This window comes from Nonomuraea sediminis (assembly GCF_018531495.1).
GTDB classification, from domain to species: Bacteria; Actinomycetota; Actinomycetes; order Streptosporangiales; family Streptosporangiaceae; genus Nonomuraea; species Nonomuraea sediminis.
Window position 1 is genome coordinate 111,330 of record NZ_JAHDTI010000021.1, and the last position, 57,671, is coordinate 169,000.

54 protein-coding genes and 1 tRNA gene (1 of these 55 only partly in view) are annotated in these 57,671 nt (G+C 70.1%); 33 read left to right on the forward strand and 22 right to left on the reverse strand.

The genetic code is table 11. The features are described 5' to 3' along the window. A protein-coding gene (locus KIK09_RS58785; protein WP_308164816.1) for an ATP-dependent helicase crosses the window boundary here: on the forward strand, positions 1–3,293 show its 3' portion. The gene continues 208 nt to the left of window position 1, outside the view; the window shows 3,293 of its 3,501 coding nt (coding positions 209–3,501); its start codon lies beyond the left edge, outside the window; it ends in the stop codon at positions 3,291–3,293. Beyond that, a complete protein-coding gene (locus KIK09_RS52540; RefSeq protein ID WP_214327138.1) occupies positions 3,287–6,574 on the forward strand; it encodes an ATP-dependent helicase in 3,288 nt (1,095 codons plus the stop codon). The genes KIK09_RS58785 and KIK09_RS52540 overlap by 7 nt, the downstream gene beginning before the upstream one ends. On the opposite strand, the gene KIK09_RS52545 is transcribed toward KIK09_RS52540, so the two are convergent. Genes KIK09_RS52545 through KIK09_RS52560 form a run of 4 tightly spaced genes read right to left on the reverse strand, consistent with a single transcriptional unit; the run spans position 6,519 to position 11,623 of the window. Beyond that, positions 6,519–7,586, reverse strand: a complete 1,068-nt coding sequence (locus tag KIK09_RS52545; RefSeq protein ID WP_214327139.1) for a type III PLP-dependent enzyme domain-containing protein — start codon at positions 7,584–7,586, stop codon at positions 6,519–6,521. The genes KIK09_RS52540 and KIK09_RS52545 overlap by 56 nt on opposite strands. After that, positions 7,583–9,100: an IucA/IucC family protein gene (locus tag KIK09_RS52550; RefSeq protein ID WP_214327140.1), complete on the reverse strand. Its 1,518-nt coding sequence runs from the start codon at positions 9,098–9,100 to the stop codon at positions 7,583–7,585. Before KIK09_RS52550 ends, KIK09_RS52545 begins: the two co-directional genes overlap by 4 nt. Before the next feature lies 1 nt (position 9,101). Next, positions 9,102–10,490, reverse strand: a complete 1,389-nt coding sequence (locus tag KIK09_RS52555; RefSeq protein WP_308164817.1) for an IucA/IucC family protein — start codon at positions 10,488–10,490, stop codon at positions 9,102–9,104. Beyond that, positions 10,487–11,623, reverse strand: a complete 1,137-nt coding sequence (locus KIK09_RS52560; RefSeq protein ID WP_214327142.1) for an ATP-grasp domain-containing protein — start codon at positions 11,621–11,623, stop codon at positions 10,487–10,489. Before KIK09_RS52560 ends, KIK09_RS52555 begins: the two co-directional genes overlap by 4 nt. A 144-nt stretch (positions 11,624–11,767) precedes the next feature. Here KIK09_RS52560 and nudC point away from each other — a divergent pair, with 144 nt between their 5' ends. After that, positions 11,768–12,742: an NAD(+) diphosphatase gene (nudC, locus tag KIK09_RS52565; protein WP_372455821.1), complete on the forward strand. Its 975-nt coding sequence runs from the start codon at positions 11,768–11,770 to the stop codon at positions 12,740–12,742. Positions 12,743–13,017: 275 nt separating this feature from the next. Here nudC and KIK09_RS52570 read toward each other — a convergent pair whose 3' ends face one another. Continuing rightward, positions 13,018–13,269: a mycoredoxin gene (locus KIK09_RS52570; RefSeq protein ID WP_214327143.1), complete on the reverse strand. Its 252-nt coding sequence runs from the start codon at positions 13,267–13,269 to the stop codon at positions 13,018–13,020. Positions 13,270–13,337: 68 nt separating this feature from the next. Continuing rightward, positions 13,338–14,198, reverse strand: coding sequence for an alpha/beta hydrolase (locus KIK09_RS52575; RefSeq protein WP_214327144.1), 861 nt, complete (start codon positions 14,196–14,198; stop codon positions 13,338–13,340). 138 nt (positions 14,199–14,336) lie between these two features. Between KIK09_RS52575 and KIK09_RS52580 the strand changes: the two genes are divergently transcribed. The 5 genes from KIK09_RS52580 (at position 14,337) to KIK09_RS52600 (ending at position 20,778) form a co-directional block, all read left to right on the forward strand. After that, positions 14,337–16,376: an ATP-dependent DNA helicase UvrD2 gene (locus KIK09_RS52580; protein WP_308164818.1), complete on the forward strand. Its 2,040-nt coding sequence runs from the start codon at positions 14,337–14,339 to the stop codon at positions 16,374–16,376. A 14-nt stretch (positions 16,377–16,390) separates the two neighbouring features. After that, positions 16,391–16,819 (forward strand): Rrf2 family transcriptional regulator, encoded by a 429-nt coding sequence (locus KIK09_RS52585; protein WP_214327145.1) that lies wholly within the window; start codon positions 16,391–16,393, stop codon positions 16,817–16,819. Positions 16,820–17,086: 267 nt separating this feature from the next. After that, on the forward strand, positions 17,087–18,268 hold the full coding sequence (locus tag KIK09_RS52590) for an MFS transporter (RefSeq protein ID WP_214327146.1): 1,182 nt from the start codon (positions 17,087–17,089) through the stop codon (positions 18,266–18,268). Positions 18,269–19,159: 891 nt separating this feature from the next. Beyond that, positions 19,160–20,044, forward strand: coding sequence for an acyl-CoA thioesterase (locus KIK09_RS52595; RefSeq protein WP_214327147.1), 885 nt, complete (start codon positions 19,160–19,162; stop codon positions 20,042–20,044). A 464-nt stretch (positions 20,045–20,508) separates the two neighbouring features. Further along, complete coding sequence (locus KIK09_RS52600; protein WP_214327148.1) at positions 20,509–20,778, forward strand: WhiB family transcriptional regulator; 270 nt, start codon at positions 20,509–20,511, stop codon at positions 20,776–20,778. A gap of 489 nt (positions 20,779–21,267) precedes the next feature. On the opposite strand, the gene KIK09_RS52605 is transcribed toward KIK09_RS52600, so the two are convergent. Together KIK09_RS52605 and KIK09_RS52610 are read right to left on the reverse strand one after the other, a co-directional pair. Next, the gene (locus tag KIK09_RS52605; RefSeq protein ID WP_443678895.1) at positions 21,268–22,584 is read right to left on the reverse strand and encodes an ABC1 kinase family protein; all 1,317 of its coding nucleotides are present in this window, start codon (positions 22,582–22,584) and stop codon (positions 21,268–21,270) included. A 68-nt stretch (positions 22,585–22,652) separates the two neighbouring features. Further along, positions 22,653–23,063 (reverse strand): hypothetical protein, encoded by a 411-nt coding sequence (locus tag KIK09_RS52610; protein ID WP_214327150.1) that lies wholly within the window; start codon positions 23,061–23,063, stop codon positions 22,653–22,655. Between the two features lie 543 nt (positions 23,064–23,606). On the opposite strand from KIK09_RS52610, the gene KIK09_RS52615 reads away from it, so the two are divergent. The 4 genes from KIK09_RS52615 to KIK09_RS52630 all read left to right on the forward strand — a co-directional run bounded on the left by KIK09_RS52615 (position 23,607) and on the right by KIK09_RS52630 (position 26,279). Then, entirely contained in the window at positions 23,607–24,146 is a 540-nt protein-coding gene (locus KIK09_RS52615) for a hypothetical protein (RefSeq protein WP_214327151.1), read from the forward strand. A gap of 186 nt (positions 24,147–24,332) precedes the next feature. Beyond that, positions 24,333–25,115, forward strand: coding sequence for an enoyl-CoA hydratase/isomerase family protein (locus tag KIK09_RS52620; RefSeq protein WP_214327152.1), 783 nt, complete (start codon positions 24,333–24,335; stop codon positions 25,113–25,115). A 67-nt stretch (positions 25,116–25,182) separates the two neighbouring features. Next, positions 25,183–25,698 (forward strand): M48 metallopeptidase family protein, encoded by a 516-nt coding sequence (locus KIK09_RS52625; protein ID WP_214327153.1) that lies wholly within the window; start codon positions 25,183–25,185, stop codon positions 25,696–25,698. Continuing rightward, positions 25,695–26,279, forward strand: coding sequence for a hypothetical protein (locus KIK09_RS52630; protein ID WP_214327154.1), 585 nt, complete (start codon positions 25,695–25,697; stop codon positions 26,277–26,279). The genes KIK09_RS52625 and KIK09_RS52630 overlap by 4 nt, the downstream gene beginning before the upstream one ends. A gap of 340 nt (positions 26,280–26,619) precedes the next feature. Here KIK09_RS52630 and KIK09_RS52635 read toward each other — a convergent pair whose 3' ends face one another. The 3 genes from KIK09_RS52635 to KIK09_RS52645 are packed head-to-tail and all read right to left on the reverse strand — an operon-like array spanning position 26,620 to position 29,380. Further along, positions 26,620–27,615 (reverse strand): endonuclease/exonuclease/phosphatase family protein, encoded by a 996-nt coding sequence (locus KIK09_RS52635; RefSeq protein ID WP_308164819.1) that lies wholly within the window; start codon positions 27,613–27,615, stop codon positions 26,620–26,622. 29 nt (positions 27,616–27,644) lie between these two features. Next, positions 27,645–28,205: an NUDIX hydrolase gene (locus tag KIK09_RS52640; protein WP_214327155.1), complete on the reverse strand. Its 561-nt coding sequence runs from the start codon at positions 28,203–28,205 to the stop codon at positions 27,645–27,647. Further along, positions 28,202–29,380, reverse strand: a complete 1,179-nt coding sequence (locus KIK09_RS52645; RefSeq protein ID WP_372455822.1) for a zinc-dependent metalloprotease — start codon at positions 29,378–29,380, stop codon at positions 28,202–28,204. The genes KIK09_RS52640 and KIK09_RS52645 overlap by 4 nt, the downstream gene beginning before the upstream one ends. Positions 29,381–29,531: 151 nt before the next feature. Between KIK09_RS52645 and KIK09_RS52650 the strand changes: the two genes are divergently transcribed. The 5 genes from KIK09_RS52650 to KIK09_RS52670 all read left to right on the forward strand — a co-directional run bounded on the left by KIK09_RS52650 (position 29,532) and on the right by KIK09_RS52670 (position 35,260). After that, positions 29,532–30,605 (forward strand): NAD-dependent epimerase/dehydratase family protein, encoded by a 1,074-nt coding sequence (locus KIK09_RS52650; protein WP_214327201.1) that lies wholly within the window; start codon positions 29,532–29,534, stop codon positions 30,603–30,605. Positions 30,606–30,614: 9 nt separating this feature from the next. Next, positions 30,615–31,040, forward strand: a complete 426-nt coding sequence (locus tag KIK09_RS52655; protein WP_214327157.1) for a molybdenum cofactor biosynthesis protein MoaE — start codon at positions 30,615–30,617, stop codon at positions 31,038–31,040. 10 nt (positions 31,041–31,050) lie between these two features. Next, positions 31,051–32,100 (forward strand): YlbL family protein, encoded by a 1,050-nt coding sequence (locus KIK09_RS52660; protein WP_214327158.1) that lies wholly within the window; start codon positions 31,051–31,053, stop codon positions 32,098–32,100. Positions 32,101–32,234: 134 nt separating this feature from the next. Next, positions 32,235–35,129, forward strand: a complete 2,895-nt coding sequence (locus tag KIK09_RS52665) for a UPF0182 family membrane protein (RefSeq protein WP_214327159.1) — start codon at positions 32,235–32,237, stop codon at positions 35,127–35,129. Between the two features lie 54 nt (positions 35,130–35,183). Next, positions 35,184–35,260 (forward strand) — tRNA-Met (locus KIK09_RS52670). A 289-nt stretch (positions 35,261–35,549) separates the two neighbouring features. Here the strand turns inward: KIK09_RS52670 and KIK09_RS52675 are convergent. Next, positions 35,550–36,026, reverse strand: coding sequence for a DUF488 domain-containing protein (locus KIK09_RS52675; protein WP_214327160.1), 477 nt, complete (start codon positions 36,024–36,026; stop codon positions 35,550–35,552). A 54-nt stretch (positions 36,027–36,080) separates the two neighbouring features. Continuing rightward, positions 36,081–36,476 carry a RidA family protein gene (locus KIK09_RS52680; protein WP_214327202.1) on the reverse strand — a complete coding sequence of 132 codons (396 nt, stop codon included), beginning with the start codon at positions 36,474–36,476 and terminating at the stop codon, positions 36,081–36,083. A gap of 129 nt (positions 36,477–36,605) precedes the next feature. Between KIK09_RS52680 and KIK09_RS52685 the strand changes: the two genes are divergently transcribed. From KIK09_RS52685 to KIK09_RS52700, 4 genes are all read left to right on the forward strand, one after another. Then, on the forward strand, positions 36,606–37,580 hold the full coding sequence (locus tag KIK09_RS52685) for a helix-turn-helix transcriptional regulator (RefSeq protein WP_214327161.1): 975 nt from the start codon (positions 36,606–36,608) through the stop codon (positions 37,578–37,580). 670 nt (positions 37,581–38,250) lie between these two features. Further along, a complete protein-coding gene (locus KIK09_RS52690; protein ID WP_214327162.1) occupies positions 38,251–39,126 on the forward strand; it encodes a PHP domain-containing protein in 876 nt (291 codons plus the stop codon). A gap of 57 nt (positions 39,127–39,183) precedes the next feature. Then, positions 39,184–39,669 (forward strand): hypothetical protein, encoded by a 486-nt coding sequence (locus KIK09_RS52695; protein WP_214327163.1) that lies wholly within the window; start codon positions 39,184–39,186, stop codon positions 39,667–39,669. A 160-nt stretch (positions 39,670–39,829) separates the two neighbouring features. Further along, the gene (locus tag KIK09_RS52700; protein WP_308164820.1) at positions 39,830–40,168 is read left to right on the forward strand and encodes an Mth938-like domain-containing protein; all 339 of its coding nucleotides are present in this window, start codon (positions 39,830–39,832) and stop codon (positions 40,166–40,168) included. Between the two features lie 10 nt (positions 40,169–40,178). Here KIK09_RS52700 and pyrH read toward each other — a convergent pair whose 3' ends face one another. Further along, positions 40,179–40,907: a UMP kinase gene (pyrH, locus tag KIK09_RS52705; protein ID WP_214327165.1), complete on the reverse strand. Its 729-nt coding sequence runs from the start codon at positions 40,905–40,907 to the stop codon at positions 40,179–40,181. 72 nt (positions 40,908–40,979) lie between these two features. Here pyrH and KIK09_RS52710 point away from each other — a divergent pair, with 72 nt between their 5' ends. The 3 genes from KIK09_RS52710 (at position 40,980) to KIK09_RS52720 (ending at position 42,638) form a co-directional block, all read left to right on the forward strand. Next, entirely contained in the window at positions 40,980–41,477 is a 498-nt protein-coding gene (locus KIK09_RS52710) for a flavoprotein (protein ID WP_214327166.1), read from the forward strand. A gap of 449 nt (positions 41,478–41,926) precedes the next feature. Further along, a complete protein-coding gene (locus tag KIK09_RS52715) occupies positions 41,927–42,283 on the forward strand; it encodes a hypothetical protein (RefSeq protein ID WP_214327167.1) in 357 nt (118 codons plus the stop codon). A 40-nt stretch (positions 42,284–42,323) separates the two neighbouring features. Further along, positions 42,324–42,638: a trypco2 family protein gene (locus KIK09_RS52720; protein WP_214327168.1), complete on the forward strand. Its 315-nt coding sequence runs from the start codon at positions 42,324–42,326 to the stop codon at positions 42,636–42,638. On the opposite strand, the gene KIK09_RS52725 is transcribed toward KIK09_RS52720, so the two are convergent. Continuing rightward, entirely contained in the window at positions 42,613–43,362 is a 750-nt protein-coding gene (locus KIK09_RS52725; RefSeq protein ID WP_214327169.1) for an aminoglycoside phosphotransferase family protein, read from the reverse strand. The genes KIK09_RS52720 and KIK09_RS52725 overlap by 26 nt on opposite strands. Before the next feature lie 84 nt (positions 43,363–43,446). Between KIK09_RS52725 and KIK09_RS52730 the strand changes: the two genes are divergently transcribed. Then, positions 43,447–44,877: a M1 family metallopeptidase gene (locus KIK09_RS52730; protein WP_214327170.1), complete on the forward strand. Its 1,431-nt coding sequence runs from the start codon at positions 43,447–43,449 to the stop codon at positions 44,875–44,877. Here KIK09_RS52730 and KIK09_RS52735 read toward each other — a convergent pair. After that, entirely contained in the window at positions 44,872–45,378 is a 507-nt protein-coding gene (locus tag KIK09_RS52735; protein WP_214327171.1) for a 2'-5' RNA ligase family protein, read from the reverse strand. The two genes, KIK09_RS52730 and KIK09_RS52735, sit on opposite strands and share 6 nt — an antisense overlap. A gap of 72 nt (positions 45,379–45,450) precedes the next feature. On the opposite strand from KIK09_RS52735, the gene KIK09_RS52740 reads away from it, so the two are divergent. Then, positions 45,451–47,730, forward strand: a complete 2,280-nt coding sequence (locus tag KIK09_RS52740) for a phospholipase D-like domain-containing protein (protein WP_214327172.1) — start codon at positions 45,451–45,453, stop codon at positions 47,728–47,730. Here KIK09_RS52740 and KIK09_RS52745 read toward each other — a convergent pair. Further along, positions 47,727–48,143, reverse strand: coding sequence for a hypothetical protein (locus tag KIK09_RS52745; protein WP_214327173.1), 417 nt, complete (start codon positions 48,141–48,143; stop codon positions 47,727–47,729). The two genes, KIK09_RS52740 and KIK09_RS52745, sit on opposite strands and share 4 nt — an antisense overlap. 57 nt (positions 48,144–48,200) lie before the next feature. Here KIK09_RS52745 and KIK09_RS52750 point away from each other — a divergent pair, with 57 nt between their 5' ends. From KIK09_RS52750 to KIK09_RS52765, 4 genes are all read left to right on the forward strand, one after another. Continuing rightward, positions 48,201–49,193, forward strand: a complete 993-nt coding sequence (locus tag KIK09_RS52750; protein WP_214327203.1) for a LacI family DNA-binding transcriptional regulator — start codon at positions 48,201–48,203, stop codon at positions 49,191–49,193. A 69-nt stretch (positions 49,194–49,262) separates the two neighbouring features. Beyond that, a complete protein-coding gene (locus KIK09_RS60440; protein ID WP_308164821.1) occupies positions 49,263–49,676 on the forward strand; it encodes an ABC transporter substrate-binding protein in 414 nt (137 codons plus the stop codon). Then, positions 49,673–49,891, forward strand: a complete 219-nt coding sequence (locus tag KIK09_RS52760; RefSeq protein WP_214327175.1) for an ABC transporter permease family protein — start codon at positions 49,673–49,675, stop codon at positions 49,889–49,891. The genes KIK09_RS60440 and KIK09_RS52760 overlap by 4 nt, the downstream gene beginning before the upstream one ends. Before the next feature lie 11 nt (positions 49,892–49,902). Continuing rightward, entirely contained in the window at positions 49,903–51,774 is a 1,872-nt protein-coding gene (locus KIK09_RS52765) for a glycoside hydrolase 5 family protein (protein ID WP_214327176.1), read from the forward strand. Here the strand turns inward: KIK09_RS52765 and KIK09_RS52770 are convergent. Genes KIK09_RS52770 through KIK09_RS52780 form a run of 3 tightly spaced genes read right to left on the reverse strand, consistent with a single transcriptional unit; the run spans position 51,747 to position 53,473 of the window. Continuing rightward, positions 51,747–52,328, reverse strand: coding sequence for a class I SAM-dependent methyltransferase (locus KIK09_RS52770; protein WP_214327177.1), 582 nt, complete (start codon positions 52,326–52,328; stop codon positions 51,747–51,749). The genes KIK09_RS52765 and KIK09_RS52770 overlap by 28 nt on opposite strands. Then, positions 52,325–52,819 (reverse strand): GNAT family N-acetyltransferase, encoded by a 495-nt coding sequence (locus KIK09_RS52775; RefSeq protein WP_214327178.1) that lies wholly within the window; start codon positions 52,817–52,819, stop codon positions 52,325–52,327. Before KIK09_RS52775 ends, KIK09_RS52770 begins: the two co-directional genes overlap by 4 nt. A gap of 15 nt (positions 52,820–52,834) precedes the next feature. Beyond that, positions 52,835–53,473, reverse strand: a complete 639-nt coding sequence (locus KIK09_RS52780) for a phosphotransferase (RefSeq protein ID WP_214327179.1) — start codon at positions 53,471–53,473, stop codon at positions 52,835–52,837. Positions 53,474–53,511: 38 nt separating this feature from the next. On the opposite strand from KIK09_RS52780, the gene KIK09_RS52785 reads away from it, so the two are divergent. From KIK09_RS52785 to KIK09_RS52795, 3 genes are read left to right on the forward strand one after another with little or no spacing between them, the layout of a single operon-like run. Beyond that, positions 53,512–53,979: a group II truncated hemoglobin gene (locus KIK09_RS52785; protein ID WP_214327180.1), complete on the forward strand. Its 468-nt coding sequence runs from the start codon at positions 53,512–53,514 to the stop codon at positions 53,977–53,979. Positions 53,980–53,988: 9 nt separating this feature from the next. Continuing rightward, positions 53,989–56,484 (forward strand): DUF4118 domain-containing protein, encoded by a 2,496-nt coding sequence (locus KIK09_RS52790; RefSeq protein ID WP_214327181.1) that lies wholly within the window; start codon positions 53,989–53,991, stop codon positions 56,482–56,484. Then, the gene (locus tag KIK09_RS52795) at positions 56,481–57,146 is read left to right on the forward strand and encodes a response regulator (RefSeq protein WP_214327182.1); all 666 of its coding nucleotides are present in this window, start codon (positions 56,481–56,483) and stop codon (positions 57,144–57,146) included. Before KIK09_RS52790 ends, KIK09_RS52795 begins: the two co-directional genes overlap by 4 nt. On the opposite strand, the gene KIK09_RS52800 is transcribed toward KIK09_RS52795, so the two are convergent. After that, a complete protein-coding gene (locus KIK09_RS52800) occupies positions 57,143–57,346 on the reverse strand; it encodes a hypothetical protein (protein WP_214327183.1) in 204 nt (67 codons plus the stop codon). The genes KIK09_RS52795 and KIK09_RS52800 overlap by 4 nt on opposite strands. A 29-nt stretch (positions 57,347–57,375) precedes the next feature. After that, a complete protein-coding gene (locus KIK09_RS52805; protein WP_214327184.1) occupies positions 57,376–57,573 on the reverse strand; it encodes a hypothetical protein in 198 nt (65 codons plus the stop codon). Positions 57,574–57,671: the final 98 nt, after the last annotated feature.

A 57,671-nucleotide genomic window follows, 5' to 3' on the forward strand; every position in this document is an offset into this window, starting at 1 on the left:
TGCGGCGCACCACGCGGACACCGTTGGCGCTGACGTTCCACTCCTACGCCTACGCGCTGCTGCGCCGCGAGGCCGTGCTGGCCGGCGAGCTGCCGCCGCGGCTGCTGACCGGCCCCGAGCAGTTGCTGGAGATCCGCCGGCTGCTCCACGGCGAGCTGGAGGATGGCGCGCTCGACTGGCCGCTGGCCCTGCGCGAGCCGCTGAAGACGCGCGGGTTCGCCGAGGAAGTGCGCGACTTCCTGTCCCGCGCGGCCGAGCGGGGCATCGAGGGCCGGCGGCTGGTCGAGCTGGGTCTCGAGTACGGCAGGCCCGACTGGGTGGCCGCCGGGCGCTTCTCGAGGCGGTACCAGGATCGTTTCGACCTCGACCCGGAGCCGTCGCTCGACTACGCCGAGCTGATCCGCGCCGCCGCGGGGCTGCTGGCGGATCCGGAGGTGCAGCGGCGGGAGCGGGCCTCGGTCGACGTGGTGTTCGTGGACGAGTACCAGGACACGGACCCGGCCCAGGAGTCGCTGCTCTGGCAGCTGGCCGGGGACGGGCGTGACCTGGTCGCGGTGGGGGATCCCGATCAGTCGATCTACGGGTTCCGCGGGGCCGATGTGCGGGGGATCCAGAAATTTCCTGAACGGTTCCGTACGCTCGACGGGCGTGACGCGCCGGTGCTGGCACTGCGGGTGTGCCGACGTAGCGGGTCCGGGCTGCTCGAGGCGTCCCGGCGGGTGGCCTCGCGGCTGCCCGCCGCTCCCGGGGCCGCGGCGCATCGGGATCTGCTGCCGCTGGCCGAGGCGGAGTCGGGTCAGGTGCGGGTGCTGCTGGCCGACAGCGTGAGCCAGGAGGCGGCCGTGGTGGCCGACACGCTGCGGCGGGCTCACCTGATCGACGGGGTGCCCTGGCATCGGATGGCGGTGCTGGTGCGGTCGGCCAAGCGGCAGGTGCCGTTGCTGCGGCGGGCGCTGGTCAGTGCCGGGGTGCCGACGATGGTGGCCGGGGATGAGGTGCCGATCGCGCAGGAGCCCGGGGTGCGGCCGTTGCTGACGGTGTTGCGGGTGGCGCTCGATCCTGCGGCGCTGGACGAAGGGGTGGCGGAGGAGCTGCTCACCGGGCCGCTGGGTGGGACGGACATGATCGGGGTCCGGCGGTTGCGGCGCGCCCTCAAGATCGCCGAAAACGAGGCCGCCTCGGTGGCCGCCCGGAACGAGGACCCCGACGGCGTTGCGCCGCACGCGTTGCGCCGGTCCGCGCCTGACGTGGTTCTCGCCGACCCGGCGCTGGGGGGTGGCGGGGCGCCGGACGCGTTGGGCGGGTCCGCGCCTGACGTGGTTTCCGCCGACCTGGCGCTGGGGGGTGGCGGGGCGCCGGACGCGTTGCGCGGGTCCTCGGAGGACGGGGTTCTCGCCGATCCGGCGCTGGGTGGGGGCGTGGCTTCCGGGGAGTCCCAGGCTTCCGGGGATTCCGTGGTGGGCGTGGAGTCCGAGGGCGCCGGGGGCTCGGCGGATGTCGCAGGCTCGGCGGGGTTTGAGGGTGTTGCGGGCTCTGCCCAGGGGGACGCGGGCCTGGGGGACGCGGGCGCAGGGGAGGAGGGGCCTGCCGTACCTGGGCGGACTTCGGGGGAGTTGTTGGTGGCGGCCGTGCGGGATCCGCGGGGGTTGGCGCTGGTTGAGGGGCATGTGGCGGTGCCCGCTGAGCGGGTGGGGAAGTTGCTGGCGGCGGCGCGGGAGGCCCTGGATGGCCAGGGGACCGCTGAGGACGTGTTGTGGGCCGTGTGGCATGCCAGCGGTCTGGCCGAGCGGTGGACCGAGCTGAGCCTGTCGGGCGGTGCCCGCGGCGCGCAGGCTGACCGGGATCTGGACGCCGTGGTGGCGCTGTTCGACCACGCGGCGCGGTTCGTCGACAGGATGCCGAAAGCCGGGCCCGAGGTGTTCCTGGACGACCTGGCCTCGCAGGAGATCCCGGGCGACACACTGGCCGAGCGGGCGCCCGACGGCGACGCCGTACGGGTGCTGACCGCCCACCGGTCCAAGGGACTGGAGTGGGACGTCGTGGTCGTGGCGGGCGTGCAGGAGGGCACCTGGCCGGACCTGCGGCTGCGCGGCTCGATGCTGGGCGCCGACGACCTGGTCGAGGTGGCCGAGGGAGCCAGGCCCAACTCCGCGTCACTGGCCTCGAAGCTGCTGGCCGAGGAGCGCAGGCTGTTCTACGTGGCCGCCACCCGCGCCAGGAAGCGCCTGGTGGTGACCGCCGTGGGCGGCGAGGACACCGACGAGCGGCCGTCCAGGTTCCTGAGCGAGCTGATGCCGGGCGCGGTGGAGAACGCCACCGTGGACGACAGGGCGAGGTGGCTGAGCATGCCCGCCCTGGTGGCCGACCTGCGCAGCGCGGTCACCGATCCCACCAAGCCGGCGAAAGTCCGGCAGAAGGCCGCGCAGCAGCTGGCGAAGCTGGCCGCCGCCGGCGTCCAGGGCGCGCACCCCAACGACTGGTACGCCCTGACCCCGATCTCCGACGACCGCCCGCTGAGCTGGCCCGACGACACGGTCAGGATCTCCCCGAGCGCCGTGGAGAGCTTCACCAAGTGCGGCCTGCGCTGGCTGCTCGAGACGGCCGTGGGCGCCGCGGGCACGAGCACCGCGCAGGGTCTGGGCAACGTGATCCACGCGCTGGCCGTGCTCGCCGCCACCGACCTGCCCAGCGAGGACCTGCTCGGCAGGCGCCTGGACGAGGTCTGGGGCGAGCTCGAGTTCGGCGGCGCCTGGTACAACCGCAAGCAGCGCCAGGTGGCCGAGCAGATGATCGCCAAGTTCCTGCGCTGGCACAAGGAGAACCCGCGCGAGCTGGTCGCGCTAGAAGAGTCTTTTGTCGCGAAATTTCGGGACGACGTGGAGATCAAGGGCCGCGTGGACCGCGTCGAGCGGGACTCGGAGAACAGAGCCGTGATCATCGACCTCAAGACCGGCTCGAGCAAGCCCAAGCCCGGCGACCTCGACCGCCACCCCCAGCTGGGCGTCTACCAGCTGGCCGCGCTGCTCGGCGCGTTCGCCAGGCACGGCATGACCGAGCCGGGCGGAGCCGCCCTGGTCCAGGTCGGCAAGGCGGCGGGCAAGAACGACGCGCTCGAGCAGAAGCAGGGCGCGCTGGCCGACGACGCCGACCCGAAGTGGGCCGAGAACCTGGTCGACACCGTGGCGACCGGCATGTCGGGCCCGTTCTTCCAGGCCAAGGTGAACGACGGCTGCCGTACCTGCGCCGCCAAGGCCTCCTGCCCCGTCAACGACAACGGGGGTCAGGTGTGCTGAACCCGGTCGAACTCGCCGAGAAGCTCGGCATCCTCCCGCCCACCAGGGAGCAGGCAGCCGTCATCGAGGCCCCGCTCGAGCCCATGGTCGTCATGGCGGGTGCCGGGTCGGGCAAGAGCGAGACGATGGCGGGCCGGGTGGTCTGGCTGGTGGCCAACGGCCTGGTCAGGCCGGAGAACGTGCTCGGACTGACGTTCACCCGCAAGGCCGCGGCCGAGCTGGCCACCCGCGTCCGCGAGCGGCTGAACGGCCTGGCCGAGGCGGGCCTGGTCGAGCCCGAGCTGCTCGACAACGAGCCGACCGTCTCGACCTACCACGCCTACGCCGCCCGCCTGGTCACCGACCACGCGCTGCGCGAGGCGCTCGAGCCCACCATGCGCCTGGTCACCCCGGCCGTCTCCTGGCAGCTGGCCTCCCGGGTGGTGGCCATGTACGACGGGCCGATGGACAAGATCGAGCTCGGCCCGCCGTCCGTCACGGCGGCCGTGCTGGAGCTGGCGGGCGAGCTCTCCGAGCATCTGCGCGCGGCGGGCGACGTGCGGAGGGTGGGTGAGTGGCTGGACCGGAAACTCCAGGAAGTGCCGGGGAGGACCATCGCCGCCCAGCGCAAACCCCTCACGGTCCATGACGCGAGGGAACAGCTCCTCCCGCTGGTCGAGGCCTACGAGCGGCACAAGCGGTCCCGCGAGGTCATCGACTACGGCGACCAGATGTCGCTGGCCGCCAGGATCGCCGCCAACCACAAGGAAGTGGGCGAGATCGAGCGCTCCCGCTTCAGCGTGGTCCTGCTGGACGAGTACCAGGACACCAGCCACGCCCAGCTCGTCCTGCTCAGAAGCCTGTACGGCACGGGCCATCCGGTGACCGCCGTGGGCGACCCCTGCCAGTCCATCTACGGCTGGCGCGGCGCCTCAGCGGGCAACCTGCGACGCTTCGCCCAGGATTTCCGTACCAACACCGGGGATCCCGCACCCGTACGGCAGCTGTCGGTCAGCTTCCGCAACGGCGACCGGGTCCTGGACGTGGCCGCCAGGGTGCAGCTGCCGCTGCGGATGGAGGCGCGCGAGGTCCCGGTGCTGGTCCCCGGCGACAACAGGAAGGACAGGGGCCGTGTCACCTGCGCCTTCCACGAGACCGCGGAGGACGAGGCCGCCTGGATCGCCGACGGCATCGCCAAGATCCTCGGCCAGGAGGTCGCGCCCGACGGCCTGCCATGGGGGGACAAGGAGCGCAAGAAGACGCTCGCCGTACAGCCGCAGGACATCGCGATCCTGGCGCGCAAGCGGTCGCAGTTCCCCGCCCTGCGCAGGGCGCTGGAGGATCGCGACATCCCGGTCGAGGTGGTCGGCCTGGGCGGCCTGCTGACGGTGCCCGAGGTCAACGACATCGTGGCCACGCTGCGGGCGCTGTACGACGCCACCGCGGGAGACGCGCTCGCGCGGCTGCTGGCCGGGCCGCGCTGGCGGATCGGCCCCGCCGACCTGCGGGTGCTCGGGGAGTTCGCGCGCGAGCTGAACCGCGAGACGCGCGACAGCCGCAGGGAGAACGACCCGCTCGACCAGGTGGTGGCCGACCTGGCGGAGGAGCGCGGCAGCCTGGTCGACGCGCTGGACGAGCTGCCCGACAGGGAGGAGTGGCTGGACGCCTTCTCGCCGCTGGCCAGGACCCGGATGGTGGCGCTGGCGCTCGAGCTGCGCCAGCTGCGCGCGCACACCGGGCAGCCGCTGCCCGACCTGATCACCGAGGTGGAGCGCAAGCTGGGCCTGGACATCGAGGTCGCCGCGCGCGCGGGTACGGCAGGCGCCTTCGCCGCCCGGGCGGACCTGGACGCGTTCCTGGACGCCGCCTCCCGCTTCGCCGGCGACGCCGAGGATCCGACGCTCGGGGCGTTCCTGGCCTACCTGGAGGCGGCCGAGAGCGAGGAGTTCGGCCTGGAGGCGGGCCGCGTCGGCGAGAGCAACAGCGTCAAGCTGATGACCGTGCACGCCTCCAAGGGCCTGGAGTGGCCGGTCGTGGTCGTGCCCGGGTTGTCGCAGCTGGTCAGCTCGAAGGGCACGATCACGACAGGCAGCATCTTCCCGGCCACGCCGGTCACCAACAGCCGGTGGACGGACAACCCGCGCAAGCTGCCCTATCCGCTGCGCGGCGACGTCGCCGACCTGCCCAGGCTGACCGGGCTGACCAAGGACGAGCTGGCCGCCTTCGACGAGCAGTGCCGCGACCGCGACCTGATGGAGGAGCGGCGCCTGGCCTACGTGGCCGTCACCCGCGCCCACTACCACCTGATCGCCTCCGGCTACCGCTGGGGCAGCGCCACCAGGCCGCTCGACCCGTCGGACTTCCTGCTGGAGATCCGCGACACCGCCGACAAGATCGCCGCGTGGGCGCCGGAGCTCGCGGAGGGCGCCACCAACCCGCTGCTGGCCGAGCCCGCCGAGGCCGCCTGGCCCGTCACCCCCGAGGGCCTGCGCTACGAGGCGGTGCTGGACGGCGCCCACCTGGTGGAGAGCGCCCTGGCAGGACTGCTCGAACCCGCCGAGGACGAGCCGGTGCGCGGCTACGACGAGGAGCGCATCCGCTCCTGGGAGCGCGACACCGACTTGCTGCTGCGCGAGCGGGAGCAGAACCGCCGCGAGGGTCGGACCACGGTCGAGCTGCCGTCGAAGCTGACCGTGTCGTCGCTGGTCACGCTGGCGACCGACCCCCGCGAGCTGGCCCGCAGGATCCGCCGCCCCGTCCCGATCAAGCCGGCCCCGCTGGCCAGGCGCGGGACGTCGTTCCACAAGTGGCTGGAGTCGCGCTGGCAGCAGCAGCGCCTGATCGACGACTTCGAGCTGGACCCGCTGTTCGAGGAGCCGGAGGAGGCCGACGTACGGCTGGCCGAGCTGCAGGCCAGCTTCGAGGAGAGCGAGTGGGCCGGCCGCAAGCCGCTGGACCTGGAGGTCCCGTTCGAGACGATGATCGCCGACCGGCTGGTGCGCGGCCGCATGGACGCCGTCTTCCAGCTGCCCGACGGCTCCTACGAGGTGGTCGACTGGAAGACCGGTGCGAAGCCCACGGGCAGACGCGCCCGGGGCGCCTCGGTCCAGCTGGCCGCCTACCGGCTGGCCTGGTCGCATCTGGCGGGGGTCCCGGTCGAGCAGGTCGGCGCCGCCTTCCACTACGTGCGCTCGAACGAGACCGTCCGGCCGGTGGACCTGCTCGACGAGGCGGGCCTGGTCGAGCTCATCGAGTCGGTGCCGACCCGTTCACGTAGCGGAACGCCGGCTTCGGGTGCATGAGGAAGTCGTGGTGGGAGATGTTCCACGCGTAGGCACCGGCCATCCCGAACACCACCGTGTCGCCCACCCGCAGTGAGGTCACGATATTTCGTGCGAAAACGTCCTTCGGGGTGCAGAGCTGGCCCACGATCGTGACCGGCTCGTCCTCCAGCGCGGGCCCGCCGCCGGTGGGCAGGACGGTGAAGGGCTGGTCGTGGCCCTTGGTCACCGGGGTCCGCAGGTGGTGGGTGCCGCCGAGCACGATCGCGTACGCCTGGCCGCGGACCCGCTTCACGTCCACGACCCGGGTCACGTAGGACCCGCAGTACGCGGTCATCGCCCTGCCCGGCTCGATCCGCACGGTCTGACCGGTACGGCGCAGCAGCGGGACCCGCCTGCCGTACTCCTCCCAGTCGAACGTGGTGTCCGGGTCGGCGTAGGAGACCGCCATGCCGCCGCCCAGGTTGACCTCGCCGTGCGCGGTGTCCAGCAGGATCCCCGCCAGGCGGATCAGCGCGGGGGCGTCGAGCCCGCTGGCCAGGTGGGCGTGCAGGCCGCGCAGCCGTACCCGGTCGGTGAACAGGGGCAGGCACTCCTCGACGCCCGCCTCGTCCATGCCGAACGGGCCGCTCATCGTCAGCGCCGCCCCCTCCACCGGCAGGTCGGGGTTCACCCGGAGCAGCACGTCGGCCTCCCGCCCGGTGGCGATCAGCCTGCGCAGCTCGTACGGCGACTCGACGTGGATCCGGTGTGCGGGCAGTCGCAGCTCGTCATCGGTCTTGCCGGGGCCGCCGAGCGCGAGGGGTTTGCCGGGGAAGAGGGCACGGACGTGGGCATGCTCCCCGCCTGAGGAGACCTCGAAGCCGTCCACGTGGGGTTCGATGACGCGCAGCAGCTCGGGGTCCGGATTGGCCTTGACCGCGTAGTAGAGCTCCAGGTCGCGCACCGCCCGCCTCACCCGTCTGACGTGGGCGTCCAGCGCGGGCAGGTCGTAGACGTAGGCGGGGAGCGGCAGCCCTTCGGGGACGATCATGCGAGCGGGTTGGCGATCGGCACGTACCCGGCGGCGCGGTCGGCGGCGCGGGCCCAGCGCACGGACAGGTTCGCCTTGGCGGGCAGCGGCGCGCCCGCCAGCAGGTCCGACAGCGGCAGCGGCCGGCCGAGCGCCTCGGCGTGCCGGTCGAGGACGCCGCGGGCGATCAGCCACAGCTCGCGCAGCACGCCGTCGTCGGGCGCCAGCGTGGCGGCGATCTCGGTGAGATGGTTGACCAGCAGGCAGTACACCACCCTGGCCCAGCCGCGCTCGGCGTCGTAGGTCAGCGCCTCGGCCACCCTGGGCGGCAGCCCCGACAGGTCGTGGCGCCCGGCGACGAGCTTGGTGCCCTCCAGGTCGCGGAAGACCGCCTCGACGGGCATGCCCTCGTAGTCCAGGCCGACCAGCACGTTCTGCAGGTGCGGCTCGAGCACGACGCCGTGGGTGAGGTACAGCTCGAGCACCGGCAGCGCCACGGCCTCCACGTAGGCGGCCCACCAGCGGGCCGGGTCCACGGCCGGCCGCTCGACGGCTCCGGCCAGGACGGGGGTGACGCCCGGTGAGCAGACCGACCACGGGCCGGCCCGCACGATCACGCCCAGGCCCTCCAGATGCCCGGCCGCGGACCGGTAGCCGGGCTCGGGCAGCCAGCGGGTGCCGGGGAAGCGCGCTGTCACCTCGGCGAACGCGGGGCCGAGCCGCCTGGTCAGCTCGACGGCTCCGGCCAGCTCGTACCAGGAGTTCTTGCGCACGCAGTTGGTGATGCGCACGTCGAGGCTGAACTTCAGGCAGGCCCCGGCGTCGGGGGAGTAGACGGTCCTGACCGACGAGGTGGGCACGACCATCGGCCCTGGCCCCAGGTCGACCAGGTCGCCGCCGAACGCGGGCGCCAGCAGGTCCAGCTGCCACGGGTGCGCGGGCAGCAGCCGGTATCCGGGTGGCGCCTGGCCGAGCAGGTCGAGCACCGAGGTGTCGCCCTCCTCGGCCACCGCGTCCGCCCGCACGCCGAGCAGCCGCAGCGGGAACTCGGCGTGCGTCTCCGGCGCGTACCGCAGCCAGGTCCCGTCGCCGCCGCGCGCCTTCGGGCTGGGGTGGAACGGGTGACCGTAGACCAGCGCCTGCTCCGAGGCAAGCCACGGGTCCTGCGGTGGGGTGGCCGCGGGGCGCGCCTCCAGGATCGCGGCCAGGGCGTCCCTGCTGGCGGCCACCTGCGCGGCGAACTCGGCGTTGCCGTCCCCCAGGTCGGCGGCGGCCAGCCGTACCAGGTCCGTGACCGACAGCGGAGCCCAGCAGCCGTGCACGAGCCGCTCGGGCGGCGCGTCGAAGCGCAGCGCCGCGCCGCCGCGCGCGCGGACGCGCAGCAGCTCGCCGCCGACCCGCAGCAGCAGATAAGGCGGTGCGGGCCAGACGTGGCCGCGCGGCCCGGCCACCTCGCGGATGCAGCAGCGCAGCAGGGCGGCCAGCGTCGCCTCCTCCGCCAGCGCGGCAGGAGAGTCGAGGACCAGGCTGTTCACGTCAAGCTCTCCTCAGGTAGTTGGGGCCGCTGGTGCCGTAGTACTTGTTGACGTCGCGGGCGCCGGTGCGCTCCTTGGGCACCAGGGTCCCCGCGGTGATCATGGACTTGCCGGTGAGCCGGGCCGCGTCCAGCGTCCTGGCACGCAGCAGCCTGGCCATCGGGTCGTCGCCGTACTCGTCGAGCGCGGCGCCGAGCGTGTCACGCAGCAGGGCTGCCGCCCGATCGTGCGGCAGCAGCCGAAAGGCCACCGCCGCCGCGGCCAGGTGCAGCGTGATCGTCACGAACACGTCGGCCAGCGCGTGCGGGTCGTCGGTCAGCATCCGCTGGTCGGCGAAGGCGGGCACCTCGATCCCGGCCGCGCGCAGCCTGGCGGGCGAGGCCAGCAGGCCGTCGTTGTCCTTGACCAGCAGCTTCAAGCCGTCGGCCAGGACCAGCGACAGGTTCTGCTGGTGCGCCTCGAGCGCGACGCCGTAGCGGACGAAGAGCCGGACGTTCCACACGAACAGGATGCGCAGGTAGGCGGGCAGCAGTCGCCGATCGGACAGCCCGGCCACCGGCACGAGCTCGCCCTCGGGCAGCCGGCGGATCATCCAGGCCAGGTACTCGTGGCCGGAGTGCGCGTAGGTCTGCTCGTCGGCGATCAGCACGTCGGGATCGGCCAGGTCGCGCAGCAGCAGCTCGGCCCTGGCGCCGTCCTCCAGCGTGCCCGGCTTGATCGAGCGCCTGTTGCGGACGCCGAGCGTGCTGATCGGCAGCGGCAGCTTGAGATGCGTGCGCGGATCGAGCTCCACGGTCCGCATCGACAGCGTCGGCCGCACGCTCACGCGCGGTTCGTCCGTGACGACGACCCCGTCGATCTTCAGCGCCTCGGGCACGGTCAGCGGGTGGACGGGAAACGCCTCGGCGAACCCGGGCACCTGGGCCCAGCGCAGTTGGAAGGACGGATAGAACTCCGGCGCGTAGGCCGGAAGATCCTCTACCGGCATCCCCACGCGTGCCCGGGACGTCGGATAGATCGGGTGGTCGTGGAAGGCGGCCAGCGCCTCCGGCGACGGGTTCCTGGCCAGCACCTCGTCCCTGTGGCGGTCGTGCAGCTCCAGCGCGGCCAGCGCCGTGCCGCACTCCAGGGTGAACGCCTCCACCTCGTCGCCGGGATCGGCCACCGCGCGCACGGTGTCGAGCACCTCGCCCAGGCGCAGCCGCTCGAAGGAGGCCACCACGAAGTCCTGGAACAGCACTCCCGGCACGAGCCTGACCATCCGCCCGCCGGCCAGCGTCACCGACACGCCCTCCCGGTCGCGCGTGACCCGCGCCGACAGCCGCCCGTAGTCCTCGCGCAGCAGCGCGTTCAGCACCCGGGCGGCCAGATACCCCTCACGCCCGCTCACCCGACGATCCACGGGCGCGCGGCCAGGAAGGACTCCACCGCGCCATCCACCCGCGCCCGGTCGGGGCCGACCGCCCGCACCACGCCGAGGTAGTCACGGTTGGTGTGCGTCAGCTCGACCACGTCGCCCACGGACCGCAGCGGCCTGTGCCACAGCCGGACGCCCTCGACGTCGAGCTCCACGCTGTCCGGCGCCGCCAGGATCGTGCCCGCCCGGTCGGCGACCAGGCTCACCGCGCTCCCGTATCCCGATATTTCCGGAATCGTGGGCACCCGTTCCCCGAGGTGCACTCGCAGGATCCACTCGAACAGCGGCACCCCGAGCAGCTCGGCAAGCAGGAAGTCGCAGTGGTCCCCGATCACCCGGTAGTTCACCTCGATGATCCGCGGCCCGTCCTTGGTCTCCACGAACTCGGTGTGACACGCCCCGAACCCGGCCCCCAGCGCCCCCAGCGCCCGCAGCACGTGCTCGAAGGGTCCGTCGGGCGCCCAGTCGAGCCGCTCCTCCACGAAGTACGGCGGCGCCCCCAGCGTGGTGCGGAACCCGCCGAGGACCCGCGTCCCGTCCGCGTCGCCCAGCGTCTCCAGGGTCCGCAGCGGCCCCTCCAGGTACTCCTCCACGACCAGCGCCTCGCCCGGCCGCCGCCTCCTGATCAGCTCGACCGCCCGCGCCAGGTCCCGCTCGACCAGCATCACGTCCTCGCTGGCCACCCCCTCGCGCGGCTTGACCACCACCGGGTACGGCACGCGTTCCGGCACCGGGTCGCCGGGGGCCAGCCGTACCGAATGGACCTGCTCGATGCCTGCCAGGGCGAGCTCGCGGCGCGTGAGCGCCTTGTTCTTGGTCGCGACACAGGCGCGCCAGTCCTTGCCAGGCAGGCCGAAGTAGGCGGCGGCCAGCGCCGTCTCGGCCTGGATGTGGTCGGAGTTGGAGAAGATCGCGTCGGGCCTGCCCAGGTGGGCGATCGCGTCGATCACGGCGCGCGGGTCGCGCACGTCGCAGGCCACCGCGTCCGGGTGCTGCTCGGGCCGGTCGGTGAGGATGGTCACCTGGCAGCCCAGCGCGCGGGCGGCGGGCAGGAACCCGTGGGTCACCGAGTCGGTCGGCTTGAGCGCGGTCAGGTAGAGCCGCAACGGCGTGACACCTCCGAGACTAGGTAAGGCTTACCTAACTCGCCAGATCCTAGCCCTTGGTCGATCACCTCGTCGCCGGTACTGCGTAACCGGTCGCTAACGCCGGGGTCATAGGATGACATGGGACTGGGAAGGATGGGGCCTGTGGAGACGAGCGCGGAAGACCAACTCATCGGACCGCTGCTTCTCGCACGAGGCACCATCGACAGGTCCTCCGCGCTGCGTGGCGACGCCGCCTGGCTCGAACAGGCCTGGCACGATCCAGCCAGCCGGGTGCTGGTGATCGACGACGGGCGCACACTCGTGCGGCGCCAGGGCGACGAGGTCCACGCCGTCCTGTTCCCCACCGCCGAGGCCCCCGAGGGCGAGCGCTACCTGCTCGGCGTCGAGGACGCGGTGGCCTACTTCGCGGTCGCCGCGCCGCTGCCCGGCGTGCCGAGCCCGGAGGCCAACGGCCGCGTCACGATCCCGCTCAGCCTGCGCGACACGCCGGAGGGCGAGATTGTCGCGGCCGGGCTGCGCCAGGTGGGCGGCCTGCTCGGCGACCGCGACGCCGGGCTGCTCGTCTACGCGGTGGCGCTCGAGGCCTGGCACTCCTCCCACGAGTACTGCCCGCGCTGCGGCACCCGCACCAGGGTCGTGGCGGGCGGCCACATCAGGGTCTGTCCGCGCGACGAGAGCCAGCACTTCCCGCGTGTCGACCCCGCGGTGATCATGATGGTGCGCGACGCCGACGACCGCTGCCTGCTGGCCCGCGGCCCGCAGTGGCCCGAGGGCAGGCTGTCGGTGCTGGCCGGGTTCGTCGAGCCGGGGGAGTCGCTCGAGCACGCGGTCGTGCGCGAGGTGGCCGAGGAGGTCGGCGTCACCGTCGTCCACCCGCGCTACCTGGGCAGCCAGCCCTGGCCGTTCCCGCGCAGCCTCATGCTCGGCTTCTTCGCCGACGCCGTCTCGACCACGCTGACCCCGGACGCCGAGGAGATCGCCGAGGCCAGATGGTTCACCCGCGACGAACTCCTGCAAGCGATCCAGTCAGGCGAGGTACGGCTCCCGCCCCCGGTCTCCATCGCCCGCCGCCTCATCGAAACCTGGTACGGCGGCCCCTTGTCAGGCGATTGGTAGACCTGCTTCAGGCCTGGGACGCCGTCGAGATTCGGATCGACGACAAGCTCAAAGCCTACGAACGGCGTGTTTGTCGACGCCATCCGTATCGCTCTCGGGAGCGCCGTCACGGAGCTCAGGACTGAGCTGCAGGCCATGTGCGAGGAGACCACGACCCGCCTCGGTCCTGCGTGATGGGGTCAGGGCCGACATCACCAGGCTGGAGCGGAAGATCGGCGGCCAGACACATGCGAGGACCTGAGGGTTGTTCACCACTCAGGTCCTCGTAAGCCGTGTCAGGCGGCGCTTTCCAGGAGGGCCTTGACCTCCATCGCCGACGGGTTGGTCCGTACGACCCGCCCGTTGGGGGTATCGATGACCACGGTCGGGACGGTCTGGTTGCCGTTGTTGACGCTCATCACGAATGCGGCAGCTTCGGGGTCACGCTCGATGTCGATCACATCGAAGCTGATGCCTTCCCGGGCCAGCTGCGACTTCAGCCGCTTGCAGGGGCCGCACCAGGTCGTGCTGTAAATCGTGAGCGCCATGTCAGGGAATCCCTCCAAGGTCAGGAGAACAGGCGCTCCGTGCAACACGGCGGCGCCCGTGGTCATTCCTAACCCACGCGATCGGCGATCCACTTTTGCACGCGCTCGGCCACGCCAGGCTCCCTGTACAGGGCGGTGCTGTGCGAGACGCCGGGCGCCGTGACAATCGTCACAGGCACGCCGACCTGTCCCAGCATCTCCTTGAGCATGCGGCTCTGGGTGGGCGGGACGAACTCGTCCTGCGAGTGCACCGACAGCATCGGCGCGTCCTTGCGGCTGGCGTGCCAGGCCACCTCCATGCTGGCCCACACCCGCGAGCACTTGCCCTTCGGCTCGCACCCGCCGGCCAGCTTGATCGCGGCGGTACGGAGCTTGCGCTTCTCGGGATCGGTGGCGCTGGCCCCGTCGGCGTAGGCCTGCAGCGGCGAGATGACCGGCGAGAGCCCGACGACGCCCTTGAGTCCGGGCTGGCCGTCGCCGTAGGTGCCCACGGCGGCCGCCAGGTGCCCGCCCGCGGAGAAGCCCACCACCACGTAGTTGTCGGGGTCGAAGGACCAGCGCTCGGCGTGCTTGCGGGCCAGCGCGATGGCCGCCAGCGCGTCGGTGCGCTGCGCGGGCCAGGCGGCCTCGCCGGACAGCCGGTAGTTGACGTTGAAGACCGTGTAGCCGAGGTCGGCATAGCTGCGGGCGATGTCGGTCATGTACCTCTTGTCGCCGCCAGCCCACCAGCCGCCGTGGATGACGAAGACGCCGGGGTGCTTGGACCCGTCGGCCGTCCACCAGACGTCGAGGTCCTGGCGGCGGCTCGAACCGTACGACACGGTCTCGCCCTCGAGCCCGCCGAGCCCGAGTGGGACGGGCGTGGGCTCCTTGGCGGCCTGCGCTGCCGCGGGCGTGAGCGCGATACAAGCGAGCACGAGAGCGCTCACGGAAACCGCAGTGCGCACGGCTCCCCTTTCCCCAAGCATGTTGTCGGGGCCCATTGTGGAGGAGATGACCGGCACTTTGCACCTCGTTGGTGGTGAACAATGGCACCTTCCATGGCCACCGGCTGGGAGGATGAACGGGTGAACACCGATGTCCTGGACGGGCTCGACCCGGAGCAGCGCGAGGTGGCCGAGGCCGTGCGCGGGCCCGTCTGCGTGCTCGCCGGCGCCGGCACGGGCAAGACCAGGGCGATCACCCACCGGATCGCGCACGCCGTACGCTCGGGCGCGGTCGAGGCCTCCAGCGTGCTGGCAGTGACATTCACCACACGGGCCGCGGGGGAGTTGCGCCAGCGGCTGCGGGCGCTCGGCGCGCCCGCCGTACAGGCCCGCACGTTCCACGCGGCGGCGCTGCGGCAGCTCACCTACTTCTGGCCGCGGGTCATCGGCGGCGAGGCGCCCTCGGTGATCGAGTCGAAGCTGCCGGTCCTCGGCGAGGCCTATCGCCAGGTCCGGAAAAATCCGGACCGGTCCGAGATGCGGGACGTGGCCGCCGAGATCGAATGGGCCAAGGTCACCCAGATCGGCCCGGAAGACTACGTGACGGCCGCGGCCAAGTCGTCCAGGACCCCGCCGATCCCGGCCGAGGACGTCGGCCGGCTCTACGAGGCCTATGAGCGGATCCGGCGCGAGCGCCACCTGATCGACTTCGAGACCATCCTGGAGCTCACCGCCGCGGTGATGACCGAGCACCAGGAGGTCGCCGCCCAGATCCGCCAGCAGTACCGCTACTTCGTCGTCGACGAGTACCAGGACGTCAACCCGCTGCAGAAGCTGCTGCTCGACACCTGGCTCGGCGGTCGTGACGACCTGTGCGTGGTCGGCGACCCCAACCAGACGATCTACTCCTTCACCGGCGCCTCGCCGCGCTACCTGACCGGCTTCTCGGTCGAGTACCCGAACGCCGCCGTGATCAAGCTGGTGCGCGACTACCGCTCGACCCCGCAGGTGGTCGACCTGGCCAACCTGGTCATCGCCAAGTCCCGCTCGCCGCACCGGCTCGAGCTCATCGCCCAGCGGCCCGAAGGGCCCCGACCGGTCTTCACCGACTACGACGACGAGCCCGCGGAGGCCGCCGGTGCCGCCAGGCAGATAAGGAAACTGCTCGACAAGGGGGTGGACTCCCGCGAGATCGCCATCCTCTTCCGCACCAACTCGCAGTCGGAGGCCTACGAGGAGGCCCTGACCAAGGCCGGAATCCCGTACGTGGTGCGCGGCGCCGAGCGCTTCTTCGAGCGTCCCGAGGTACGGCAGGCCGTCGTCCTGCTGCGTGGCGCCGCCAGGTCCTCCTCCGGCACCCCGCTGGCCGCCGAGGTGCACGACATCCTGGGCGGGGTCGGCCTCACCGCCACGCCTCCCGGCGGCGGCAAGGCCAGGGAGAAGTGGGAGTCGCTGAAGGCGCTGGCCGACCTGGCGGAGGACATGGCCGCCGAGGGTGCGGACCTGTCGGGATATGTCACCGAGCTCGAGCGCCGGGCCGCCGAACAGCACGCGCCGCCCGTCGAGGGCGTCACGCTGGCCAGCCTGCACGCCGCCAAGGGCCTGGAGTGGGACGCGGTGTTCCTCGTCGGCCTCACCGACGGCATGGTCCCGATCATCTACGCCGAGACGCCCGAGCAGCAGGAGGAGGAGCGCCGGCTGCTCTACGTCGGCATCACCCGTGCCCGCGAGCACCTGATGCTGTCGTGGGCGCTCTCGCGCGCCCCCGGCGGGCGCAAGTCGCGCCGCCCGTCCCGTTTCCTGGACGGGCTCACCGGTCGTCCCGCGCCCCGCCCGCGCACGCCCGTCGCGGAGCGCAGCCAGGTCGCCGCCCCGGTCAGCTGCCGGATCTGCGCCAAGACGCTGGTGCGCGCCGCCGAGCAGAAGCTGGGCCGCTGCGCCACCTGCCCGGCCGACTACGACGAGGCGCTGCTGGAGAGCCTGAAGTCGTGGCGGACTGCGACGGCCAAGGAGGCCAAGGTCCCGCCGTACGTGGTCTTCACCGACGTCACGCTGCAGGCCATCGCCGAGCGCATGCCCACCACCGAGCAGGAGCTGCTGTCGATCGCCGGCATCGGCCGCGTCAAGCTCGACAAGTACGGCGAGGCCGTACTGGCCTTGTGCCGCGACGTTCAGTCGTAATAGCTTTAGTTACGATGAGCTCGAACAGCCGGTTCACCGTGGCCATCCATGCCCTCGCGTGGATGGCGCTGGTGCAGCCCAAACGCGATGACGGGGTGATGACCTCGGAGGAGATCGCGAACAGCGTCAACACCAACCCGGTCGTCATCCGCCGCATCCTGGGCCGGTTGCGCGAGTCCGGCCTGGTCGTCTCGCAGCGCGGCCAGGGCGCGGGCTGGCGCCTGGCCCGTGACCCGGCGGCGATCGACCTGGCGGCGGTGTACGACGCGGTCGAGGACGCCCCGCTCTTCTACCTGCACGCCGCTCCGCCCAACCAGTCCTGCCCCGTCGGCCGTGGCATCCAGCCGGTGCTGAGGCAGACCTACGGCAAGGCCGCCACGGCCCTGCGTGCGGAACTGGCCGCCACCTCGATCGCCGACGTGCTGGAGGACACGCTCATCTGACATCTCCGGACCTGCGCCGCTCGGCCGGCCGCGCACTCGTCCTTCTTTCGTTTTCTGTAACCACATACGTCCTGACCGCGCGCTCTTCTGTAGCCGCATACGTCCCAAGCGCGCGCTCGTCCTCCTTCCGCTTTCTGCAACCGCACACGTCCTAACCGCGCGTTCTTGTGTAGCCCCATACGCCCCAACCGCGCCGCTCTTCTGTAACCGCATGCGTCCTAACCGCGCACTTTGATGTAACCAACATAGTTACGACAGGAGAATCCTGTGTACCGACCCTTGGTCGTGCTGGCCCTCGGCGTGTTCGCCGTGGGTACCGACAGTTTCGTCATCGCCGGGATCCTGCCCGAGATGGCCGCCTCGCTCGGCGTCAGCGTGACGGTCGCCGGGCAGTTGATCACCGCCTACGCCCTGGCGTACGCGATCCTGTCGCCCGTCATGGCCGCGCTCACCGGCAGCTGGCCGCGCAAGCGGGTGCTGTTGCTCGGCCTGACCGTCTTCACCCTGGGCAACCTGGCCACCGCGTTCCTGCCGGCCTTCGGGCTCGTGCTGGCCGGGCGGATCGTGGCCGGGCTGGGCGCCGCCCTGATCAGCCCGACCGCCACCGGGACCGGCGCCGCGCTGGCCCCACCGGAGAAGCGCGGGCGCGCCATCGCCGTCGTGATGACCGGCCTCAGCGCGGCCACCGCCCTCGGCGCGCCCCTCGGCACCGCCGTCGCCGGCCTGACGGGCACCTGGCGGGCGACACTTCTGCTGATCGTGGCCCTCAGCGTGCTCGGCATGATCGGAGTCGCCTGGCTGCTGCCCGCCGTACCCGGGTCCGAGCCCATCGGACTGCGGCAGCGCCTGGCCCCCGTGACCGACGCCCGCATCGCGCTCACCCTGCTGACCAACCTGCTGCTCTACACCGGCCTGTTCACCGTGTACTCCTACATCAGCCTCGGCTTCGCCCGCGCCACCCACGGCGGCGGCACCACCCTCGCCCTGCTGCTGTTCATCTGGGGCACGTCCGCCACCGCGGGGACGCTCCTCTCCGGCCCGCTGACCGACCGCCTCGGCAACCGCCGCATCATCAACACCGCCATCGTCGTGGCCGCGCTCGACTTCGTCCTGCTGCCCTGGACCAGCGGGAACCTCATCACAGCCGCCCTCGCCCTGGTGATCTGGGGCCTGTCCGGGTGGGGCGCCCTCGCCCCGCAGACCCACCGCCTCCTCTCGGTACGGCCGGCCGCCGCCCCCATGCTCACGGGCCTCGCCTCGTCCGCGGTCTACGTCGGCGTATCAGCGGCCGGCGCGATCGGCGCCCTCGGCATCTCCTGGGTGGGCCCCTACCTCCTCGGCCCCTTCGGCGCGATCCTGATCACCTTGTCCCTCGCAACAGCCGAATCCGCCAACACCTTGATCCGCCACCAAACCCCCACCCCCAGCCCAACCCCGATCCACAGCTAACCCCTAGGCCATGACCTAACCCCCTGGGCCATGACCACCCCACACCTGATCCTCACCCACCACCCATGCCCACACCCCGCACGTCCTGCTCAGATCCACGCGCAACCCACCCCCGCATCCACCCCCCCAAGACCCCGCGCCCCCGCACCTTCGCCCCATCCGCCTTCGCCCCACCCGCCCCGCGCCCCTGGCGCCTCCCGCATCCCCGCCCCTGCCTTCGTGCCCCCGCCTTCGCGCGTCCAGCTCCGGCCTACGCGTAACCCACCCATCCACCACTCAAGGCGCGCGTCCGGTTGCGTTCCCGCGCCTTCGCCCCACCCGCCCCGCGCCCCCGCGCCTCCGGCCTCCGCGCCTCCCGCCTCCGCGTGTCCAGCTCCGGCCTATAGGTAGACCACCCATCCACCGTCCGAGGCTCGCGTCCCCGCGGCCCCCGCGTCGGCACCCCCTTCGGGTCCCGCGTCCCCGCGCCCGGATACGCGTAACCCACCCAGCAGCCCTGGGCCCAGCGCCTCGGTACACCCTTTCGCTTTCGATGCCGGATCCCTTTCGCCTTGAGCACCCGGACCACCCGGCGCCTCCGGGAAGCGGGGTTCAGGGTTCCGTAGGGTCGTAACGGCGGCCGGCCACGTCCTGCTAGCCGTGGCGTCTCCCTGGACAGAGCCCAGCCCCGTGCGGCGGGTGGCGGTTGGGGGCTTGTCGTACAAGAAGGACAGCGGACCTGCTGAACGAGAAGGGACCGCGGCCTGCTGAACGAGAAGGGACGGCGGCCTGCCGTGCGAGAAGGGACCGCGGACTGTCGTGCGAGATAGGCAAGCGGCCCCCACGCGAGAAGGACAGGGCGAAAAGAACCCGGTTGTGTAGGGACGGGGGCGCTGCGCCACACTTGGGTCTGTGAATGAGGCGTTGAAGGAGTTGCTTGACCTGCTCGACCTGGAGCAGATCGAGCTCGACATCTTCCGCGGGCGGAGCCCCGAGGAGCGGATCCAGCGGGTCTTCGGCGGCCAGGTGGCCGCGCAGGCCCTGGTCGCGGCGGGGCGGACCGTGCCGTCCGACCGGCACGTGCACTCGCTGCACGCCTACTTCATCCGCCCCGGCGACCCGTCCATCCCGATCGTCTACAACGTCGAGCGGGTGCGTGACGGCAGGTCCTTCACCACGCGGCGGGTCGTGGCGATCCAGCACGGCAAGGCGATCTTCACGATGTCCGCCTCGTTCCACGTGGTCGAGGAGGGCGTCGAGCATCAGGCCGCGCGGATGCCGGAGGTGCCCGACCCCGCGACGTTGCCGACGTTCCAGGACAAGATGTTCGAGCTGGTGGGTGACGCGCCCGAGTACCGCGACTGGCTGTCGAAGCCGCGGCCGGTCGACGCCCGCTACGCCTCGCCGTTGACCTGGGAGGCCTATCGCGACCCCGCGCTGCGCAGCGCGGAGACGAACGTGTGGTTCCGCTACGACGCCGAGCTGCCCGACGATCCGCTGCTGCACATCGTGCTGGCTGCCTACGCCTCCGACTTCACGCTGGTGGACACGATACTGCTGGCGCACGGGATGGCCTGGGGCGCTTCTGACGTCATGGGCGCCTCGCTCGACCACGCCATGTGGTTCCACCGGCCTTTCAGGGCCGACGAGTGGCTGCTCTATGCTCAGGAGTCCCCCTGGTCCATGGGAGCGCGCGGCCTGGCTCGCGGCCAGATGTTCACCGCGTCCGGTGACCTCGTCGTCTCCGTCGTCCAGGAGGCCATGATCCGCACGAAGAAGTCACAAAATCGCAGGTAGAAAATATGTTGCCCCTTGCGGGCTTCCCGGTTTAGGGTCATGGTCAAGCGAGTCGGACACTACTGTCCGACGATCAAGAGAGCGGAGGTGAGTCCAGGTGATCAGCATCAACATGTCGGCCACTCAGTGGCTCGCTTCCGCATGCCGTGACACCGTGAGGCTCGCCGATGGGCCCGCCAAGTTGCGGCAGCAGAAGTCTGCCCTGAGCCGGGAGCCGTTCTACGCCCACGCACGCCCGGGCGTTCCAGTCTTCCGCGCAGGCGCTGAAGTGCCGACCCAGCAGATCACCAAGGGTGGACTGTGTGGTCCGCAGCCCTGGAGGGATGCTCCGGTCATAACCTGACCGGCAGAGCAGCAGCCCCCAGGCCGCGGATCCACAGAATCGGATCCGCGGCCTCTTTGTTTGTCCGTGTTCCCCGACCACCTCGAGGTGCCAGACCACGACCGACCAAAAGGAGACCCTGATGGGGGCGAATTCGATCATGGACCTGATCGACGAAGCCAAGATCCCCTGTCGTACCGACCCCGACCTCTGGTTCGCGGAGTCGCCCGAGGACGTCGAGTTCGCGAAGGCGCTCTGCAACGGCTGCCCCATCCAGAAGGCCTGCCTGGCCCGCGCGCTCGAGCGCGAGGAGCCGTGGGGCGTCTGGGGTGGCGAGCTGATCCTCAGGGGGACGATCGTTCCCCGCAAGCGGCCCCGCGGTCGTCCGCGGAAGCACCCGGTCGCTGCCTGACAATCCAGACCTACTCGCAGAAAGCAGACAAACCAATGAGCCTCATTCCTACCGGGAACCTGACGATGCCTCATATCTACCAAGATCTGGTAAACGACCGAATACAAACCCTCCATCGGGAGGCCGCGGAGCACCGGCTCGCCGCCCGCATCCAGCGCGTACAGCGCGCGCGGCGGAGCGTAGAGCGAGCCAACGCCAAACTCCGCCGGGCCCTGACCCAGGAGGCCTAACCCACGAGCCCCCGCCCTAACCGGGGACTCCCAAAGCCGGGCGCACCCAGCGCCCGGCTTTTCTCTTCCCCATCGCCCGCTCCCGCGGCGTCGGGCCCGCCGCTCCTTCCCCAGGCACGGCTCGTCACTGCCTCCCGGCTTCCGCATGCGAGTTTCCAACCGGGACACGACCTCGCCTATGCCAGGCACGGCCCGCCTCTAGACCCTTAGGTCTGCCCCTGCCCACGGAGTTTCGGGCGAGGGTCGCGCTCTCGTCGAGTTAGGGGACGGGGACGGGTTCGGCGTTGGGGTCGGTGTCGTCGGCGAAGCCGGGGACCCAGCGGAGGACCTCGTCGCGGAAGCGGGCGGTGGTGCCGAGCTGGCACAGGACACCGACGCCGGCCGCGTGGACGCGGTGGATGAGGACGTAGGAGACCGGCAGGTTGAGCTGGCGGACCACGTTCGTGGGGCGGAAGTCGGCGACGCTGGCGGCCTGCGCCTGCAGCCACTCGCGGCTGAAGGTGAACTCCTCGACCGCCGTGGGCTCGACGTAGGGAGCCAGGAAGGCGCCCAAGGCGTCGACGTCCACGTCGATGTTGGGCAGGATGAAGCCCTCCTGACGCAGCCCGGCCACCGCGTTCTCCATGTCACCCTGGTTGAAGATCCTGGTGAGCTTCCCGAACGCTTTCGGATAGCCGTCGGGGAGGCGGTTGACCGCGCCGAAGTCGAGTACGCCGAGTCGGCCGTCGTCCAGCACGCGGAAGTTGCCCGGGTGGGGATCGGCGTGGAGCATGCCGACCCGGGCGGGCGAACAGAACAGAAACCGGACGAACAGCAGCCCGGCGTGGTCGCGCTGCTCCTTGGTGCCGTCGGTGATGATGCGGGACAGCGGCGTGCCGTCCATCCACTCGGTGACGAGCACCATCTCGTTGGCGGCGATCACGTCGGGCACGTAAAAGTCGGGATCGCCGTGGAACTCCTGGGCGAAGGCGTGCTGCGCCTCGGCCTCGTGCAGGTAGTCGAGCTCCTCCGCGATCCGCTCGCGCAGCTCTGCCAGCACGGCCTTGATGTCGAGCCCCGGCAGCATCACGCCGAAGAGCTTGCTCAGCCGCGCCATCTGCGCGAAGTCGCCCAGCAGCGCCTTGCCCGCGCCGGGGTACTGGATCTTGACCGCCACGTCGCGACCGTCGTGCCACACCGCGCGGTGCACCTGCCCGATCGAGGCCGCCGCGGTCGGTTTGTCGTTGAAGGAGCGGAAATTCTCCCGCCAGTCGTCGCCCAGCTGCTCGGTCAGGACCTTGTGTACGGTGGCCGCCGGCAACGGCGGGGCGGCCTCCTGCAGCTTCGTGAGCGTGGCCCGGTAGGGTCCGGCGATCTCCGGCGGCAGCGCGGCCTCGAAGATGGACAGCGCCTGGCCGAGCTTCATCGCGCCGCCCTTGAGCTCGCCGAGCACCTTGAAGATCTGCTCGGCGGTCCGCTGCTGGAACTCCTGGGCGACGAGCTCGGCGGACTTGCCCCCGATCCGCTTGCCAAGCCCGAGCGCGGCGCGGCCGGCGAATCCGAGCGGAAGGGCGGCCAGCTTCGCGGAGCGCGTCACGGCGCGACGTGGAAGATCGCTCACATCCAAGCGCGGAACCTCGTCCGCTTCCCCCCTTCGAAAACGCGTTAGGCACATGAGCCTGCCTTGACCATTCTTAGCGAATCAAAGTCGTTTCGCATACAACGACATTGCTCGTACATTGCCCATGACCGGCGTTTCCACTGCCAATCAGGCAAGACGTCCAGTGTGCCGTTGGTCACAACCGGAGGCTTCCCGTCGAGGAAAGCAAGCGCATGGCCCGTCGCGCACGCGGCCACGGCGGTGGCCAGCGCCGAACCACAGGCGATCTCGCCCGCCGGGTATCCGCCGAGCCGCGCGGTCACCAGCGGCCAGTCGGGATCGCGGTCGCGCCGGGTCAGATCGAGGCAGTGCAGGCATGCCGTCAGCCCCGGCAACACCAGCGGGCCCACCGAACCATACCCTTCGAAAGCGGATGCCAGGAGATGCGGGATCCCGAGCGTGATCAGCTCGTTCACCAGCACACTGTCGAGCGGCCCCACCGGCGCCAGGATCACCAGATCGGGCCGCTGCGACCCATCCCCCAGGTACGCCCCACCCGCCCGCACCTCAACCCCCTCAACCACACTCGAAACCCCAGCCGCCCCTCTCCGCTGCTTCCGTTTACCACCGGATCTATCCGCCTGCCCACCGTCGCCCACCCCAGCCCTCTGCGCCACACCCCCATCACCGGAGGACCCCACCGGTGCCTGCGCGCGCCCCAGGCCGGGGGAACTCACCGCCGCACGCTGGGTGTGCGGATCGCCGGAGGGATCCGGCGTCAGCCGTATTCGCCCGTCGCCTGGGGGGCGCGCTGTCTGTGGTGTGGGCTGGTCGCGGAGAGGTCCTGGTCGTCGGGAGCCGGCTCCGCGCTCCAGCGAGTTCCCGGGTCGTGTCATGCGGGTGTCCTGGGCGGCTGCCTGTGGCGGGCGTTGGACGGGGGAGGGGGCTCCTGGTGGGGCGAGTTCTTCGCGTGTTGAGGTCCCGGACGTGGGGATTTCCTCGTCAGAAGTGTCGGTGACGTGGGGGCAGCGGACGGTGCGGAGTGCGGCGGCGACGGCGCCATCCTGCCGGGTCAGGCCGAGCTCGGCCCAGGTCAGCCCGCCGGGCATCAGGTCCTGCGGCCGGACGGGAGCGGGGTCGAATACCCGTACGTCGCCGATCCCGGAGGCTGCGAGCAGGGTTACCACCTGTGCCCCTACCCGGCCTGCCCCGTAGACCCGGACCCGGGCCCGTCTCCTGAGCGTCAGCATTCCGAGCCCGCCCGCCGGTCCGTCGGAGGTCAGGTCGAGGGCGTCCAGGTCGGGTTGGAAGCGATCGCGCTCGGCCAGTGGCAGGGCGGCGAGCGAGCCGAGGGGAGTGGCCGCGTCGTGCACCACGCCGCGTCTCGTCAGCTCCTCGAGGAGGCCTCGTGCGGTGGCCTCGTCAAGACCCGCCGCGGCGGCGTCGCGCAGGACCTGCGGGAGCTCGCGAGTGCCGTCGAGCCCGTCGACCCAGCGCCGGGCGGCGGGCGTGAGGTCGGTCAGCACGACCGCGCGACGCGGGTGCACGCCGAACTGTAGAGTCCTCTCGCCACGAGGGATGCGGCGCAGGGCGGGTTTCACACGGGGCCTCATGGCGGGCAAGATTTCCACGCGAGTTCAAGATCGTGAGCCGGGTTTTCCCGGCCTGTGGATAACTTCGCGCGAAAGCCGGGGCTGTGGACGGCCGAGGTGGCGGCCCGCCGTACAAGGGTTAAGGTCTGCGGCATGAGCGAGCTCCTGGTCACCTCCCGGCCCGACGGCATCGTCGTCATCACCCTCAACCGCCCGGATCTGCGCAATGCCATGACCGACGCCATGACCGCGGAATGGCGTGACACGATGGCCGCCCTGTCGCAGGACAGGAACGTGCGCTGCGTGATCGTCACCGGCGCGGGCAGCGCGTTCTCCTCCGGCGGCGACCTGTCGTGGATCGAGGAGCGCGGGCTGGAGGACGTGCCCGCCCTCCGCGAGCGCATGCTGACCTTCTACAGGACGTGGCTGTCGATCACCAGGCTCGAGGTGCCGACGATCGCCGCCGTCAACGGCCCGGCCGTCGGCGCGGGGCTGTGCGTGGCGCTGGCCTGCGACCTCGTCTACGCCGCCTTCGACGCCAAGCTCCGGGCACCGTTCACCGCGCTGGGGCTGCATCCGGGGATGGCCGCGACGTACCTGATCCCGAGCCGGGCAGGGGTGGGTCTGGCGCGTGAACTGCTCCTCACAGGGCGCACAATCCTGGGTGACGAAGCGGCAGATAAAGGACTGGTAAACCAATCTTTCCCAAAGAATGACCTTTTGGCGGAGGTTGACGCCATCGCAGCCTCCATCGCGAAGAATGCACCAGTTGCCACGAGGCTCACGAAGGTCGCTCTGAACCAGGAGCACCACGACGTGGAAGCCGCGCTGCGCTGGGAATCTCTCGCCCAACCTGTGACGATGACCTCGGCGGACATGCTCGAGGGCCTGCGTGCGCATCGGGAAAGGCGGCTGCCCAAATTCACCGGCTCTTAATCATCTGACCAGCGAAAACGGCGTCCACCCCCTGTGGAATTTCGTCAGCGTCGGCTAACGTGCATATGTGCCCCCCGAGACAGTCGAGGTCCGTCGAAGTTCTCGTCGCCGGCGTACGGTCTCCGCTTACCGCGACGGCGACAAGACAATCGTGCTCCTGCCCGCCTGGCTGAGCGGAGAAGACGCGGATGAATGGGTGAGCCGGATGCTCGATCGCCTCGCGGCCAAGGAGCGTCGCAGGAGACCCACCGACGAAGGCCTTCTCGAAAGAGCAAGAGAGCTCTCAGCCAAGTATCTGGACGGCAAACCCGAACCCGACAGCGTCCGCTGGGTGGACAACCAGCAACATCGATGGGGCTCGTGCACGCCGGAGAACGGCACGATCAGGATCTCGACCCGCCTCAAGGGCCTGCCGGAATGGGTGATCAACTACGTGATCATCCATGAGCTCGTACACCTGATCGTGCCGAGCCACGGCCCGAAGTTCTGGGCGCTCGTAGAACAGTATCCCAAGGCGGAGCGGGCGCGCGGCTTCCTCGAAGGTTTCTCCGCCGCCGCCCACACGGCCCCGGAGGAGTGTTGACCCGTATCGCCGCGGTCCTGGTACGGCAGGCCATGGCGCAGGCCGCTCCGGCGGGCACCGATCCGCGCGCGTTCCTCGAGGCCATCGCGGAGGACACCTACGAGATGGTCGCCGACCTCGAGCTCGTCACCCCTGTGCTGGTGACCAGCGTCCCGGGGCTCGACGATCTCGTCTGGCCGGGCACGGAGATCATCGCGATCGCGGAGGACGAGCCGCTGAAGAGCGTCATGGGCCGCCTCAAGGGCGACCAGGCCGTCGTGATCAACGCCGACGCGCCCGATCTGCCGCCGCTGCTGGTCGGCAAGCTGTTCCGCGAGCTCGGGCGGGCGCAGATCACGGTCTGTCCCAGCGAGTACGGCGGGGCCGTCGCGCTGGCGTGCGGACTCCCGATGCCCGCCTGGGCCGACCCCGATCTCAACGATCCCGACATCGTGGCCACCCTCAGAGCCCAGGCCCCCGGCCACCGCATGGTCGCCACCGGCCCCGGCTGGCACCGCCTGCGCACCACCGAGGACGTAGCCCGCCTCGACCACGGCCTCGAGGGCTGGGAGAACACCCGAGCCCTCCTCACCACCCACTGAGCCCACCGGAGCGGTCACTCCAACCGCGCCCGCGGGTAGAGCGGTGCGGGTGATGTGCCCGGGGTGATGGTGTGCAATGGCGTGCCGTGCCTGCGGCAATGGGGTGCCGTGCCTGCGATAGAGCTGTGCGGGTGGGGGTGGTGTGCCTGCGATAGGTGTGCCGTGGGTGGGGCGACGTGCCCGGGTGATGGTGTGCGGGGGCGCTGCATGCCTGCGGTAGAGGTGCCCGGCTGGGCTTGGCATACCGGAAAGGCGAGGGCAGAACGCGGCGGGTGCCGTGAGGGGGTGGTGCCCGGGAGGTGGTTCTTGCGGGGGTGGCAGAGGCCCGCCGTACGGAGGGTTAGGGGACGGTGAGGGCGGCGAAGACGGCGCGGTGGTCCGTCAGGGGGACGTCGAGGACGCTGACCTCCTGGACCCCGACCCGCTGGTCCACCAGCACGTGGTCGATCGTGATGATCGGCGGGATCCGCTTGTTGGCCGGCCACGTGGGAATCAGCCCTGCCCCCACCTCGTCCGCGGCGTCCTTGTACCCGCGCCCCACCAGCTGCCGCATCGACGCGTGATCAAGAGAGGCGTTGAAGTCCCCGGCCAGCACCCGGATGGTGTCGGACGAGGCCGAGGGCAGCGCCTGCAGCGCCTCGGTCCAGTTCACCACCTGGGGCCCGAGCGGCGGATACGGGTGCACGTCGACGAACTCGATCGGCTTCCCGCCGGGCAGCGACACCATCGCCGCCGGCATCTTGTGCCCCACCGGCGGCACGAGGTCAGGCAGCGCCTCCACCGGATGCTTGGAGAACAGCCCGCTGCCCCCGGCGTCCCACTCGGCCTCGAGCACCCGGTGCGGCATCAGATCCTTCAAGCCCGCCGTGTCCAGATTGTCCACGGCACCGGGCGTCAGCTCCTGCGTACTGAGCACGTCGGGGTCGTAGCGCCGCACCAGGTCGACGATCGTCTGCGCGTCCGCCCGCCCGAAGAGCATGTTGATCGTCAGCACCCGAAAGGGCCGCCCGGCCGCGGCGTCCGCGCTGCCGAGCGCCCGGGGCAGCACGCTGAACCCGAGCGCCGTCGAGGTGAGCAGCGCCACCACGGTGGCCGCCTTCTTCCGCCCGGCCGCCGCGATCAGCAGGGGGAGCAGGGAGCCGGCCGCGGCGTACGGCGTGGCGGTCATCAGCTGCGTGGCCACCGACCCCCGCTCGAGCCCCGCCAGCCGGGCCACGGCCCAGGCCGCGAACGGCGTCACCGCCAGCCACGTCAGCGTGGCCCCGGTGAACTTCCTGCGCTTGCGCGCGGGTGTCATGATGGCGCCGCCGACGGGCCGCTCGGCCGAGATGTCCACATGCCCCCCTTGGAACGACGCAATGGACTCTAGCCAAGCAATCGTGAATCCGGGATAAGCGCGTCCCGGCCACGCTGAGCGAGCCGCCGTGTCGCCTCGTCGGACAGCGCGGGAATCTCGTCCACGGGAAACCAGCGAAGGTCCAGCGACTCCGAGCTCATCACCTCGGACGCGCCGGGAGGCGCGACGGCCGCGTACTCCACGTCGAGGTGCCAGCACTGTGGCGGATGACACCACACAGAATGCCGATCAAGCGCCAAAGGCCCAGAAAGCAGGCGCAATCCCGAAATTCCGGACTCCTCGGATGCTTCACGAAGAGCCGCCTCAGCGAGCGAAGAATCCGACACCTCGCAGTGCCCGCCCATCGGCAGCCACATCCCCGCCTTGGGATGCAGCGTGAGCAGCACCTGCGACCCGTCGTGCGAGAGCACCGCCGTGGTCGCCGTCAGGTGCCCAGGCACGCACGAACGCAGCATCGCGTCCTCGTGCGCCCGCAGGAACTCCAGGAACTCCAGCCGCAGCGCGGCCTCGGAAGCGGTCGGCGCCGTCCACGCGGACAGGACGGCCACCGCGTCGTCGCGCAGGCTCAATCGTCGGATTCCGGCTTCTGGTCCAGCTGCGAGATGTCCCAGGCCGCCTCACCGCGCACGAACGCCTCAGGATCGTCGAGGTCCTCGGCCGTCGGCATCAGGTCAGGGTGACCCCACACGCCGTCGCGCCCGTCGACCCCGCGGCCGTCCTTCAGCGCGTCCCACAGCGCCGCCGCCTCGCGCAGCCGGCGGGGACGCAGTTCCAGGCCGACCAGGGTCCCGAAGGTCAGCTCCGCGGGACCGCCGGTGGCGCGGCGCCGCCGTACCGTCTCGGACAGAGCGTTCACCGAGGGCAGCTTGCCCTCGGCGGCGTCGTCGACGACCGTCGCGACCCAGCCCTCGACCAGGGCGAGCAGCGTCTCCAGGCGAGCCAGCGCGGCCTTCTGCCGCTCCGTCTCCTCCGGCTTGAGCAGCGCGCCTCCGCCGCTCAGCGCCTCCTGCAGCGCCTCCGGGTTGTTGATGTCGAGCTCGCGGATCTGCTCCTCGAGCGCGGAGGTGTCCACGGTGATGCCCTTGGCGTACTCCTCGACCGCGCCGAGCAGGCTGGAACGCAGCCACGGCACGTGCTGGAAGAGGCGGTGGTGTGCCGCCTCGCGAAGCGCCAGGTACAGGCGGATCTCGTCGGCGGGCAGCTCGAGGCCGTCGCTGAAGGAGGCGATGCCGCCCGGCAGCAGCGCCGCCCTGTCCGACAGGGGGAGGCCGATGTCGGTCGTGCCGATCACCTCGCGCGCCAGCGAGCCGAGCGCCTGCCCGATCTGCTGGCCGACCATCATGCCGCCCATCTGCTTCATCATGCCCATCAGCGGCCCGGCCATCTGCTGGGCCTCCGACGGCAGGCCCGCGCCGCCGAGCGCGCCGCCCATGGTCTCGACCATGCGCTCGGCGATCGGCTCGCACAGCTGCCGCCACACCGGGACCGTGTTCTCGATCCACTCCGACCGGCTCCAGGCCTGCGGATTCGACACGCCGCTCGGCAGCGCCGTCGCCTCGTTCAGCCACAGGTCCGCCAGGTTGAGCGCGTCCACGATCTGCCGGCGTTCGCCCTCCATCACGCTGGGATCGCCGTCGGCGACCACGGCGTGCCGGGCGATGTTCTTGGCCATGTCCCAGTTGACAGGGCCGGAACCCTGAGGGGCCGACAGCATGTCGGCGAACTGGCGCATCGCCTGAGCCATCTGCTCAGGGTTGCCGAACATGGCGAACGGGTTCTCGTTTGGGTCGTTTTCGCGACCTGGCTGGTCAGTCACCGCTCTACCTCGTGCAGGATGGAGGAGTCCACATCCGCCACGTTAGTCGTCCTACAGCGGATCAGTGCAAAGTGAGGACCTGGTGCCTACCTCGAAACGCCCGCGCCAACCCGTAGTAGCCGTTACGGGGGCGGCCTCCGGCATAGGCCGCGAGCTGCTCTCCAGGCTCGCATCCTCCCCGGATTTCCGCAGGGTGGTGGCCATCGACGAGCAGCGCGGCGATGTTCAGGAAGCCACCTGGCGGGTCATCGACGTGCGGGATCCGCTCTTGGCGAACCGGATCTCCGACATCGACGTCCTCGTCCACCTCGCGGGCGACTACGCCATCGACTCCGACCCGGCGGACCGGCGTGCCTACAACCTGCGCGCCGCCCAGACCGTGCTGACCGCCAGCGCCGCCGCCCGGGTGCGGCGTGTCGTGCTCGTCACCAGCGCGATGGTGTACGGCGCGGCCCCGGACAACGACGTCCCGCTCCCCGAGGACGCGGCCGTGGCGGCCGAGCCCGACACCGGCATCGTGGGCGACCACCTGGAGATCGAGGCGCTGGTCCGCAGGTCGCTGCGCAGCCACCCAGGCCTCGAGATCACCGTGCTGCGCCCCGCGGCCGTCGTCGGCCCCGGCGTCGACACCGTCATCACCCGCCACTTCGAGTCGCCCCGCCTGCTGACCGTCAAGGGCTGCACGCCGCGCTGGCAGTTCTGCCACATCGACGACCTGGTGTCCGCGCTCGAACTGGCCGCGCGCGGCGGTATCAGCGGCGTCGTCGCCGTCGGCTCCGACGGCTGGCTGGAGCAGGAGCAGGTCGAGGAGCTGTCGGGCATCCGCCGCTTCGAGCTGCCCGCGGGCCTGACCTTCGGTACGGCGCAGCGGCTCCACCGGCTGGGCATCACCCCCGCCCCGGCGACCGACCTGCACTACGTCGTGTATCCGTGGGTGGTCGACTGCGTGGCGCTGCGCGAGGCGGGTTGGAAGCCGGTGTGGACCAACGAGGCCGCCCTGGAGCAACTGCTCGAGCTGCGGGAGAACCGCACCACCGTGGTCGGCAGGCGGCTGCCGGTCAAGGAGGCCACCCTCACCGCGGCCGGCGCCACAGTGGCCGTCATCGGCACCGCGGCCATAGTGCGTCAGGTACGCAAGAAGAGACGCGGCTAAGCTGCTTACGTGGACGTCATCCGGTTGTTGGCCATCCGAGACACCTCGCTCTCCGTGGACGAGGTGTTCGCCGCCGTGGGCGACCACGCGGCGGGAGGCACCACGCTCTTCGTGGGCACGGTGCGCGAGCAGGACCACGGCAAGCCGGTCACCGGGCTGTCGTACTCCGCCCACCCCAGCGCGCTCGACGAGCTGCGCAAGGTGGCGGAGAAGGTGGCCGCCGACTTCCCTGTCACCGCGCTCGCGGCCGTCCACCGGATCGGCGACCTGGAGCTCGGCGACATCGCGGTGATCGTCGCCGTGGCCGGGCCACACCGCGACGAGGCGTTCCGCGCCTCGCGGCGGCTGATCGACGACCTCAAGGCCGAGGTCCCGATCTGGAAACATCAAGTCTTCGCCGACGGGTCGACCGAATGGGTCGGTGCCTGCGAATAAGCTCATCCACATGTCACGACGTGCCTTGACCCTGCTGGTGGCGGGCTTCCTGGTGCTCACACTGGGAGTAGTCGGCGCCTTCCTGCCCGTGCCGTACGTCGTGCTGAGCCCCGGCCCGACGGAGAACACCATCGGCCAGGTCGACAAGAAGGACGTCGTCTCCATCACCGGGCACCAGACCTACCCCACGTCGGGGGCGCTGAGCCTGGTCACCGTCGCCTACCAGGGCGGCCCGAGCGCGCGCATCGACCTGCTCACCGCGCTGCGCGGCTGGATCGACCCGACCGTCGCCGTCGTGCCCGAGGAGACGATCTTCCCGCCCTCCTCCTCCGCCAAGCAGGTCGAGGAGGAGAACACGGTCGAGATGGCCAACTCGCAGGACTACGCCACGGCCGCCGCGCTCAACGAGCTGAAGATCGCCTACCGCACCGTCGTGACCGTGCTGTCCACCGAGAAGGGCAAGCCCGCCGACGGCAAGCTGCAGAAGGGCGACGAGATCCTGGCGGTCGACGGCAAGCCCGTCACCAGCGTCGACACCGTCAGCCAGGCGGTCAGGGCGCACAAGCCCGGCGACAACGTGACCTTCAGCGTCAGCCGCGGCTCCGGCCAGAAGCTCGACGTCACCGTGCAGACCGTGCAGGGCGCCAAGGGCAAGCCCATCGTCGGCGTCGTCATGCAGGCCAGGTACAAGTTCCCGTTCACCGTCGACATCAACGTCGGCGACGTGGGCGGTCCGAGCGCGGGCCTGATGTTCGCGCTCGGCATCTACGACAAGCTCACGCCCGGCCAGCTCACCGGGGGGAAGGACATCGCCGGCACCGGCACCATCGACCCCTCGGGCGAGGTGGGGCCGATCGGCGGCATCGCGCAGAAGATGGTCGGCGCCCGCAAGTCAGGCGCCACGGTGTTCCTCACCCCGGCCGACAACTGCTCCGAAGCGGTCAAGGCCGTGCCCGACGGGCTGCGCCTGGTGAAGATCCAGACCATGCACGAAGCCGTCCAGGCACTCGACTCACTGCGGGCCGGCCAGGGCAACCTGCCCTCCTGCTCGGCGAGCTGAAACTTCACGGGCTCGCCGAGCGTTAGCCGTACTACTGGCCCTGCGGTGTAGGTTTCCAGCTACGGACCGTTTGTTTTAGTTACCACGACGAGGGGTTGGCCTTGAGCTTCCGGACCCCAGGAGCAGGCCGGGCGATGCGGTTGCCTCGCCGCCCGCGACTGCTGCTCCCGGTCGCGATCGCCCTCGTGGCGATCGTGGCGCTGTTCTTCCTGTTCTCCGGCATTTACACCGACTATTTGTGGTTCGACGCGATCAAGTACACGTCGGTGTTCTCCGGGGTGCTGCTCACGCAGATCGTGCTGTTCCTGGTGGGCGCGCTGCTCATGGTCGGTATCGCGGGCGGCAACATGCTGCTCGCCTTCCGGATGAGACCCATGTTCGGGCCCGCCATGTTCGGTGGGGGGAGCGGCGCCGACCGCTACCGGATGGCTCTCGACCCCCACCGCAAGCTGATCTTCATCGTCGGCATGGGCATGCTCGCGCTGTTCTCGGGCTCGTCCTTCGCCGGTCAGTGGCAGACGTGGCTGGAGTTCGTCAACGGGGTCGACTTCGGCAAGAAGGACCAGTTGTTCGGCATGGACATCTCGTTCTTCATGTTCGACTACCCGTTCATCCGGATGATCCTGAACTTCCTGTTCACCGCGATCATCATCTCGATCATCCTCGCGGCGATCACCCACTACCTGTACGGCGGCTTCCGCCTGCAGTCGCCCGGAGTGCACGCCTCGCGCGCCGCCCGGGCCCACCTGTCGGTGCTGCTGGGAGTGTTCGTCCTGCTCAAGGCGGTCGCGTACTGGATCGACCGGTTCGGGCTGGTCTTCTCCGACCGCGGCTTCGTCGACGGCGCCTCCTACACCGACGTCAACGCGGTCCTGCCCGCCAAGACGATCCTCGCGATCATCGCGCTGATCTGCGCCGTGCTCTTCTTCGCCGGCGTGATACGGCCGGGCGGCATGCTGCCCGGCGTCTCCTTCGGCCTGCTCGTGCTCTCGGCCATCCTCATCGGCGGCGTCTACCCGGCGCTCGTCGACCAGTTCCAGGTCAAGCCGAACCAGCAGCTCAAGGAGAAGGAGTACATCGCCCGCAACATCGAGGCCACCCGCGACGCCTACGACATCAAGGACACCCAGGTCATCGACTACAAGGCCGAGGCCGACCCGACCAAGGTCAAGACCGACGGCGACGCCTCGGTCTCCGGCGTCCGCCTGCTGGACCCCGCCCTGGTGGCCGGGACGTACGAGCAGACCCAGCGCATCCGCGGCTTCTACGGCTTCGCCGACCAGTTGGACGTCGACCGCTACCCGGACGCCACCGGCAAGCCGGTCGACCACGTGGTGGGCGTGCGCGAGCTCATCGCACCGCCCACCGACCAGGACAACTGGATCAACCGGGCGCTGATCTACACCCACGGCTACGGATTCGTCGCCGCGCCTGGCAACGAGGTCAACTCCAGCGGGCTGCCCGACTACGACGCCAAGGACATGCCGGTCACCGGCTCCCTGGCCAACTCCACCAAGTTGTCGGAGGCCCGCGTCTACTACGGCGAGAACCCGGCCTCGTCCGAGTACGTGATCGCCGGCGGCAACCCGAAGAACCCGCAGGAGCTCGACTACCCGGAGACCGGCGGCACCGGCCAGAAGAACACCACCTACACCGGCAAGGGCGGCGTGCCCGTCGGCTCGTTCATCAACCGGCTCGTCTTCTCCGCCAAGTACGGCGAGAAGAACATCCTGCTTTCCGGCGACATCAACGACAACTCCAAGATCCTGTACGTGCGCAACCCGCGCGACCGGGTCGAGAAGGTCGCCCCGTTCCTCACCCTCGACGGCAACCCCTACCCGGCCATCGTCAACGGGCGCATCACCTGGATCGTCGACGGCTACACCACCTCGAACGAGTACCCGTACTCGCAGAGCGAGAGCCTGGCCGACATGACCCGCGACAGGAACACCGACCGCCGGGTGGTCGCCCAGCAGCCGACCGACAAGATCAACTACATCCGCAACTCGGTCAAGGCCACCGTCGACGCCTACGACGGCACGGTCACCCTCTACGCCTGGGAGCCCGGCGACCCGGTCCTCAAGACGTGGAGCAACGCCTTCCCCGGCATCATCAGGCCCTCCTCGGAGATGAGCCCGGACCTGAAGGCGCACGTGCGCTACCCGGAAGACCTGTTCAAGGTGCAGCGCTTCACCCTGTCGCGCTACCACATCACCGACTCCTCGGCCTTCTACAGCGGCCAGGACTTCTGGAACGTCCCCAGCGACCCGTCCCAGGGCGACAAGGACACCAAGCAGCCGCCGTACTACCTGACCACCACGATGCCGAACAGCAACCCCGCCTTCTCGCTGACGACCACGTTCGTCCCGAAGCAGGGTCCCAACCTGGCGGCGTTCATGGCGGTCGACTCGGTCGCCGGGCCTGACTACGGCAAGATGCGCATCCTCCGGATGCCGTCCAACACGCCCGTCCCCGGCCCCGGCCAGGTCCAGAACTCCTTCCAGAGCACGCTCGCCGGCCAGCTCAACACGATGGGCATCGGAGCCTCCCAGCTCCGTTACGGCAACCTGCTCACCCTGCCGTACGCCAACGGCCTGATCTACATCGAGCCCGTCTACGCCCAGACCGCGGTGGGCAGCGGCCAGGAGCCCTACCCCATCCTGCAGCGCGTCCTCGTGTCGTTCGGCAACAAGATCGGTCTGGGCCGCAACCTCGGCGAGGCTCTCGCTCAGGTCTTCGGCGAAGGCCAGCAGACCAATCCCACCAACCCCAACCAGACCCAGCCCAACCAGCAGCCGACCACGGCGCTGCAGACGGCCATCAACGACGCGCAGAAGGCCTACGACGACGCGCAGAAGGCCCTGTCGGCCTCGCCTCCTGACTGGCAGGCGTACGGCGAGGCCCAGAAGCGTCTCGACGCCGCCCTCAAGGCCCTGGAATCCGCCGGCGCCACCAAGCCCACTCCCACCCCGACCCCAACCCCCTCGTCCTCCCCGTCAGGATCGCCTACTCCGGCGGGAGGCTCGTAGGTCATTCGATTTGCATGGTCCCCGCGGTCCCTATAGTCTTTAGACACACACCGACGCGGGGTGGAGCAGTTCGGTAGCTCGCTGGGCTCATAACCCAGAGGTCGCAGGTTCAAATCCTGCCCCCGCTACCACGTCAGAAGGCCCGGAGAATCTTCTCCGGGCCTTCTGCCTTTCCGGCCCTGCGCATGCAGGGGCTTCCCCTCGCCGAAGGCTCGGGTTGTCTTCCCCGAGCAGTAGCCATCGACTGCCCAGGCATTGGCTTGGCCCGTGACGTGCAGGCACGGCTAGGAGAAACGCCCTCCGGGAGATCATCCCGGCATGTACGGTAACCAGGGCCCCAGCCGCGGCTACCGCTCCAAGCGGGCGTGATCCAGGACACCGGCGCAATCACCGCTGCTGCGGACCCTGCGAATTCACGCGTCACAACGGGCGCAGGTGCTCGATCGTGACGTGGTGCTGCTCGGTCAGCCGCTGGGCGATCAACGAGCGGTGGCAGGCCTCGGGGTCGCGCTCGACACAGAGCAGCGCTGCGGTCCCACTGCTCGGCAGCTCCGACACGATCGGCGTCAGGTCGGCGCGGTCGAGGATCTCGGTGGTGTAGCGGCGGGTGTACTCGGCAGCGAGTTCGCGGCGCGAGCGCTTGCCGACCCCTTGGCGGTCATCCTCGGCGTACTGGAGCCGGCGCAGCTCGGTGGTCGGGGCGAGCTCGGGGTGGTGCTCGTAGGCGATCCCAGCATGAGCGAGGGCCGCCTGCAGCCGGCCCGAGTTCGCCCAGGCGTACTCGGGTCCGCGGACACCGCGGCGCTGGCGTACGTCGAGCAGCAGCCGAACGTCCGCCTGCCGCAGTCGTTGCAGGAAGGACTCGCCGTCGAAACCGTAGACGCCGATTGTCACCATCCTGAGCACCGGAAATCACCCACCTGCCTACAGCCTTGCCGGAGGCGAGATCGCTCACGCGACGGCGGTTCCCTCAAGCTCGACCATCAGGTCGGGTATCGCCAGCCGTGTCACCCCGAGCATCGTGGTGGACGGTGCCACCCCGGCGGCGCCCAACCGCCCCGCCAGCACGCCGTAGTGCTCGAAGAGCCGATCGACGTCGGTGGTGTAGACGTTGAGCCGGACGAGGTTCGCCAGCGACATGTCGGCCTCGCCGAGCACGGCCTCCAGGTTGTCGAGGCTCAGCGCCAACTGCGCCGCCATGTCATCGGCATGCTGGGGCTTGCCGTCGCCGCTCATCGCGGTCTGCCCGGAGCAGTACAGGGTCCGGGTGTGCCCGGAGACGATCTCACCCTGGTTGTACCCCAGCTCCACCGACCACGCCCACGGGTTGACCGCCGTTCGCTCCATTGCCACATCAGCTCCATTCGATTCTTACGGACGTCCATCGGCTCGGTAGCCACCGTCCTCTTCGTCGTGGTGATCAGCCTCCCGGCAAATCACGACATCCTGTGTCGTGTATTCGTCTAGGGTTTTCGTATGCGCGCCGACCGGTTGGTCTCGCTGGTGCTGCTGCTGCGCCGGCACGGTCGGCTGTCCGCGACCGCGCTGGCCCGCGAGCTGGAGGTATCCACCCGCACCGTGCTGCGCGACATCGAGGCGCTGTCCGCAGCCGGCGTCCCGGTCTACGCCGAACGCGGCCGGCACGGCGGGTTCGCGTTGTTGCCCGGTTTCCGGACCGAGCTCACCGGACTGAACCCCGACGAGGCCCTTGCCCTGCTGGTCGCCGGATCGCGGCGCGGCGCGCAGGCATTCGGCCTCGGCTCGGCGCTCGCATCGGCGATGCTCAAGGTGGTCGACGCGCTACCCGAAAGCTATCGGGACACCGCGGCCGGCGCGGCCGAGCGATTGCTCATCGACCCGCAGACCGACCTCCTCTCGCGCCGGCTCGTCGCCGAGGAGGTGCCCGACTCCATAGCGGCCGAGGTCCTGCGCGCGGTGTTCGCCGGACACAAGCTGCGGATCCACTACGCGGCCGTGGGCCAGGCCCCGAAGTGGCGCACGGTGGACCCGATCGGCCTGGTCACCGTACGCGATCAGGGCTACCTGTTGGCCACGAGGTCTGGCGCGGACCGCACCTACCGGATGTCCCGGGTCTTGGCCGCCGAAGAACTCGCCGAACCCGCACAGCGTCCAGACCGGGTCGATCTGGACCGGACCTGGCAGGAACGCAGCACGCAGTTCCGGACCGGCGGCGACCAGGTCACCGTGCTGGTACGGGTGGCCCCGGCGCGGCGGGAGGACCTGGTCGGCACCGCGCTGGCCGTACTCGCCGAAGAAGCCGACCCAGACGGCTGGCTGCGGCTGGAGCTGACCTTCCAAGATCCGAGACACGCCGAATGGGCGCTGTGGCAACTCGCCACGAACGCGGAAGCCCTGGCCCCGCAGTGGCTGCGCGACTCCCTACGCAACCGCGCCGCCGCGATCGCCACCCGCTACGGAGTGCCATCCTGAGAGTTGTCGCGTTCCGCGGGCCGCCGCCGCGATTCGAACCGCTCCGTGCCAAGCGCGCCGAACGACGCGCGTGCAACGCGCGGCGCTGCCTTGTGGCACCCCGCCTAAACTCGCGAAGGTGTAGGACATGTTGGCGCGCCCGATCCGGTCACTCAGGCCCTTCGGGTCCACACCGGTGGGCGTGGGGAGCACAGGTTCACCACCTTCCAGTCACGGCCGGCCAGTGCAGTGCCCCCGCCGCGCAGGGTCCACCCGTACCAGCACGTGACTGTGTGCAACATGCGAGACCTGATGAGAACGTCAAAGGCTCCGCAGCAGGTCGATAAGCCTCCAGAGACGCTCGGCTGTCCCGCCGATGCTCCAGCCGGAGCATTGGCGACCTGGCGGTCCGTATCCAGGTCGGCCTGAACGTACTGCTTCATCGCGAACGCCACGTCGGCATGGCCGAGCGCCTTCGAACCGATCTTCGCGCCACGACCGGCGATGGCGTGCCGCGCGGCCACGCCGACCGCCGTACCAGCCATATCCAGTGAACTCGCCAGCCCAGGGTCACGCCGCCGCACGGATGCAGCCCTACGATGGCTGGCCTCCGTAGGTGGTCGGGGGCGATCATCAATCCGGTGAGCCCGTTGACAGGAGCGCCACTGCAAGCGCACGTAGCTCCTTCGATGTGTCACTCGATACCAGCGGAAAGGACGAGATCTTGGTGCTCCCCGCGGATGGTCATGTACACAGCGAGTGGTCCTGGGATGCGCCGGACGGTTCAATGGAGCAGACATGCGCGCGAGCGGTGGACATGGGCCTCCCAGCAGTTGTGTTCACCGAGCACGTGGACTTCACAGCCTGGATGGTCATTGCCGGCGAACTCGACGATCACGAACATCTCAAGCAGTTCGTCACGCCACACGGAACGCTGGCTCCGCCGAAATTCAATCTTGATGGGTACCTGGAATGCCTCCAGCGCTGCCGTGATCAGTTCCCGAGCCTTCGTATCATCAGCGGGGTCGAACTGGGCGAACCGCATTGGCACGGCGATGAGGCCGCGAGCCTGCTCGACGCAGGACAGTTCGACCGGGTGCTTGGTTCGCTGCATTGCCTGCCACTCGGCCAGCAGTTCGCCGAGCCTCCCAACCTGTACCGACATCGACCAGCCGCCGAGGTCATACGGGAATATCTGGCCGAGATACCCCGCCTGATCAAGAGCTCGGATGCGTTCGGCGTACTCGCCCACATCGACTACCCGATCCGCTACTGGCCGGCGCCTGCCGGGCCGTTCGATCCGAACGCATTCCAGGAAGAGTTCCGCCATGCCCTGCGAACGGTCGCTGACAGCGGCCGGGCCCTGGAAGTGAACACCCGTGGGCCACTCCACCCCGAGATCGTGCGCTGGTGGCACGCCGAAGGAGGAGAAGCGGTCTCCTTCGGCAGCGACGCCCACAGCCCGACAGGGATCGCTCACCGCTTCACCGAGGCGACGGCCATGGTCGAGGCCCAAGGCTTCCGGCCCGGACGTCACCCCTATGACTTCTGGACGCGTTCAGGCTGACCGTTGAAACATGAGGTGCGGTGGCCAGCATCACGACCGGAGGGCAATGTGGGGGTCTTGTACGACTACTACCGGGCGACCAGCAGACAAGCCGCTGTCGTGAAGCCCGAGAAATCTCGCGTGGTCAACCCGGCGTGGGATGTGGTGGACGCCAAAGGGATCGATCCGGTAGTCATTCTGGGGCAGCTCATCGCCTTCATCAGGGACGTTCCCTACGACATGGACCTGGTCAGGCCGATCGGTGTCTACCCACCGCCAGAGAGCGCCCCTAGGACCGAGGAGGAGTGGGAAGCCCTCCCAGAAGACTCGCTATACCTCGACGGGCCGGACATCGACGAACTCCCGGCACATGTACGTGACAGCCTTGCAAGCGTCCCTGACGACCGCTTGGACGAACTCGTCGAACAGTGGGGACGGATCGAAGAGTTCTCCACGCACCCCGCCGACGACGGCTACCTCCTGGAGGTACTCACCGGGCTCAGGGCTCTGGCCCAGCGAGCCCAGAAGGAAGACGAGTTGATCTATTGCTGGATAAGCCTCTAGACCGCCGCCTGTCGAGCGTTGTCGCTGGTGAGATGGAGATCCTGCTAACGGCGAGCGTGCCAGCCCGCACGAGCAGAACGAGACGAGATACAGGCGGGATGGGTGGGATGGTGGGAGTTAGTCTCGCCTTGTGGAGTCTCGATCACCGTTGATCACACATGTGTCCTGGGGCCGGATGGTTGTCGAGGGCCTGGGTGAAGGCAAGGACTTCAAGCTCTACCCCGGCGGCGGGAGGCCCTGGGATTGGGGCGAAACCGGCACGAGGCACAAGCCCGGCATTCAGCCCGCGGATGTGCAGGAACTGCTCGACCACGGCAGCCAAGTGATCATCCTCTCCCGAGGCATGCAGTTGGTCTTGGAGACCTGCCCCGAGACGCTGGATCTCCTGAAAGCCCACGGCGTCGACGTGTACGTGGAGGAGACAACCACGGCCGTTCACCACTACAACACCCTGGCCGAAACCACCTCAGTCGGAGGCCTGTTCCACTCCACCTGCTGATCCAGCGGGGTCAGGCCTGGGAGGTGCTGGTGATGCGGGTGCCTATGTTGGTGCCTTGGCAGATGGAGCGCATGGCGCCTCTGGCTCTTACGTCGAAGACGTGCATGACGAGGTTTTGTTCGTTGGCCAGGACGAAGGCGCTTTCGTCCATGATGCGGATTCCGGCCGACAGCGCTTCCCGGTAGGTGAGGGTGTTGAAGCGTTCGGCGGACGGGTTGAGCTTGGGGTCGCTGTCGTAGACGGCGTCGACGCCGTGCTTGGCCACGAGGAGCGCGTCCGCCTCGAGTTCCAGGGCGCGCTGGACGGCGGGGTAGTCGGTGGTGACGTACGGCTGGCCGATCCCGCCGGCGAGCAGCACGATCAGCCCGTGATCGAGGTGCCGGTCGGCGCGCAGCCGGATGAACGGCTCGGCCACGCTGTGCATGGGCATCGCGGTCATCACGCGGACGTCGGCGTCCGTGCGCGCGGTCAGCACTCCGCGGAGCATCAGCGCGTTCATGACCGTGCCGAGCATGCCGATGTTGTCGGCCTCCGCCCGGCCGATGCCCCAGCCGTCGGCCATGCGTCCGCGGAAGTAGTTGCCGCCGCCGATCACCACGGCGATCTGAACGCCGAGTTCGTGCACAGAGAGGATCTCGTCGGCCAGCTGGGCCAGGCTCTTGGGATCGGTGCCCCAGCCCGTGTCTCCGGCGAGGGCCTCGCCGCTGAGCTTGACCACGACCCGTGAGTAACGCCGCACGTCCGGTCCCTTCGCGGTCGCGCGCCCGGCGACCCGGTCAAGAATACTGAGACGGGATGATACGGATGTGGAGTGACACTCCTCTACGCGATCGTGTGCGCAGCCGACCCGGCCAGGGACGTCGGCCGCCTCGTCACCCTGGCCCAGGAGACGGGCTGGACGGTCCAGGTGGTCGCCACCCCGTCGGCCCTCGCCTTCATCGACGAGACGGAGCTGGAGCACCAGACGGGCCGCCCCGTCCGCAGCAGGCACCGCCACCCCTCCGAACCCAGGCCCCCAAGAGCCGACGCCATCATCGTGGCCCCCGCGACGTTCAACACGATCAACAAGTTCGCCAACGGCATCTCCGACACCTACGCCCTCGGCCTGCTGGCCGAAGCTCCCGGCCTGGGCATCCCCGTGGTGATGCTGCCCTACGTCAACGCCGCCCTGGCCTCCCGCCGCCCCTTCAAGGACAGCCTCACCCGCCTCCGCGAGGAAGGCATCCACATCCACACCCCCGACGCGGACCTGGACCCCTACCCCTGGTCGCTACCCCTCGACATCCTGAACGGCAGGCCAGGGCGTTAGCGCCTGGCCCTCCAAGCGAGCAGTCCCAGGCCAAGGAGCCCGCAGGCGATCGAGGCTGCCGCGAAGCCGAGCGCGAGCCATTCTGGCGAATTCGTCACTGATCACGACCGCGAGGCAGACGAGCCCAAAGTGCAGGAGCCCGCAGGTCGGACGAGCGTAGGCGCGCGGCGTGACGGCTCGGCCAAGGCGTCACAGGGCCAGGAGCAGCGAGAAGACGGCCAGGTCCTGAGCGGGCCTCCGGCGAAGGTCGCCACCGGGTGGAACGGATTGATCGCTCGTGCGAGGATTCTCCTTGCCTCGGCCGCCGGTTGGAAGGCGTCATGCGACGATCATTCGCTGGTCCGTTATCGATCGCAGCTCTGGCGATCTGTGTCGTCGCGATGGCCTGTGTCGCGCTCGTGGCGGTACTCGGCGACGGGCCTGCGAATCGCCCGGCGAACTCCTCCCCGGTGACCAGTAGCGCGAACGACGACGAGGACGCCAAGAGACTTCCCGCAGGTTCGGCGACGTCGCTCGTGATCGACAAGGAGACCCGGGACCTGCTCGCCCGCGCCGGGCACCCGGAAGCGGCCTCCGGGACCCTCTACTACGGACTCGTAGCCGGGGACTCGGATGACACCGACCGCTTCTTCGCCGTCGCGATGCTGGACCGGCAGTACTTCTGGACCAAGCAGGGACGCGACGGCTGGCGCTATCAGGGGGACTTCGACGGCCGAGTCTGTCATCCACCGGTGCCGCCCGAGCTCTACGCGCAGTGGGGCATGAGCTTCTCGACCCCCGGCGGACCCTCGTGCGCGGGCGGCTGACGCCGAATGCCAAGCAGATCAGCGGAAGGGAGAAATGCGGATGGTCAGCGGGGTTGGGCTGGCGGAGGCCATTGAGGTTGTCCGGGCGGAGCTGTCCGCGGCGATGACGGAGGGGGAGGGGAAGCGGCTGCAGTTCGATGTGGGGACCGTCGACCTGGAGTTCTCCGTGCAGGTGCGGCGGGAGGCCGAGGGGAAGGCGGGGATCAAGGTGTGGGTCGTCGAGGCAGGGGCGTCGGGCGGGGTGTCCAGGGAGGCGACGCACACGGTGAAGGTTTCGCTGACTCCCGTCGACACCAAGACCGGCGGGGCGCCGCGGGTCAGGGACGAGGTCACCGCTCCGCCGCCTCGCGGTTGAGGGGCAAGCGGGCCAGGACTCCTTCCATGCCCGATTCGACCAAGGACGGGTCGGAGGTCGTGAGGCCGTGCAGGACCTCGTGCCACGGTCCGAGGCGGTGCCAGGCCAGCGCCCTGGCCCGCAGTTCGGGGGTCATGCCGTAGGCGGAGGCCAGCGCCCGCGAGAAGGCGTACGGCGTGCCGTACAGAGCCCAGGCGAGGTCGATCGCCGGATCCCCGAGGTGGACGTCGGTGAAGTCGATGACGCCGGAGAGGCGACCGTCCGTGGCGAGGACGTGTTCCGGGCCGAGATCGCCGTGCACGACGGCGTATGCGGGGAACCCTGCGATGAGCGACAGCAGCGCCCGGCCGGCCGCCTGCCGCGAGGAGGGCAGCAGAGGCAGCACCCTTGAGGCGAAGGGCGGCAGGTCCGGCCGCGCGGGCAGTCCGGGAGCAGCCGAGGCGTCCACCGCGTGCAGCGCGCGCAGGAACTCGCCGAGCTGACGGGCCTGCGACGGGCTGGGCGACGACATGGGCACGCCGGGCACGACGGCGTGCCGTACCGCGACAGGGGAGTGCGAGACCACGACGGGCACGGGTACCGCGAGCGGAACCTGGGGCGCCAGCCACGGCATCAGGCGGGTCTCCATGAGGAGCAGCGGCCCGACCGAGGGACGGCGGGGACGCCGTTCGATCCAGCGGCCGTCGACCAGCCGGGTCATGCTGTCCCATCCCTGTTCGATCACGCGGCGAGCTTAATCGCCAAAATGCGACAAACCGAGATCAAACCGTACTTGTCTGGGTGGACGGTCGCCGACAGGGTCGAACGCATGAGCAAGTTACCTCGCACGCTGGCCGCCCTCGCGCTGACCCTGGCGGCCGGGCTGGTCGCGGCCGCTCCCGCTGACGCCGCGACGGGGTTCACCCCCGGCGCCCCCGGCGCCGGCGACCCGTACTTCCCCGACATGGGCAACGGCGGCTACGACGTGGCGCACTACGACATCGCGCTGAAGTACGACCCCGCCACCAAGTCCATCAACGCCACCACCAAGATCCTCGCCTCCGCGACGCAGAACCTGTCGCGGTTCAACTTCGACTTCCTCGGCCCGCTGCAGATCTCCGCCGTGACCGTCAACGGCCGCCCGGCCACCTACCAGCGGACCGGCGCCCAGGAGCTGGAGATCACCCCGTCCAGGGGGCTCCCCAACGGCCTGCCGTTCGTCACGGAGGTCACCTACTCGGGTGCCCCGCAGACGATCGACGACCCGGCGCTGGGGATCTCGGGCTGGGTGAACACCAGCGACGGCGGCCTCATGCTGAACCAGCCGATCGGCGCCGCGACGGTCTACCCGGTCAACGACAGCCCGCAGGACAAGGCCACCTACACCTTCACGATCACCGCGCCCGAGGGCCTCACCTCGCTGGCCAACGGCGACCCGTCCGGCACCTGGACCAAGAACGGCTGGACGACCGCCCGCTGGGTGATGCGCCAGCCCATGGCCAGCGAGCTCACCGTGATCGCGATCGGCAAGTTCACCGTGACGGATGGCGTCACCCCCGGCGGTGTCCGCAACATCACGGCGATCGACACCACGCTGGACACCGCGCCCGGCCAGGACGCCGACTTCCAGAACAGGACCGCGGCGGTCACCGACTGGGAGGCCTCGGTCTACGGCCGTTACCCGTTCGGCTCCACAGGCGGCATCGTGGACGACGCGCACGTCGCCTACTCGCTCGAGACGCAGGGCCGCCCGGTCTACGACAGGTACGGCAGGCCGGGCAAGAACCCGAGCGACGGGCTGCTCGCCCACGAGCTGGGTCACCAATGGTTCGGCGACAGCGTCACGCCGAAGCGGTGGGCCGACATCTGGCTGAACGAGGGTTTCGCGACCTACTCCGAGTGGCTCTACGCCGAGCACACCGGCGGCCAGAGCGTCCAGGCCAGCTTCGACGAGACGTACGCGACCGACGCCGGCGACGACCTGTGGCTGGGCAAGGTCGCCGACCCCGGGCGCGACCACATCTTCGACGGGCTGGTCTACGACCGCGGCGCCATGACCCTGCACATGATCCGCAAGACCATCGGTGACGACAAGTTCTTCACCGTGCTCAAGGTCTGGCCCACCGTCAACCGGTACGGCAACGCCTCCACCGAGGACTTCACCGCCTTCGTGAAGCGGATCGCCGGCCACGCCAACGCCGCGCAGCTCGACGCGCTGTTCGCGACGTGGCTCTACTCCGAGGGCAAGCCCGCCCTATGACGCCTTCGGGCTCGGGCCAGGCCCGAGCCCGAAGACTTCCGCCACGTGCCATGCCCCGTCGGCGAAGCGCACCAGCGTGACCTCGCTGACGGACATCTCGAAGGGCAGCCGCCGCTCCAGGTCGGCCTCGATCACGTCGAACGTCTCCGCGGGCTGGTCCTGGGCGACCGTGAGGTGCGGGACCGGGTCTCCGTAACGCCCGCCGTACGGCTGGGCCTGGGGCCAGCGGCCCGTCACGGCCGAGGTCAGCGCGCGGAAGGACGCCGACGGGGCGGGGTCGAGGTACAGCAGCCCGGGAAGCCGCCCGAGGCGGGAGAAGGTCGCGGTGAAGGGCGGATGGGCGGCGAACAGCTCGGCCAGGTCCGCGGCGGGGATGCCGGGCAGGAACGGGTACATGACCGTGACGTGGGCGGGAATGCCCGGCCGGTCGTAGCGTAGCCGCCAGGAACCCACGATCGGGTCGGCCTCCGGGACCAGGACCACCAGTGCGCTGACAGACACATTTCCCCCTTGACGCGCCAATCGCGCGGCCGTACTAATTATGGATCCCATCAAAAGTAAAGCGAGGGCGCCATGGTTACCCGCTTGTTAGCCGCGCTCACCCTGGTCACGACGCTCTTCAACCATCCAAGCATCGACGGCACGACGGACGGGTCCCTCCAGGACTCCCTCATGCAGCTCGTGGACCAGGCCGCGGCGGGCTCGACGCTGCGGGTGGCGACCTACGTGCTGGAGGTGCCCGAGTTCGAGCAGAAGCTGGAGGCCGCCTACCGCAGGGGCGTCGACGTGAAGGTCGTCGCGGAGGGCTCCGATCACGACCCGCTGCTCGACACGCTCGCCGCCGCGCTCGGCCCAGGACGGGTCACCCTCTGCCAGCTGGGGTGCCTCGGGCCGGACCGAGACATCATGCACGAGAAGTTCTTCGTCTTCAGCCGCCTGACCGACGGCCGCACGGACGTGGTGGTGCAGACCTCGCAGAACGTCTCCACCGAGTACGGCCTGCACCAGAACATGATCATCACCGACGGCGACGCGGGACTGGCCAACGGCTACCGGGGCGTCTTCGACCGGCTGGCGAGCCAGGTCCAGGGCACGTGGCGGGCCCCCTTCACCTCCGACAGCGGCAAGATCACGGTCTGGATGTCGCCCCGGGACACCACCTATGACCAGAACACCTACGGCAACAGCGACCTCGTAGCCGCGCAGCTATCCAATGTGACATGTCCGGCATCGATACGGATCGTCCAGTCGCAGTTCGCCACCGACCGGCCCAACGTCATCAGCGTGCTGAAGACCAAGAAGCAGCAGGGCTGCCAGGTCGAGGTGATCACCGCCGAGGGCGCCGGCCCCGCCGCGATCGGCAAGCAGCTGGCCCAGTCGGGGATCGGCGTGTTCACCTTCCGCCCCGGCGGCTGCCACTACCCGGTCCGCGGCACCTGCGCGGTGGATTCCATCCACTCCAAGTACATCCTGGCCGGCAACATCGTCTACACCGGCTCGCAGAACCTCGTCGCCGGCTCGCTCCTCTACGCCGACGACGCCTTCGTCAAGGTCGACGACCCCGCCGTCTACCAGGCGTTCGACGCCGACTACAAGCAGCTGAAGGACGAGACGGTCAAGCTGCACCCGGCCACCTACCCGAACGCCGGCCAGACCATGGTCGCCGACGGCCCCGACGACCAGCGCGAACCCAGGGCCGCCGCGAGCAGCACCGGCTACACGGCCGTCACCTGGGAGGACGCGAGCACCGCCGAGGTCTACGCCAGGATCTACCGCAACGGCCAGCCGGTCACCGGCTCCGTCAAGGTCTCGATGGGCGGCGTCGGCTGCTCCACCGGCTTCAACCACGTCCGCCCTGACGTGGGCGTCGACGACGCGGGCAACGCGTACGTGGCCTGGGCCGAGGACGGGGACTGCCGCGGCGAGCACAACATCGCCGTCCGCCGCCTCGCCCCTGCCGGCACGCTCAGCTCGACGATCTGGGCCAACGACCCGCAGTGGGCGGGCGACCAGACCAGGCCCACGATCGCGGTACGGGGCACCGGCGCCTTCACCGTCGCCTGGGAGGACACCCCGAGCGGGAGCATCCGCGCCGCCGGATACGCCTCCTTCGGCACCCGGTCCTTCGGTCCCGTCGCCGTGACGGGCGCGGTCGGCGCCACCCACCCCGACGCCGCCGTCGACGGCACCGGCGCCACCACGCTGGTGTGGGAGCAGTACACCGACATCTACATGGGCAAGCTCTCCGCCACCGGCACGGTCACCCTGCGCGACAACTCGATCGACCCGCGCGTCCCCGTCAACACCAACACCGCCGCCCAGCATCTCGCCCCCTCCGTCGCCGTCACGCCGACCGGCGACTCGATCGTCGCCTGGAGCGACAACCTCAACGGCATCTGGCGGGTACGCCTGCGCGGCCTGGCCCCGTCGATGGCCGCCCGCTGGAGCGAGCGCGCCGCCGCCCAGGGCCTCTACGCGCCTGGCCAGACGCCGGACGAAGCCAAGGAATACCCGCCGATGTGCGACACCCGCACGAGCGGCTGCGCCGTCCAGGGCACGCCCTTCGTCGGGCTCGACAGCAGCGGCAGGGCGATCGTGAGCTGGACCGAGTCCGACTGGTGGGCCTCCGACCGCGGCTACGAGGTGTACGCCAGGGGGCTCAACGCCGACGGGAGCACCACCGGCCGCTTCCCGGTGGAGCGGATGAACCCGATGACGGTCGGCGACCAGGCCACCGCACCCGTCGCCGTCGCGCCGGACGGATCGTTCACCCTCTTCTACGCCGACGACTTCGACGCCAACGGCTACAGCGACATCGTGGCCCGCCCCGGCTTCACCAACACCACCTACTAACCGAGCCCCTCGTCGTTGATCAGCCACCGGCCGGTCTCGGCGTCGTGGATCATGAGGTAGTCCCACGGATGGACGCCGTCGGGAAAACTTATGTCGCCGCCTTCGTGGTAGAACTCGGTGGCGACCGCGATGGCGTCCACCATCCGATCACCGGAAACCGTCTCGTCCTTCCTGGTGCCCAGGATCTTGATGTCGGAGACCTTGTCCGTGTCGCGCAGCCACATGTCGGTCATGGATTGATGGCGCGACGTCGACAGCGAGCGGGCCGTCGAGGCGTCGTGCGCATCCAGCGCCCTGAGGTAGACCATCGCCACCACCTCGGGAGACGCGCTCGGCGGCGGTAGCGCCACGTGGTAGCGAGTTTGCGAGCAGGAGACCGCGACCAGGCATAACAGTGCGAGGGGGACGCGCATGGCACCTGATAGTACCCTTAGCGAAAAACCGGTTTAGCGACAAGGGGCGGGATGACGTTGAAGCGGCCGACGATCGCCGACATCGCGCGGCAGGCCGGGGTCACCAAGAGCGCGGTGTCCTTCGCGCTGAACGGCAGGCACGGCGTGTCCGAGCAGACCAGGCGCCGCATCCTGGAGATCGCCGACGAGCTCGGCTGGCAGCGCAGCAGCGCCGCGAGCGCGCTCAGCCACGGGCGCGCGGGGGCGGTGGGCCTGGTCCTCGACCGCCCCGCCCAGACGCTGGGCGCCGAGCCGTACTTCATGCAGTTCATCTCCGGGCTGGAGAGCGAGCTGTCGGCCGCGGGCGTGCCGTTGCTGCTGCACATGACCGCCGACCTGGACGACCAGATGGAGGCGCACCGCCGCTGGTGGGCCGAGCGGCGGGTGGACGGGGTGATCCTGGTCGACCTGAGGGTGGATGACCCTCGCCCGGCCAGGATCGCCGAGCTGGGCATGCCGGCCGTGGTCTCGGGCGGGCCCGACTGGCTGGGCGGGCTGCCGGGGGTCTGGCACGACGAGGCCGCGGGGATGCGCGAGGTGATGGACTACCTGCACGCCCTCGGGCACCGGCACGTCGCCAGGGTGGCCGGCCTGCCGTACCTGCAGCACACCGACATTAGAAGCCGGATATTTCGGGAAAAGGGTGGGCAGGTCATCGTGCACACCGACTACACCGGCGAGGAGGGCGCCAAGGCCACCAGGAAGCTGCTCACCGGCGAGGACAGGCCGACCGCCATCGTCTACGACAACGACATCATGGCCGTCGCGGGCCTGGCGGTGGCGGGTGAGCTCGGCGTCGACGTGCCGGGCGAGCTGTCGCTGGTGGCCTGGGACGACTCGCCGTTCACCCGCCTGGCGCGCCCGGCGCTCACGGCCGTCGGCGTCGACACCTTCGACCGCGGTGTGCGCGCGGCCCGCTGCCTGCTCGACGTCATCGCCGGCAGGAAACCGGACACCGGAGACATCCCGGTACCCGAACTGATCCCACGAGGGAGCACTGAACCGGTTTAGTCTGACGTTGACCCTTTACCGGTTTATCGACTAGTTTCGACACTCCCGCGCAGTTGAGGAGTGTGCCCGGTGAAGTCACCCGCCGTCGCGTCGATCGCACTGCTCGCCGTCACGGCCGCCGCCTGCGGTTCAGGCGGTGACGGCGCCACGAGCGGGACAGCCAGAACACTGACGTACTGGGCCAGCAACCAGGCGGCCAGTATCGAGCTGGACAGGAAGGTGCTCCAGCCGGAGCTGGACAAGTTCGAGCAGCAGACGGGCATCAAGGTCAACCTCGAGGTCATCCCCTGGTCCGACCTGCAGAACCGGATACTCAACGCGGCCGCCAGCGGCCAGGGCCCCGACGTGGTCAACATCGGCAACACCTGGTCGGCCTCGCTGCAGGCCACCGGCGCGTTCGTCGGCTTCGACGACGGCACGCTGGCCAAGGTCGGCGGCAAGGACAGGTTCCTGGCCAGCAGGTCGGGATCTACGCGTTCATGACCGCGTGGGGCGAGGTGTTGTTCGCCTCGGTGCTGACCGACAAGAACACCCGGACCCTGGCCGTCGGGCTGCAGGCCTACGCCAACCAGAGCAACGTGTTCTGGAACCAGGTCATGGCGGCGTCCCTGGTCGTGAGCGTGCCCGTCGTGCTCGGGTTTCTGGGCTTGCAGCGCTATCTCGTCGCGGGGCTCACCGCCGGCGCGGTCAAATCATAAGGATCACTATTTTGAAGCGAAATTTCCGGAAACTGCCGGGTGCCTGCTGGCTGGGCGCCAACTTCTGGTCGCGCAACGGCGGCCCGCTCATGTGGCGCGAGCCGTACGATCCGGCGATCGTGCGCGCGGAGCTGCGCACGCTGCGCGAGCACGGGCTGAACACCACCCGGTCGTTCTTCTACTGGCCGGACTTCATGCCCGCGCCGGACCGCATCGACGAGGACTGTGTCGCGAGATACCAGGACTTCCTGGACGCGCATCAGGAGCTCGGCATGGGGACGATCCCGACGTTCATCGTGGGCCACATGTCGGGGGAGAACTGGGACCCGGCCTGGCGCGAGGGCCGCGACCTGTACGGCGACGTGTGGCTGGTCGGCCGCCAGGCCTGGTTCGCCGAGCGCCTCACGCGCAGGTTCCACGCCCATCCCGCCGTCGCCGGCTGGCTGATCACCAACGAGATGCCGATCTACGGAGGTACGGCGGAGCGTCGCGTGATCTCGGCGTGGGCGCAGCTCATGGTCCAGGCGGTCCGCGCGGGAGGCGGGACCCAGCCGGTCTCGGTCGGCGACGGGGCCTGGGGCGCCGAGGTGACGGGCGAGCACAACGGGTTCTCCACGCGGGACCTGGCGGCCTTCACCGACTTCGTCGGCCCGCACGTCTACCGGATGGAGGACGACGTCGTCCGCCAGCACTACGCGGCGGCGTTCGTCTGCGAGCTGACCGGCGGGTTCGACAGGCCGGTCGTGCTGGAGGAGTTCGGGGTCACCTCGGACTACGTGGCCGACGACCACGCCGCGCACTACTACCGGCAGGCGCTGTACAACTCGCTGCTGGCCGGCGCGACCGGATGGCTGGCCTGGAACAACACCGACTTCGACCTGACAGAGCAGGACCCCTACCGGCACCATCCCTTCGAGCTGCACTTCGGGCTGACCACCGTGGACGGGACGCCGAAGCCGCAGCTCACCGAGATGGGGCAGTTCGCCCGAACGCTGCGGGACATCGACGTCGAGCGCTGCGAGCGCGTCCGCGGCGACGCCGTACTGGTCGTGCCCGAGGTGATGGAGGGCGACGTGCCCTTCACCTACCCGGAGGAGCGCACGCACATGTTCACCACGCTCCGCCAGGCCTACGTCGCCGCCCGCGCCGCGGACCTGCCGATCGGCCTCACCAGGGAGCGCGACGGCATCGCCGGGGGAGCCCGGCTCTACCTGGTCCCGTCCACCAAGCAGCTCACCGCGCCCGGCTGGCGCACGCTGGAGACCCTGGCCGAGCAGGGCGCCGTCGTTTACGTCTCCTACTCCCCAGGCACGCCCGGCATCCAGCGCGGCCCGTGGTACTCCCACATGAACGCCATGTTCGGCGTCGAGCACCGCCTGCGTTACGGGCTCAACGACCCCGTCGAGGACGACGTGGTCGAGTTCACCTTCCTGGCCGGGCTCGGCTCCATCGACGAGGGGACCACGCTCGCCTTCAACGCCGCGGGCAACGAGCACAGCCGCGCCTACCTGCCGGTCCGCCCGGCCGACGCCGAGGTGGTCGCCGTCGACCAGCACGGCAGGCCCGCCCTGCTGCGCCGCCGCGCGGGCGCCGGATGGCTGATCCTGGGAACCTTCCCCATCGAGCACATGGCCGCGCTCACCCCGCGCGTCAACCCTGAGCCGACCTACCGCCTCTACGACGCGCTGGCCCAACTGGCCGGAGTCTCCAGGCCGGTGACGGTCGACGACCCGCGCGTCTCGGTCGACCTGCTCGAGCACGAGAACGGCACGCGGTACGCCTTCCTGGTCAGCCAGTCCGAGGAGCAGCTCACGGTCAAGCCCGCCGGCCTCGACGAGGCGATCACCCTGCCGCCCTACGGCGTGCGGGTGGTCTCGGTGTAGGTCAGCAGGTAGCGCCAGAACAGCAGCCGCCGGATCCGCGCCCCCGGCAGCAACCTGGCCGCCTCCCGCCGGACCTCCGGCAGCGGCAGCGTCGCCTGAGTCACCGGCGCCTTCAGCTCCGGACCCTTCCGCCCGCTCAGCGCCAGCCGGAAGGCGGCGTTGACCGGGACGGCCAGCAGGCTGACCGCGTAGTCGGCTCGGGTGCTCTCCGGATAGCACCCGAGCACGGCCAGGACCCCGCCGGGATTGAGCGCCTGCCGCAGCCGCGAGACCGTGTCGAAGGGCATGTGGTGCAGGCTCGCCAGGCACGAGATGAAGTCGTAGCGGCCGAGCTCGACCGACGTGGCATCGCCGTTGATGAACCGCACGCCGTCACCGCGCGCCGCCCGGATGACCCCGGGGTCGGGATCCACCGCGTCCACGGCCAGCCCCTTGGCGGCCAACGCCCGCGCGAACCTCCCCGTGCCGCACCCCACGTCCAGCGCCGTCGCCGCCCCCGGGGGCACGTGCCGCAGCAGCAGCCGGTGGTAATGGTCGTTGTGGTCGAAGCTCATGCGCTCTGACCGTACAGATGCACCGACTGGCCACGGTAGTCAAGATCCCGCAGGTGCCGGTGCCCGATACGCTCGGCCACCGAGATCGAGCGCACGTTGCCCGGCTTGATCAGCGAGATGACCTCTTGCGCCGCCAGTTCCTCGAAGCAGTACCGCACCGCCGCCCTGCCCGCCTCGGTCGCGTACCCCTTGCCCCAGTGCGCCCTGGCCAGGCACCACCCGACCCCCAGCCCGGGAAAGCCGTACGGCTGCCAGGGTCCCGCCCGGCCGACGAACGCGCCGGTCGCCTTCTCCACCAGCGCCCAGTGCGAGTAGCCGCGGATCTCCCGGTGGCCGATGAACGTAGCCAGGCTCCGCCACGCGTCGGCGGGCGAGGTCCCGACCGTTTCCGCCAGCCCGCCGGCCACCTCGGGATCCGACAGCATGGCCGCGTAGTCGTCGAAGTCGTCACCGGTCAGCGGGCGCAGGATCAGCCGCTCGGTCTCCAGCATGATCGCCAGTATCGTTCACCCGGCCAGCCGCCGCAGCCGCTCCTTCTCCTCGGCGGTGATGTTCGGATCGCTCAGCCGCTGCTTGACCGCCTCGCCCAGCCACGGCCGGTGGTCGGTACGGCTGCCGCGCAGGATCGCTCCGATCAGCAGCCGCCGCCCGAGCCTGGCCACCAGATTGGGCGCCTCGGCCGTGCGCAGCAGCGCGACCGTGGTCGCCAGGTCGAAGGCCGGCTCCCCGGCCCTCGCGTTGCACCAGTCGATCACGCTCGGCCCGTCGGGCGTCATCACCACGTTCAGCGGATGCAGGTCCAGGTGGAGCATCCGATCACCCGGGACAAGCGACTGCCGCAGCCAGCCCGGCGCGGGGATCGCGCCCAGCCGGTCGTGCAGCGAGCCGAGCAGCCGCCCCAGCGGCCCGACCCGCCACGGCGCCCTGGTCAGCACGTCGACCATGGTCGGCCCGTGCAGGCGTTCCATCACCAGGTCCCGCTCGGTGGCGTCGTAGACCTCCGGCACCGGGTAGCCGCGCTCCCTGACGTAACCCATGATCCGCGCCTCGTCCGCGGCCGAGGTGTTCTCGTGATAGCGCCGTAGCACCCGGGTCCTGGACAGCGCGAACACCTCGGCGGTGCGGCCCCGGCCGATCAGCTCCATCGCTTGAACTCCCCTTCGGCAACTGATTACCTGATTACATGACTGATAATGGAGTGCCGACCCTTGCCGAGTGGGCCGGGGGCACCGAGGCGTTGGAGCGGTTGACCGAGGTCTTCTACCGGCAGGTCCTCAAGGACGACCTGATCGGCCCGCTGTTCGCGGGGATGGACCCCAATCATCCCAAATATGTGGCGATGTGGCTGGCCGAAGTGTTCCGTGGGCCCGAGCATTACAGCGCCGAGCGCGGCGGATATCCGCACATGCTCGGCCAGCACCTGGGCAAGGCCATCACCGAGCCGCAGCGCCGCAGGTGGGTGAGCCTGTTGATGGACGCGGCCGACGAGGCGGAGCTGCCCGACGACCCCGAGTTCCGCTCGGCGTTCCTGGCCTACGTCGAGTGGGGCACCCGGCTGGCCCGCCACAACTCCCAGCCCGGCGCCACACCGCCGTCCAGGGCGCCCATGCCGCACTGGGGCTGGGGCGAGGCTCCGCCGTACCAGCCGTAACCTGGACGTATGACCAGGGGCACGTTGCGCATCTACCTCGGCGCCGCCCCTGGTGTGGGCAAGACGTACGCCATGCTCGGCGAGGGCCGCAGGGCCCAGGAGCGCGGCAGGGACGTGGTCGTGGGATTCGTCGAGACCCACGGCCGCGCCCGCACCGCCGACCTGCTCGACGGCATGGAGATCCTGCCGCGCAGGACGATGCTCCACCGCGGCGGCACGTTCACCGAGCTCGACGTGGACGAGGTGCTGGCCCGCAAGCCCAAGCTCGCCCTGATCGACGAGCTCGCCCACACCAACGTCCCCGGCTCCGCCAACCCCAAGCGCTGGCAGGACATCGAGGAGATCCTCGAGGCCGGCATCGACGTCATCACCACCGTCAACATCCAGCACCTCGAGTCGCTCAACGACGTGGTCGAGCAGATCACCGGCGTCCCGCAGCGCGAACGCGTCCCCGACGAGGTCGTACGGCGGGCCGACCAGATCGAGCTGGTCGACATGTCGCCCGAGGCGCTGCGCCGCCGGATGGCCCACGGCAACGTCTACCCGCCCGAGCGAGTCGACGCCGCGCTGTCGAACTACTTCCGCGTCGGCAACCTCACCGCGCTGCGCGAGCTCGCGCTGCTCTGGCTGGCCGGCAAGGTCGACGACCAGCTCGACCGCTACCGCGCCGACCACGGCATCGAGGGCACCTGGGAGGCGCGCGAGCGGGTGGTGGTCGCCCTGACGGGCGGCCCGGAGGGCGACACGCTGGTACGGCGGGCCGCCCGCATCGCCGCCCGCAGCAAGGGCGCCGACCTGCTGGCCGTCCACGTCACCAGATCCGACGGCCTGGCCAACGGCGGGAGCCCGGCGAGCCTGGCCAGGCAGCGGGCCCTGGTCGAGTCGCTCGGCGGCACCTACCACCAGGTCGTGGGCGACGACATCCCGCGGTCGTTGCTCGAGTTCGCCAAGGGCGTCAACGCCACCCAGCTCGTGCTCGGCGCCTCCCGGCGCGGCCGCATGGCCCAGCTGATCTCGCGCGGCGTGGGCGTGACCACCACCGCGCTGTCCGGGCCCATCGACGTGCACATGGTCACCCACGAACAGGTCAGCAAGGGACGCCGCCCGGTTCGCTCGCCCGCGGCGCTCACCCTCAGGCGGCGCGCGTGGGGGTGGGGGCTCGCGCTGGTCGCCGTGCCGCTGCTGACCGCCGCCCTCCTGCCCGCACAGCAACACCTCAGCCTGCCGAGCGAGATCCTGCTGTTCCTGCTCATGGTCGTGGCCGTGGCGCTGGTGGGCGGCATGTGGCCGGCGCTGACCGCCGCCGTGCTCGGGTTCGGGCTGCTGAACTGGTTCTTCACGCCGCCGCTGCACACGCTGACCGTCGCCGATCCCGAGAACCTGCTGGCGCTGGTCATCTTCGTCCTGGTGGCGGCCATGGTCAGCACCGTCGTCGACAAGGCGGCCAGCCGCAGCAGGGAGGCGGCGCGAGCCAGGGCCGACGCCGAGGTGCTCGCCACGCTGGCCGGGCACGTGCTGCGCGGCGAGGCGGCGCTGACCTCGCTGCTGGCCCGGCTGCGCGAGGTGTACGGGCTGACCTCGGTCACGCTGCTCGAGCGCGACGGCGACTCCTGGCGGATGGTCGCCACGGCGGGCGGGCCGCCGTGCACGTCTCCCGGCGTGGCCGACACGGACGTGGCCATCGACGAGGACCTGGTGCTCGCCGTACGGGGAAGACTGCTGGACGCGGCCGACCGGCAGGTGCTCGAGGCGTTCGCGGCCGAGGCAGCGGTGGCGCTGCGCCAGCAGCGGCTGCGGGAGGAGGCCGAGCGGGCCAAGCCGCTGGCCGAGGCGGACAAGATGCGCACTGCCCTGCTCGCCGCCGTCAGCCACGACCTGCGCACGCCGCTCGCCTCGGCCAAGGCGGCCGTCGAGTCGCTGCGCAACACCTCGATCGCCTGGTCTCCCACGGATCGTGCCGAGCTGCTGGCCACGGCCGACGAGTCGCTGGTGAAGCTGAATCGGCTGGTCGCGAACCTGCTGGACATGAGCCGGCTCCAGGCGGGGGTGCTGGGAGTCTCCCTGGAGCCGGTGGCTCTGGAGGAGGTCGTCCCGCGCGCCGTCGACGATCTGGGGGAGCTGCGCGACCGCGTTGAGGGGGACATTTCAGTAGACCTCCCCGAGGTGGAGGCCGATCCGGCGTTGCTGGAACGGGTCCTGGTCAACCTCATGGCCAACGCCGTCCGCTACAGCCCGCCCGGGTCGCCCGTGCTGGTCACCGCCTCGCAGCTCGGGGACAGCGTCGAGATCCGCGTCGTCGACCGGGGGCCAGGGATCCCTCCTGAGGCGCATGAGAGGGTGTTCATGCCGTTCCAGCGGCTGGGCGACCGTGACAACCACACGGGGGTGGGTCTCGGGCTCGCGCTCTCGCGCGGGCTCACCGAGGCCATGGGCGGCACGCTGACGCTGGAGGAGACGCCGGGAGGGGGCCTGACCATGATCGTCTCGCTGCGGAGCGCGCGGTGACGCGGGTCCTCGTCGTCGACGACGAGCCGCAGATCCTGCGTGCGCTGCGCATCAACCTGGCCGCCCGGCATTACGAGGTGGCGGTTGCGCCCGACGGCAACTCCGCGCTGCGCCAGGCCGCCGACTGGCACCCCGATCTGATCGTGCTCGACCTCGGACTGCCCGACCTGGACGGCGTCGACGTCATCCACGGGCTGCGCGGCTGGACCGCGGTCCCGATCATCGTGCTGTCGGGACGGGCCGGCAGCGACGACAAGGTGGGCGCGCTCGACGCCGGCGCCGACGACTACGTCACCAAGCCCTTCGGCATCGACGAACTGCTGGCCCGCATCCGCGCGGTCACCCGCCGTATGTCCACCGCCGACGAGCCCGTCACGGTGCGGATCGGCGACAACACGGTCGACCTGTCCAACAAGACGATCTCCGGCGGCGTCCACCTGACGCCCACGGAATGGCACTTCCTCGAGCTGCTCGTGCGCAACCCCGGCAAGCTCATCAGCCAGCGCCAGGTGCTCACCGAGGTGTGGGGAGACGCCTACCTCAAGGAGACGCACTACCTGCGCCAGTACATGGCCCAGCTGCGGCGCAAACTCGAACGCGACCCCGCCCACCCCGAGCACCTGCTTACGGAACCGGGCATGGGCTACCGCTTCCAGCCCTAGCCCTCTTCCTCCTCCTGCTCCTCGAAGTAGGACTCCTCGACCAGGGGATCCTTGTACGCGTCGGTCTCGCGCCAGTCTTCCTCGTGCATCCAGTGGAAGATGTCGCGCGGGGCCTCGTCGTCTATCTCGTCGATGCGGTGGCGCTGGGGGAGCATGTCTCTGTACATGGCGACCTGTGAGGTCTGCGGGTCATCCCCCATGTCCCGGCTTATCTCGTAAATCGGCTCACTCATCTTGACGTCACGCCTTTGACCATGATGGCGGCCTTCTGCACGGCCCACCCGGCCAGGAGGAGACCGAAGGCCACCTGCGCGATGCGCGCCCAGAGCACGGAGGTGTCGTCGGCGAACAACACGACGCCTATCCACGTCAGGCCGAAGACCCCGACGAGCACGATGGCCGCCCAGTTCAACCCCCGTTGCCACATACGCGCAGTCTTACAGCCACGACTCAAAGCGCAGGTATACGTACGGTCATCCGCCGACATCTCCCCCCAAAGCCCCCACCCCGCCGGGCTTCCCGCGT

Excerpts from the sequence above, each read along its gene's own strand:
- KIK09_RS52545 (WP_214327139.1), bottom strand. The coding sequence starts at position 7,586 with ATGATCGTCCCCGAAGGGCTGCCGCTCCCCGCCTACGTCTACGACCTG.
- KIK09_RS52570 (WP_214327143.1), bottom strand. The coding sequence starts at position 13,269 with ATGGCGCTCACGATTTACAGCACGACCTGGTGCGGCCCCTGCAAGCGG.
- KIK09_RS52585 (WP_214327145.1), top strand. The coding sequence starts at position 16,391 with ATGAGCTCGAACAGCCGGTTCACCGTGGCCATCCATGCCCTCGCGTGG.
- KIK09_RS52600 (WP_214327148.1), top strand. The coding sequence starts at position 20,509 with ATGGGGGCGAATTCGATCATGGACCTGATCGACGAAGCCAAGATCCCC.
- KIK09_RS52620 (WP_214327152.1), top strand. The coding sequence starts at position 24,333 with ATGAGCGAGCTCCTGGTCACCTCCCGGCCCGACGGCATCGTCGTCATC.
- KIK09_RS52645 (WP_372455822.1), bottom strand. The coding sequence starts at position 29,380 with ATGGCTCAGGCGATGCGCCAGTTCGCCGACATGCTGTCGGCCCCTCAG.
- KIK09_RS52660 (WP_214327158.1), top strand. The coding sequence starts at position 31,051 with ATGTCACGACGTGCCTTGACCCTGCTGGTGGCGGGCTTCCTGGTGCTC.
- KIK09_RS52665 (WP_214327159.1), top strand. The coding sequence starts at position 32,235 with ATGCGGTTGCCTCGCCGCCCGCGACTGCTGCTCCCGGTCGCGATCGCC.
- KIK09_RS52675 (WP_214327160.1), bottom strand. The coding sequence starts at position 36,026 with ATGGTGACAATCGGCGTCTACGGTTTCGACGGCGAGTCCTTCCTGCAA.
- KIK09_RS52680 (WP_214327202.1), bottom strand. The coding sequence starts at position 36,476 with ATGGAGCGAACGGCGGTCAACCCGTGGGCGTGGTCGGTGGAGCTGGGG.
- KIK09_RS52685 (WP_214327161.1), top strand. The coding sequence starts at position 36,606 with ATGCGCGCCGACCGGTTGGTCTCGCTGGTGCTGCTGCTGCGCCGGCAC.
- KIK09_RS52720 (WP_214327168.1), top strand. The coding sequence starts at position 42,324 with ATGGTCAGCGGGGTTGGGCTGGCGGAGGCCATTGAGGTTGTCCGGGCG.
- KIK09_RS52730 (WP_214327170.1), top strand. The coding sequence starts at position 43,447 with ATGAGCAAGTTACCTCGCACGCTGGCCGCCCTCGCGCTGACCCTGGCG.
- KIK09_RS52740 (WP_214327172.1), top strand. The coding sequence starts at position 45,451 with ATGGTTACCCGCTTGTTAGCCGCGCTCACCCTGGTCACGACGCTCTTC.
- KIK09_RS52745 (WP_214327173.1), bottom strand. The coding sequence starts at position 48,143 with ATGCGCGTCCCCCTCGCACTGTTATGCCTGGTCGCGGTCTCCTGCTCG.
- KIK09_RS52760 (WP_214327175.1), top strand. The coding sequence starts at position 49,673 with ATGACCGCGTGGGGCGAGGTGTTGTTCGCCTCGGTGCTGACCGACAAG.
- KIK09_RS52770 (WP_214327177.1), bottom strand. The coding sequence starts at position 52,328 with ATGAGCTTCGACCACAACGACCATTACCACCGGCTGCTGCTGCGGCAC.
- KIK09_RS52775 (WP_214327178.1), bottom strand. The coding sequence starts at position 52,819 with ATGCTGGAGACCGAGCGGCTGATCCTGCGCCCGCTGACCGGTGACGAC.
- KIK09_RS52780 (WP_214327179.1), bottom strand. The coding sequence starts at position 53,473 with ATGGAGCTGATCGGCCGGGGCCGCACCGCCGAGGTGTTCGCGCTGTCC.
- KIK09_RS52785 (WP_214327180.1), top strand. The coding sequence starts at position 53,512 with ATGACTGATAATGGAGTGCCGACCCTTGCCGAGTGGGCCGGGGGCACC.
- KIK09_RS52790 (WP_214327181.1), top strand. The coding sequence starts at position 53,989 with ATGACCAGGGGCACGTTGCGCATCTACCTCGGCGCCGCCCCTGGTGTG.
- KIK09_RS52800 (WP_214327183.1), bottom strand. The coding sequence starts at position 57,346 with ATGGGGGATGACCCGCAGACCTCACAGGTCGCCATGTACAGAGACATG.
- KIK09_RS52805 (WP_214327184.1), bottom strand. The coding sequence starts at position 57,573 with ATGTGGCAACGGGGGTTGAACTGGGCGGCCATCGTGCTCGTCGGGGTC.